Here is a 44,579-nt window from a genome sequence, read left to right on the forward strand (position 1 = left end):
GTGGGCGAGCATCTTGCGCACCTCCTGCACGCCGGTCTCGTTGGCGGCGATCTGGGCGCCGAGGTCGGCCATGTTCTGCTGCGGATTGCGGCAGGGATACTTGCCGGACTTCAGCAGCGCCAGGGTCTCCGCCTCGCGCAGCACCCCCTCCTCCACCATCAGGAAGTTGTCGATGAGGACGCCCTCCTCCTCGATGGTGGTCGAGTCCGGCGGCGCCGAGCCCGGCGTGCGCCCGCCGATGTCGGCGTGATGGCCGCGGGAGCCGACGTAGAAGAGGATCTCCTGCCCGGCGTCGTCGAAGACCGGGGTGATGACGGTCACATCAGGCAGGTGGGTGCCGCCGTTGTAGGGCGCGTTCAGGGCGTAGACGTTGCCGGGCTTCATGCTGCCGGCGTTCTCGCGGATCACGGTCTTGATGGACTCGCCCATGGAACCGAGGTGGACGGGCATGTGCGGCGCGTTGGCCACCAGATTGCCCGCCGGATCGAAGATCGCGCAGGAGAAGTCCAGCCGTTCCTTGATGTTCACCGAGTAGGCGGTGTTGGAAAGCGTCGCCCCCATCTGTTCGGCGATGGACATGAAGAGGTTGTTGAAGACCTCCAGCATCACCGGGTCGGCCTCGGTGCCGACGGCCTCGGTCTTGGGGCGCGCCACCACGCGGGTCAGTATCAGGTGGCCGCGCGGCGTCATCTCCGCCTGCCAGCCCGGCTCCATGACGGTGGTGCCGGTGGCCTCGATGATGACGGCGGGGCCGTCCACCTTCTGGCCGGGCAGCAGGGCCTCGCGGTCATAGAGCGGGGTATCGTGGCTTTCGCCGTGGCTATGCATGGCGACGCGGTCGAGCGGTTCGGCAGGCACCGCATCCGCAGGCACGGCGCGCTCGGGGTCGGCGACCTCCTCGGTGGAGCCGATGGCTTCCACCGAGACCGCCTCCACCACCAGCTTGCGGTCCGGGGCGATGAAACCGAAGCGCTGCTTGTGCGCCTTCTCGAAGGCCGCCTGCATGGCGCCGAGATCGGCGAAGTCGATCTGCAAAGGACTGTCCGTGCCTTCGTAGCGGAGCTGCACCTTGCGCACCAGGGCGATGCGCGCGGGCGCCACGCCCTGGGCCAGCACCTCCTCCTGCGCGCCCTCGGCCAGCTCGCCGAACGCCGTCTCGATTTCCGCCAGCACCGGCGCGGCAAAGGCCGCCTCGATCTGGCGCTCGCGGATCGCCCGCACGTCGGCCAGGCCCATGCCGTAGGCCGAGAGCACCCCGGCAAAGGGATGCAGGAACACCCTGGTCATGCCCAGTGCGTCGGCCACCAGGCAGGCGTGCTGCCCGCCGGCGCCGCCGAAGCAGTTGAGCGTGTATTCGGTAACGTCGTAGCCGCGCTGCACCGAAATCTTCTTGATGGCGTTGGCCATGTTTTCCACGGCGATGCGCAGGAAGCCCTCGGCCACCGCCTCCGGCGAGGTCCTGGGCTTGCCGGTCGCCGCGGCAATCTCTTCGGCTAGGGCCGCGAACTTGGCCCGCACCACCTCGGCGTCCAGCGCCTCGTCCGCTCGGGGGCCGAAAACCTTGGGGAAGTGGGCCGGCTGGATCTTGCCGAGCATGACGTTGCAGTCGGTCACGGCGAGCGGGCCGCCGCGGCGGTAGCAGGCCGGCCCCGGATCGGCGCCGGCGGAATCCGGGCCGACACGGTAACGCGCGCCGTCGAAGTGCAGGATCGATCCGCCGCCGGCGGCAACCGTATGGATGTGCATCATCGGCGCGCGCATGCGCACCCCGGCCACCAGGGTCTCAAAGGTGCGTTCGTACTCGCCGTCGTAGTGGGACACGTCGGTGGAGGTGCCGCCCATGTCGAAGCCGATCAGCTTCTCGAAGCCGCCCATGGCCGCCGTGCGCACCATGCCGACCACGCCGCCGGCTGGGCCGGAGAGGATGGCGTCCTTGCCCTGAAACAGCCGCGCGTCGGTGAGGCCGCCGTTGGACTGCATGAACATCAGCCGCGGGCCGTCGGTGTCATCCGCATCCAATTGCCCGGCCACCTGGTCGACATAGCGCCGCAGGATCGGCGAGAGATAGGCATCGACAACGGTCGTATCGCCGCGGCTGACCAGCTTCATCAGCGGGCTGACGCCGTGGCTGGTGGAGATCTGGGTGAAACCGATCTCCCCGGCAATAGCAGCGATGCGCTTCTCGTGGTCCGGATAGCGGTAGCCGTGCATGAAGGCGATGGCGATGGCGCGGATGCCGTCGTCGTAGGCCGCCTTCAAAGCGGCACGCGCCGGCTCTTCTTCCAGGGGCGTGACGATCTCGCCCTGGGCGGAGACCCGCTCGGTCACTTCGACGACGCGCTCGTAGAGCATTTCCGGCAGCACGATATGGCGGTCGAAAAGCCGCGGACGGTTCTGGTAGCCGATGCGCAGGATGTCGCCGAAGCCCTCCGTGGTGACGAGAAGGGTACGGTCGCCCTTGCGTTCCAGCAGCGCGTTGGTGGCCACCGTGGTGCCCATCTTCACCGCCGCGACGGCGCCCGGCGGCAGCGCCGCGTCCTTGGCGAGGCCGAGGATCTCGCGGATGCCCTGGACGGCGGCGTCCTTGTACTGCTCCGGATTTTCCGACAGCAGCTTGTGGGTCACCAGCCCGCCGTCCGGCCGCCGCGCCACCACGTCGGTGAAGGTACCGCCCCGGTCGATCCAGAATTGCCATGCCGCAGCCCGCGCGTCGCCGTCCATTGCCCTGCCTCTTCGATCCCAATCTTCGATGTGAAAACGCCCCTTCGGCGCCGTTGTACAAAGACATTTTATCGATAAATTGTCAACGTTATCTCGTGGGAGGCGGCGAAAGAGCTGTGGAACGTTCAGTCGTCGGCGTCGGAGGGAGGTCCGTCGTCGTTTTCGCCCAGGCGCCGGTCGGCCTGCTTCAAAAGCCTCTGCCAGTCGTCCAACGCCAAGCCTTCGTCGCCGACTGCAACGGACTCCGCTTCGGCAGCAGCCGGCCCTGCACTGCGGCGCCCCTGCTTCGCACTCTCATAGAGCCGCAGCAGACCGTGGAGCGCTGCGAGGGCGAACACGAAGACAACCCCGGCCATCAGCAACGTGGCGACCGTTCCGTCCAGATCGGATGCAAGCGCGATGAGCCAGTTCGGCACGGAGTCATCCCCTTCCCCGGCACCCAGCCTAGAAGCGAACGGTTAGGTCTGCCTTAACCGGGGAGACTCTCAATTCAACGTCAAAGCGGCACCGTCAGCCCCAGCTTCACGCTGTCCATCACCACCTGGGTGTGGAACTTTCGGATGTCGGGGTTGTCGAAAAAGATTCGGCGTGTGAGCGCCTCGTAGTGGGCGATGTCCTCGGCGACGATGATGACGATGAAGTCGGACTCGCCGGTGACATAGTAGCACTGCTGCACCTCCGGGATCTTCTGCATGTCGCGCTTGAAGCCGTCGATGATGTCGGCGCGGCCACGGGCGAGATCGACCTGCACGATGAAGGTGGCGCGGCGCCCGACCTTGGCCGGGTCCAGCACGGCCACGTCGGCGCGGATGGTGCCGGCCTCCCGCAGCCGCTTTATGCGCCGCTGGCAGGCCGTGGGCGAGAGCCCGACCGCGGCGGCCAGCGCCTCCGAGGTCTGGCGGTTGTCGCGCTGGAGCTCGTTCAACAACGCGACGTCAAAATGATCCAGATCGTCCATTGGCGCAGTGTATCACCGAAATCTCTCACCGTTCGCTGAATTTCTGCGCCATGAGCGGATATTCGCAGAATCGCGGCAGAGTGATCAACTAGCCTTTCAGGGTTCGCCCAACGCCGAGCCCGGAGGCCACCGCCATGTCCGACGCTGCCCAAACCGAGACAACCGGCACCCAGGAACCGCAGTTGCCCATGGCAGTGCTTTACGGCCTTGCGGCGGCGGTGATCTGGGGGGCCTGGCCGGTGGTCTCCGCGCTCGGCATCCGCCAGTCGTTGGGGGTTGCCGACCTCGCCGTGCTGCGCTTCGCCGTAGCCGGGCTGATTCTGCTGCCGCTGGTGCTGCGCCACGGCAGCGGCGGCCTGGGTTGGGGCCGGGCGGCGGTGCTGGCGCTCTGCGCCGGAACGCCCTACGTCCTTGCCTCCGCCGGCGGCCTCGCCTACGCCCCGGCGGGCCAGGGCGGCATCATCACGCCGAGCTGCATGCTCGTGTTCTCGACGCTCGGCGGCTGGCTGCTGCTGGGCGACCGCCCGAGCCGCCAGCGCTGGCTCGGCCTGGCGCTCATCCTCGCCGGGGTCGCGCTGATCGGCAGTCAGGCGCTGCTCAGCTACCAACCCGGCCAGTGGAAGGGCCATCTGCTGTTCGCAGCCGGCGGGCTGCTCTGGGCCAGCTACACGGTAGCGCTGCGCGCTTGGAGGGCCGATCCGCTGCAGGCCACCGCCCTTGTCGCGGTGCTTTCCCTGGTCTTCACCCTGCCGCTCTACGCCCTCTTCGCCGAGCCGCGACTCCTCATCGCCCCGGCGGGCGAGCTTTTGGGTCAGGCGGTTTTCCAAGGGCTCTTGGCGGCGATCCTGGCGCTGGTCTGCTACAGCCGCGCGGTGGCAATCCTGGGGGCCGGGCGCGGCGCCGTCTTTGCGACCCTGGTGCCGGCAATCGCTGTGCTGCTGGCCTATCCGCTGTTGGGCGAGGTGCCTGCAACGACGGACCTGGCCGGCGCGGCGCTGGTCACCGCCGGGATGCTGACGGCCCTCGGCCTGCTGCCCTCCAGGCTTTTCAGTTTGGGTCGGTCTCCCGCATCGCGGGCCGGGCGTTGAAGGCTTCGAACCAGTCCGCCAGGGTGCTGCGGCCGTCGCGCCAGGCCATGTCGCCGTGGCGCAGATCGAGATAGCCGAGGGTGCAGCCGCAGGCGATGTGCCCGAGCGTGAGGGGCCCCGGCTGCACGGCCAGATAGTCCATCATGCTGTCGAGGCCGCGCAGGATGGAGGCGCGCCAGCGCTCCACCGCCGCGGAGGAGCGCTCGCCCTCCGGCCGGCGGCTCTCCATGACCATGTTGACGGCGGAATCGGTCATGCCCTGGGCCAGCGCTGCGGCCACCAGCACCTGAAACTTGCCCTGCCCGACGCCGGGCACCAGCGGCGGCGCCGAGCCCAGGCCCTCCAGGAGGTCGCAGATCACCGGGCTGTCGAAGACCGCACGGCCGTCGTCCAGCACCAGGGTCGGCACCCGGCCCAGGGGATTCTTCGCATGGAGTTCCGCCGGGTCTTCATGGGGATTGCAGTCAACTTCCTCGATTCCGGGGATCAGGCCGCGTTCCCGCGCGACGACACGGCACTTGCGGGCATAGGGAGAGGTTGGGGAGTAGAGTAGCTGCATGACTGCCTCCGAAAGCGGGACCTAGGTGGGTCTGAAAGAAAACGGCGGGCCCAGACCCGGCCCCGCCCGGGGGCGCCAGCTTAGGCGAAGGTCATTGGAGGGTCGACAGTATTCCTGAAGTGCGGCAGGCCGCGCGGGCCGTCAGACCTTGTAAGCGAGTCGGACGCCGCCCCAGTGCTTACCGGCAACCATGATCGGCGCCGAAACGTCCTTCATCATCACGAAGGTGCCGCCGCCCATGTCGCGGCGGTAGGTCTGCAGCAGGAAGGACTCCCGGTTGCTTCCGGCAGCAAGGCCGACACGGTCGTCAAAGATCCGCCGGTTGCGGCAGTTGGCGGCATTCCACACAGGGTCGCCGCCCTGGGGCTGGGCGAACTTCAGGTTATGGGTCGGCAAATAGCCGTTCACGTCGACGCAGGCGCAGAACACCACCCGCTCGTCGAAGTCCAGCACGGACTCCTGGATCGCCGGCAGGATGTCGTCGGTCAGCGCAACACAACCGGCCATAAGCTGTTCGGGATCGCTGCCGGGGATCGGCCTGTAGTCCCGGTCGAACAGCGCAGCTTCGGCGATGCGCCCCTCGGCCAGGGCCTGCTCGAAGGCCGCCGTGACTTCCGCTGCGACCGCTTTCACCTTGGTGATGAAGGGCCCGTCGACGCTGTTGAGGCTGCTCTGGGCGGTCAGCGAGATCACCTTTTCGCTTACCGCGATCAGGCGATTGACCCGGTCGCGGGCCGCCCCCAGGGTCGCGCTGGCATCGGCCACTTCGCCGTTCATGGCTTCCAGCGTGGCGACGAAACCGCCGCAGTCCTCGTCAATGCTGCGCGCACTCTCGGCAATGGCAGCCGTGTCCTCCTCGATACTGCCGACCGCCTCTCCCACCGTGCCGATCACCGCGCCGATGGTCTGGGTGCCGTTGCGCACCGACTCGGCCCGCCCGGTGGTCTCGCTGCCCTGGGCGATCAGCTGTTCGGCCTGACCGGTGAGCCGTGTCAGGGTTTCGTCGATCTGCGCCGTGGCGGTCGCGGTCTGCGCGGCCAACGCCTTGACCTCGCCGGCAACCACGGCAAAGCCCTTGCCCGCCTCGCCGGCCCGCGCGGCTTCGATCGTGGCATTGAGGGCCAGCAGGTTGGTTTGCTTGGCAATGGCTTGGATGCCGGAGGCAACCTGGGCAACCTCGGCCAGGGCCTCCTGCAGACCGCCGAGCTGGGATTCGATGACGGTCACCGCTTCGACAAGGGCATGGATGTCCTTGACCGCGGTCTGCACCGTCTGCTCGGAGTTGCGCACGCTCACGGCGGTCTGCGATGCCTTCTCGCGTGCCTGACCCGCCGCGGCGGCGATCCGGCTGTTGCTGTCGTTGACCTGCCCGGCAGACTGCACCATGCCGAGGAAGGCTTCGGCCTGCTGGGCGATCTGTTGCGAAACCTTTTCGATATCGCCGGCAACGTCGACGATCTCTACGCCCAGGCCGGCGGTCTCCTGGGCCAGTCCGTCGATGATCCGCGCTTCGCCGGTCGTGCCTGACATCGGGTGCTTATGTCCTAAGGCTTTCTGCCCTCCACCGCGCGCTGCGCGGCGGCCGGGCGCTGCTGTCTGCAACGCAGAGTATTCAAACCTCTTGGTTAATAAATCTTTAGAGCCAAGCAACCCCGGGGCGAGGAGCGGGCACGCATAGGCGGGAGACCGTCTACCAAAGCGCTTTGGGCGTGCCGCATTCCGGGCACTCCCAGTCCTCCGGCAGGTTTTCGAATGCGACACCAGGCGGGATGCCGCCATCGGGGTCGCCGAAGGAAGGATCGTAGAGGTAACCGCACTCGGTGTCCGGGCAGCGCACCTGCGTCAGCGCGGGGCCGGCAAGCACCTCCGCAGCGAAGCGGGGGCTGGCCAGCAACACGAGCCCGCCGGCGAACGAGAGAATTGCATGACGGCGGCCGACCGGGCGCGGCGCCGTCTCCCGGACGGTTCGGCGCAACCGCTTCAAGGCGCTGTCTCCAGGTGTCACCAGGGGCATGGTCTGTCTCTCCAGTCTCTCTGACTATGGGGCGGGCGATCACACCGTCGCAGGCGGCTCGAACGCCCGCACCGGCGGCGCCGGGCCGTCGTGGCGGCGGGCCTGCACCAGGCAGCTTTGCGCGGCGCAGCCCTGGGTGAGGCTTGAGGTGCCATGATCGGCGGTCACCATGTTGGGATTGCCGTGGCGGTCGAGCCCGCTTTCCGGATCGCGGTCGAGCCAGGCGCCCTCGTAAACCACGATCACCCCCGGGCGAACCCGCTCGGTCAGGGTGGCGCCGGCCAGCAGCCGCCCCCGCGCATTGAAGATCTCCACCACGTCGCCGGCCGCGATCCCGCGGGCCGCGGCATCTTCCGGATGGATCATCACCGGCTCGCGCCCGGCGATCTTGGCGGCGCGCGCCAGAGGCGCGTTGTCCATCTGACTGTGCAGGCGCAGGCGCGGATGGCTCGAGATGAGGTGCAGCGGTGCCGACTCTGTCTGAGCCGTCGCGCCGAGCCATTCCCGTGGTTCCAGCCAAGCCGGGTGGCCCGGGCAGTCCGCATAGCCGAAGCCTGCAATGGTCTCCGAGAACAGCTCGATACGGCCGGAGGGGGTGCGAAGCCGATTGCCCTCGGGGTCGGCGCGGAAGTCGGCCAGGAAGACGAACGCCTCGTTGGCGGCGGGAACCTCAAAGGCGCCCTCGGCCCAGAACGTATCGAAGTCCGGCATCGCCAAGCCGCTGCGCGCACCGCGCTGGCGGCCCCGCTCCCAGATGTGGCGCAGCCACTGCATCTCGTTCCGGTCCTCGGTAAAGGCGGCGCGCTGGTCGAAGCGCTCGGCGAGGTCGGCCAGGATGTCGAAGTCGTTGCGCGCCTGGCCGACCGGCGCAATGGCCTGCTTCATGGCCACCACCCAGCGGTCGCGCATCGAGGCGCCGATGTCGTTGCGCTCCAGGGTCGTGGTCACCGGCAGCACGATGTCGGCGCGTCTGGCGGTTGCCGTCCACCAGGGGTCCTGCACCACGATCGTCTCCGGCACCGCCCAGGCACGGCTCAGCCGGTTGAGGTCCTGATGATGGTGGAAGGGGTTGCCGCCCGCCCAGTGGATGTATCGGATCTCCGGATAGGTGACCGCGCGTCCGTTGAAGTCCACGGTCTCGCCGGGCTGCAGCAGCATGTCGGCGACGCGCGCAACGGGGATGTCGCGTTTCACGGGGTTGCGCCCGCGTCGCGGGCTCGGAAAGGAGTGGCCGCCGACCGGCATGCCCACGCCGTTTGTCGAGGTGTAGGAGAAACCGAAGCCGCCGCCGGGCAGGCCGATCTGTCCCAGCACGCTGGCCAGCAGGATGGTCGCCCACCAGGGCTGCTCCCCATGGTCGGCGCGCTGCAGCGACCAGGCCGTCATGATCATGGTGCGGCCCCGGGCCATGCGCGCGGCCAGGGCCTTGATCTCTTCAGCGGGGATCTGGGTGATCGTTGCGGCCCAGTCGGCGCTCTTGGTGGCACCGTCGCTCTGGCCGGTCAGGTAGGCCTTCACGCGCTCCCAGCCCACCGTGCAGCGGGCTAGAAAGGACTCGTCGGCCTGCCCGCTGGACAGCAGTTCATGACAGAGCGCCAGCATCAAGGCGGTGTCGGTGTTGGGGCGGATCTTCAGCCAGTCCGCGCCGACCGTTTCGGCATCGTCCTCACGCACCGGGTTGACGGAGACGAACTTGACTCCGGCCGCATGGGCGGCGCGCATGGCGGGCTCGGTGGTATGCGCACCGGTCCCACCCCAGCTGATCTGTCCGTTCTTGAAGGCCGCGCCGCCGAACAGGACGACCAGGTCGCTGTGCTCGGCGATCACCGACCAGTTGGTCAGCGGCCCGCTGATCGCCTGGTTGGAGCCCAACACGCGGGGCAGCAGTACCATGCCGGCACCGTAGGAGTAGTTGCCAACGCTGCCGGTGTACCCGCCGGTGAGCGCCAGGAAGCGGTTCGTAAGGTTGTCGCTGACGTGGAAGCGCCCGGCGCTGCCCCAGCCATAGGAGCCGCCGAAGATCGACTCGTGGCCGTGCGCAGCGCGAATGCGCGTCAGTTCCTCCGCCACGAGATCGAGCGCCTCGTCCCAACCCACAGCAACGAAGGGCTCGCTGCCGCGGGCCGCGCGGTCGCTATCCCCGCGGCGCCGCAGCCAGCCCTCGCGCACCATCGGCTGGGCGATGCGCGTGCGGTCGGTGACCAGGGCGGGAAAGTTCTGGATCATCGGCGAGGGATGGGTGTCGGCTGCGAAAGGGATGACCCCGGTCAGCCGGCCCTCGTGAACGATGGCTTCGAAAGCGCCCCAGTGGGAATTGGTGAGTATGCGGACGCCGCCCTCGGCACCCGCAGAGGTCTGGGCAACTGCCGCACCGGGCAGCCAGGCTGCCACACCCGCCGATACACCCGCCGATACACCCGCTGCCAGGGAAGACCGCAGAACCTGCCGCCGCGTCATTCCGGCCGCCTCGTCGAGAGTCTTGCCGGCAACCTTGTCGATGGTCCGCATCGTCTAGCTCCTCCCACGGCTGGTCCTGTTTCGGATCGTTCGCGCGGAATGTGCTTGAACCACCCCGCAGCGCCCATGACGCAGATCAAGCCGCAGCGCGAAAAACTTCGATGTCACAAAGCTTTAATGAACAGGAGCGGAGAAGACGCAGCGGCCCTAAGGCAGGCGGCGATGAAATCTCGGGTCGATCTCGCCATCACCTCGCCACATTGCATGGCCAGCCTCGCGGCTTAGATATTGACAGGATGTTCCGCTCGGGAGTTCCGATCTTGGCCACGCTTGCCCTCCACCTGCGCCGTCTGGTGCTACTGCTGGCGTTCCTGCTGGCAGGCCCGGCGCTGGCGACGATGACCGACGACGTGTCCCTGGACCGTACCTGGCAGACCGGCTCCCGCGGGAGCGCGGGTCTTGCGCCCGACCCCGCCACGACGCCGGAAGCGATCGTTCAGGTTTACGGCGCCCGCACCGTGCGCTGGCGCGGTGCTTTCGCCGTCCATACCTGGATCTCCGTCAAGCCCCGGGGCGCGGACAGCTACACGACGCACGAGGTCACCGGCTGGCGCTTCTGGCACAGCGGACAGGCTGTGAGACAGCGCGGTGGACCGCCGGACCGCTATTGGTTCGGCGCCAAGCCCGAACTCTATGCCGAGTTGCGCGGGCCTGAGGCGGCGACGGCGATCGATCAGATCAATGCGGCCATCGCCGGCTACGCCTTCGCCCGGGAGTACAAGACCTGGCCGGGACCCAACTCCAACACCTTCACCGCCACCATTGCCCGCCAGGTGCCGGCGTTGAACCTGGACCTGCCGCCGACGGCGGTCGGAAAGGACTACCTTGGGCCAAGGGAGTTTCTGGCGCCGGCCCCCAGCGGCACCGGATACCAGGTTTCGCTGTTCGGGCTGCTCGGCGGGTTGGTCGCGGTGGAAGAAGGGCTGGAGATCAACATTCTGGGCCTCACCTTCGGCGTCGACCCCTTGGACCTGGCGGTGAAACTGCCCGGCCTGGGCCGCATGTCCGCGCTTTCCGGCTGAATTGCGGAACCGCCGCCCGATTTGCAGAAGAGAACACAGGGCAGTTCGCAGTACGCTTGACGCGGCTGGGCCACCGCCGCCATGCTGACGGCACAGTCCGCATGTTGCATCTCGAAAACTAAGCGAAATCATGAGCGTTTGGGGGAAGATACTCGGAGGCGCCGCAGGCTTTGCCTTGGGCGGCCCGCTCGGTGCGCTGATCGGCGCCGTCGCCGGCCATGCCGTCGACAAGATGAGCGGCGGTACCGCCACGGCCGAAGCCGCCGACGCCACCAAGCAGATCGCCTTCACCATCGGCGTGATCGTCCTCGGCGCCAAGCTGGCCAAGGCCGACGGGCAGGTCACCCGCGATGAGGTCGACGCCTTCAAGCAGGTCTTCCGCATCCCGCCGGAAGAGATGAAGAACGTCGGGCGCGTCTTCGACCAGGCGCGCAAGAACGCGGGCGGCTACGAACCCTATGCCAAGCAGCTGGCGCGCATGTTCGCCGACAATCCGGCAGTGCTGGAGGAGCTCCTGGGCGGCCTCTTCCACATCGCCCGGGCCGACGGCCAGGTCAGCCCCGACGAGCTGGACTATCTGGAGAGCCTGGCGGTCATCTTCGGCTTCGACGCCCAGGACTGGGACCGCATCCGCGCTGCCAATGTCGCCGCCGCCGACAGCGATCCTTTTCGCATCCTGGGCGTCGAGCGCGATGCCGACGACGCGGCCATCAAGGCCGCTCACCGCAAGCTGGTGGTGGAGAACCATCCCGACCGCCTGGTCGCCCAGGGCATGCCGCCCGAGTTCGTAGAAGTGGCCAACGAGAAGCTGGCCAGGATCAACGCCGCCTACGACGAAATCCGCAAGCTGCGCGGGATCCGCTGACCGTGGCCGGCGATCCCCCGCTGATCGCGCTGAACGACGCGCGCCTGCGCTTTGGCGAACGCCCGCTCTTCGACGGCCTCTCGCTGACCCTCTCCAAGGGGGAACGGGCCTGCCTCGTCGGCCGCAACGGCAGCGGCAAGTCGAGCCTCCTGAAGGTAATCGCCGGATTGCAGGACCTGGACGGCGGCGAGCGCTTCGTGCAACCGCGCACCGTCGTTTCCTATCTGCCGCAGGACCCGGACTTCTCCGGCGGCGGCAGCGTCGCCGACTATGTGGCGCGCGATCCGGCCGGCGGTCCCGATGCCCCGCCGCACGCCGTGGAAGCCGCTCTCCTGCGGCTCAGCCTGGACGGCACGCGGCGCCTGAACAGCCTTTCCGGCGGCGAAGGCCGGCGCGCGGCGCTGGCCCGCTGTCTGCTCGGCGATCCGGCGATCCTGCTGCTGGACGAGCCGACCAACCATCTGGATCTGCCGACCATCGAGTGGCTGGAAGGCGAGCTGCAGCGTTTTCGCGGCGCCTTGCTGGTCATCAGCCATGACCGCAGCTTTCTCGGCAGCCTCACCAACACCACACTCTGGCTCGACCGTGGCCGGCTGCAGCGCCTCGACAAGTCCTTCCGGCACTTCGAGGCCTGGGCCGAGGAGCTGCAGCAGCGTGAAGCGGAAGCCCAGCACAAACTGGACCGCCAGATCGTGCGCGAGGAGCGCTGGCTGCAGCGCGGTGTCACCGCGCGGCGCAAGCGCAACCAGGGCCGCCTCGCCCGCCTGCAGGGTCTGCGCAAGGAACGGGCCGAATGGCTGCGGCAGCTCGGTACCGCCAAGCTGGAGAGCGCCAGCAGCGGCCGCAGCGGCAACCTCGTCATCGAAGCGACCGGCATCGGCAAGACCTTCGAGACGACGGACGGTCCGCTGCCGATCCTCCAGGACTTCTCCACCCGCATCCGCCGCGGCGACCGCCTGGGGATCATCGGCCCCAACGGTGCCGGCAAGTCCACCCTGGTCAAGATCCTGACCGGGGCGATGACAGCGGACAGCGGCAGCCTGCGCCTCGGCAGCAACGTCGTGCCGCTCTACTTCGACCAGCGGCGCGAGAGCCTGGACCCCGAGGCCAGCCTCTGGGAGAGCCTGATTCCCGGCGGCGGCGACACGCTGCTGGTGCGCGGGCGCCAGCGCCATGTCGTCTCCTACCTCAAGGATTTCCTCTTCGAAGAAGGCCAGGCCCGCCAGCCGGTGAAGGCGCTTTCCGGCGGGGAGAAGGCGCGCCTTCTGCTGGCCCGCCTCTTCGCCCAGCCGAGCAACCTTCTGGTGCTGGACGAACCGACCAACGATCTGGACATGGAGACCCTCGACCTGCTGCAGGAAGTCATCGACGACTACGAGGGCACGCTGATCCTGGTCAGCCACGACCGCGACTTTCTGGACCGCCTGGTGACCGCCGTCATCGGCATGGAGGGGTACGGCAGGACGCTGGAGGTGCCAGGTGGTTACAGCGACTATCAGCGCCATCGACTGGCGGAGGGAGAAGCGGCGCGCGCCGCCAGGCAGTCCCGGGCCAAGGCCGGCAAGACTGGAGAAGCGACCCAGAAGGGCAGCGACACAAGGGCACGCAGCCGCAGCAAACTGGGCTACAAGGACCAGCGGGAGCTGGACGGCCTGCCCGACCGCATCGAGAACCTGACAGCCGCGGTCGCCAAGCTGGAGGGCGCCCTGGCCGACCCGGAGCTGTTCAGCCGCGACCCCGGCGCCTTCACCCGCGCCACCGAGGATTTGGCGAAGCTTCAGGCGGAGCTCGAAACCGCCGAAGAGCGCTGGCTGGAACTGGAATCCCTGCGGGAAGCGCTTGCGCAATGAGCACCGATGTCCCCACCGCCGACGGACAGCTGCGCGCCTTCGACGTCGTCGTTCTCTTCGGCGTGATGGCGATCTGGGGGCTGAACTTCGCCGTCGCCAAGACCGGGTTGGAGGAGCTTCCGCCGCTCATCTTCATGGCCCTGCGCTTCCTCCTGGTGGCGGCCCTGCTCCTCCCCTTCGCCAAGCGCCCGCACGGCCAATGGCTGCCGCTGATGGCGATTTCCTTCACCCTGGGGATCCTCCACTTCGCCTTTATGTTCACCGGGCTGACAACGCTGGATGCGGCCACGGCGGCCATCGCCATTCAGTTGCAGGTTCCCTTCGCCGCCCTGCTGGCCGCGATATTCTTCAATGACAAGCTCGGCTGGCGCCGCGGCATCGCCATGCTTCTGGCCTTTGCCGGCGTCGCCATCATTGCGGGCGAGCCGCGCCTGGACGGACAGTACCTGGCCCTGGCTTTCGTCATCTTCGCGGCCTGCATGTGGTCGGTCGCCAGCGTTCAGATCAAGCGGCTGGACCCGCCGGTCGACGGGTTCACCCTAAACGCCTGGATCGCCGTCTTCGCAACGCCGCAGCTGGCGCTGGCTTCGCTGCTGATCGAGGAGGGGCAGATCGAGGCGCTGTACGCCGCCGGCTTCTGGGCCTACTTCGCCATCGTCTACCAGGCTGTGGCGGTGGTGGTGATCGGCTACGGTGCCTGGTATTGGCTGCTGCGGCGCTATCAGCTGAACCAGGTCATGCCGGCGATGCTGCTGATCCCGGTCTTCGGCGTGTTCTCCGGCATCGCCTTTCTCGGCGAAACCCTGACCGCCAATCTCGTGATCGGCGGCCTTGTCACCGTCGCCGGCGTTGCGATCATCATCATCCGGCGCCCCAAGGCCACGGCGCCGGGGACCGAGCGGCTCTAGGTCGGGGGCCAACTCGGGGGGCCGGTTCGGGGGCCAACTCGGGGGCCAACTCGGGGGCCAACCCGGGGGGCTGGCCGGGCGGTTCAGCGCCGGTCGAAGTGGACCGAGAGGATCGGGGCGGTGGTAACCGTCACAATGTCGGCCATCCGCGCGATACGCTCGCGCAGCGCCTCCAACGCGGCGATGTCTTCCACATCGACCAGCAGCGCCATGTCTATGTCGCCGGCCAGACTGACGCAGCGCTGCACCTCGGGAAACCGTTCGATCTGCGGCGCGATCCGCGCGCAGAGAGGGCCGGTCATTCTGATGAAGAAGTAGGCCTGCAGCCCGGCAGCCTGCCGTGGGGTAGCGGACCGCAGGGTATAGCCGGCGATAACGCCGTCCCGCTCGAGACGCTTAAGCCGTTCCTGCACGGCACTGCGCGAGCGCCCGACATTGGCGGCCAGGGCGGAGAGCGGTTCGCGCGCATTGGCACGCAGCCGCGCAAGAATTGCGCGGTCTACATCGTCAAGCTGTCGTTTCATCGGGGCCGTCGTTTCGTCGGGGCCGTCGTTTCATCGGGATCGACCTTCTCCTTCCGGCGGAATGCCGGACCACCGGTCACATTGCCGTCTGCCAAGGGATGCTCGAAGGCCCTAGGCTCGCAGCGTCTATCTACCAAAAGGCGAGCTTAATCCCGAGATGCTAGCAAGCAAGTCCGTAATGATTCCCATCGACATCCAACAGGCCTTCGACAACCCGCGTTGGGGACGGCGCAACAACCCGTCGATGGAGCGTCATGCCCTGGCGCTGATAGCGGCGTGGCGAGACGCCGGCAGGCCGGTTGTCCACGTGAAGCACAATTCGGTCGAGCCCGACTCCACGCTGCGTCCGGAGCGGCTGGGCAACGCCTTCAAGTCCGGCTTCGGGCCTCAAGGCGAAGAACCCTTGATCGAGAAGACCGTGAACACGGCCTTCATCGGCACCAGCCTCGAGGACGACCTGCGCCGAGAGGACATCGAACAGGTGGTGATCTTCGGCTTTACCACCGACAAATGCGTCTCGTCCACGGCGCGGGCCGGGGCCAACCTGGGCTTCGAAGTGGTGGTCGTCGCCGATGCCTGTGCCACCTTCGACCTGCAGGCCCGGGACCGGCAGACGATCCCCGCCGAAGTCATCCATCGTGTCCACCTGACCACCCTGCATGCAGAGTTCGCAAGGGTCGTCGACAGCCCGGCGGTTCTCTCTGCGCTCGGCTGAGGAGGTTCCAGCACTTGACTCGGGCGCGTCAGACCGTCACCACACGGTCCATGAGCGCCCTTTCGATCCTCCAGCGTCCCTCGCCGAACCACGACCCCCGGCCGGAGGGGCAGTCCGTGGACATCCTGCTGCTGCACTACACCGGGATGCAAAGCGGCGCGGCAGCGCTGGAGCGCATGTGCGACCCCGAAGCCAAGGTCAGCGCGCATTACTGCGTGGAGGAGGACGGGCGCGTCTTTCGGCTGGTCGATGAAGACCGCCGCGCCTGGCACGCCGGCGTCGCGCTCTGGCAGGGGGCGAGCGACATCAACGCCCGCTCCGTCGGCATCGAAATCGTCAATCCGGGCCACGAGCTCGGCTACCGCGCCTTTCCCGCGGCGCAGATGGCGGCGGTAATCCAGCTCGCCAGCGACATCGTCGCGCGCCATCCGATCCCGCTGGCGCGGGTGCTCGGCCATTCCGATGTCGCGCCGCTGCGCAAGGAGGACCCGGGCGAACTCTTCGACTGGCCCGGGCTGGCCGCCGCCGGCATCGGCCTCTGGCCCGGCGCGCACAGGCAGGCCGAACCGCTATCCGCTGCTGACGTGGCTTCGGGCCTCAGCACCGTCGGCTACGGATACGTGGAAGAGGACCTGCCGGCGGTCATCCGCGCCTTTCAGCGCCGCTACCGGCCGGCCGCCGTGACCGGCGAGGCCGATGCGGAAACCTGCGGACGTCTGGCCGGGCTGCTGTCGCTTCTGCGGACCGCCGGCACCGTCTAGGCGCCTACGTCAGCTCGTCGAAGAGATCAGGATCTGCGTCTCCGCGTCGTTCACCAGGTCGGTGAGCGAGTCGACGGCACCGGTGCCCGCCTTGGCAAAGACCACCGAAGCGCCGTTGTCGAAGTTCACCACCACCGACTTTCCGGCGCCCTTGTCGGTGACCGATGACACCGAAGCCAGCAGATCGTCCAGATCCACGTCGGAATCATCGTCGCGGTCGACGAGGTCCCGGAAGGACAGCTTGTCGCCCCACTTGTTGAAGTCGGAAATGCGGTCATCGCCGTCGCCGCCCGCCTGATCGAGGCGGCCGAACACAAAGGTATCGGCCATGCCGCCGCCGGTCATGCGGTCGTCGCCCAGGCCACCCTCGATGCGGTCGCGCCCACCGTTTCCGGTCAGTCTGTTGTCGCCGTCGTCGCCGACCAGGGTGTCGTTGCCCTTGCCGCCGAGGGCATTCTCAATGGAGATCAGGGTCTCGAGGTCGCCGCCGCCGCTGGCCTCGCCGGCATCCAGATCGATCAGCCAGTCCTTCGTCTCGGTCGTGTAATCGACAGTATCGATACCGGCTCCGCCATCCAGGGTGTCGCTGCCCGCTTCGCCGCGCAGCGTGTCGTTGCCGCCCTGACCCAGGAGGCGGTCGTCGCCAGCGCGGCCCAGCAGCATGTCCTCGCCGGCACCGCCGCCGAGGACGTCGTCCTCCACGCTGCCCACGATCCGGTCGTTACCGGAGAGATCGCGGTCCGGATCATAGGTCGCTCCTTCGAAGGAGTAGGCACGGATGTAGTCGACCTTGAGGCTGCCCAGGGTGTCCTGGCCCTCCGCGGGCGCGCCGGCAAAGCCGCCGACCGCGAGGTTGACGATCATGTACATCGGGTCGTGCATGTCATCGGGGGTCTCGGTGCGCGCCACCTCGACGCCATCGAAGTACCAGACGATCTCCTCCGCACCCCACAGCGCTCCGTAGGTATGGAAACCGGAGGTGTCGGCGACCTTGGCGATGTTGATATCGCGGGTATGGCTGCCGGTCGCCTCGGAATGGGCGGTCATCACCAGTTCGGTCGGGTTCTGGCCGCGCATCTCCAGAACATCGAGCTCCGGTGGCCAGCCGCCGTCGGCGGGCAGCAGCCAGAAGGTCGGCCAGAGCCCCTTCTGATCCGGCACGTCGGCGCGGATCTCGTAGTAGCCGTAGGTCTGCGCGAAGCTTTCGTAGGTGGTGAGCATGCCCGAGGTGTAGTCATAGCCGTTGATCTCGGGCTTGATGTTGGATTCCGCCCGCTCGGCGGTGATGGACATCACCCCGTTGTTGACGCTGAAGGGATTGGCGCTGGCGGTCGGCCCGTAGTCGTGGTCGATGTACCACTGCAGTTCTTCGTTCAGGGTCGTACCGTTCTCCGCCCCCCACCAGTAGTTCGAATCCCAGGTCCCGCTCTCGCCGTCCCAGAGGTCCAGGCTGTTGAAGTTGTCGGAGAAGGTCAGCTTCAGGCCGGAGCGGTCAAGGCCGACCTGAAACTGGCTGGCGTCCAGATCTGCAGCCCTGGTGTCGGCAAGCACCAGAAACTCTCCGTCGCCGAGCCCGATCCGCAGGTCGTCGCCGACCTGGGTGGCCTTGTTCAGCACATCGTCAAAGGACTTGAAGCTGTGGCCGGCCAGGCGCACGACATCCTGGCCCTGAAGATCGAGGATCAGGTCGCTGCCCATGCCTTTCTCGATGACAAAGACATCGGCGCCGGCCCCGCCTTCAAGAACGTCGTCGCCGGCCCGGCCGTCCAGGGTCTGGCTACCATCCGCGCCGGTGATGATGTTGTCAGCGTCGTTGCCGAAGGCGTAGCGGCCGTCGCCGGTGACCACGAGGTTCTCGATGTGGTCCGGCAGACTGTAGTTCATCCAGGTCTTGACAGTGTCGACACCGGAGTTGGCGTTTTCGACCGCGCGGTTGCTGCCGGCATAGAGATTGTAGAAATCGTCGCCGCCCTTGCCGTACATCGTGACGGTGACACCGGCGTCGCCCCAGAAGATCTCGTTGGCGTCGGTTCCCTGGAGTTGCGGCGTACCGTCGTTGGCGGAAAGATGGGTCTCAGCGGCAGCGCTGTAGGAAAGGGGAACTCCCCTGGCGTTCAGGACTGTGCTCATATGGCTTCGCGATCCTGCGTTTCATGTGTTGCACAAGCCTTCCCTGTAGCCGCCGCAGCCGTCTCCCCCGGTCTGTCGACGGTCGTTCTGTCTTTGAAGACGCAGTTCTGACGGCTCTACTCCATGGACGCAACCCAAGGTCACTCTTTGCCACATCTTTCCCCTAGAGATTACCAAAGTGTTAACAGACTCTTTACGACCCTCTTCACGGGCGGTGGTTGACGCCCGCCGGCAGACGGCCTAGCTAGCAGGGGCCAGACGGCCGGATGGCCGCCTTTGCCGCCGCTCTGCGGCGGTGGGGGAGGAAAGTCCGGGCTCCACGGAGACAGGGTGCCGGGTAACGCCCGGCGGGGGCGACCCCAGGGAAAGTGCCACAGAAAGCAAACCGCCGGCCCCGAGGCTTTCGGGCCCCGCGCCGGCAAGGGTGAAAGGGTGCGGTAAGAGCGCACCGCGCCTCCGGCAACGGCGGCGGCAGGGCAAACCCCACCCGGAGCAAGATCAAGTAGGGACGGCCGGGCCAGCCCTTTCGGGGGCGGGGCCAGGCGGGTTTTCGCGCCGCCGTCCGGGTCGATCGCGCGAGGCGTCCGGCAACGGGCGCCCCAGATGAATGGCCATCCCCGTGCGCAAGCGCGGGACAGAACCCGGCTTACAGGCCGTCTGGCCCTTTTTACTGATAAAAATCAATACATTGCGGACGGCTGCGCCGCAAACGCCGGCATCGGTCAGGTGCGGGCCGCCGTGCCCGGCAATTCCCTGGCGGCGGCGGTCGAAATCAAGCTTCAATCCGATTGGAACGAAAAAAGAACATATTGTCGCCCCAATCTCTTGTCACTCTTACTTGTGGATATTCTGAACTGACCCACAAGGACTGGCATCAGTACAGAAAAATGCCCCGGAATGAATGCTTTAAGCTCTTGTTAACCCGCAATAATTACTTGTTGCGGCATTGACACCCATGAAATCCCATGATATCCCAAATCATCCCATTTAAGGGGTAAGCTACGGCGATTTTTGCCGGATCGTGGGGCCGGAAAGCGCAGCCCAGGAAGACCTGGGAGGACCGGTGATGTGGACAGGGCGGCCCGAGGAACGGCCAGACCTGGGCAACGGCTGGAAAGGAGCCGCGGGGGTAAGAGGTGGCAGTCTTTATTGGCACCTTCGAGAACAAGGTGGATCAGAAGGGGCGGGTCTCCGTCCCTGCTGTCTTCCGCCAGTCACTCGCCGGCCTGTCGTTCAGCGGCATCGTGGCCTTCCGCTCGCACCGCGCCGATGCGATCGAGGGCTGCGGCATGGACTTCATGGAGCAGATGATCGCCCGGGTGTCGGAGATCGACCTGTTTTCGGAAACCCACGACGACCTGGCGACCACGGTCTTTTCGGACTCCCAGCAACTGCCCTTCGACGGCACCGGTCGTATCATGCTGCCCCAGGGCTTTCGCGAACACGCCGGCATCACCGACCGCGCCGCCTTCGTCGGCATGGGTCAGCTTTTTCAGATCTGGGAGCCCAGCGCCCTGGAACGCCACAAGGCCGCCGCCCGCGACCGCGCCCGCACACAACGCCTGACCATCCCCGCCGGCGGGGGCGGAGGGTCGCGATGACGGAGCGCAGCGACATGCCCGGGGGCGCTCACAAGCCGGTTCTGCTCGCCGAAGTGTTGGAAGCCCTGGCGCCGCGCGACGGCGCCATTTACGTTGACGGCACCTTCGGCGCCGGCGGCTACAGCCGCGCGATCCTGGAGGCTGCCGACTGCACCGTCTGGGGCATCGACCGCGACCGCCAGGCGGTCCGGCGCGGGCGCCGGCTGGCCGAACGCTATCCCGGCCGGCTGCACATCCTCGAAGGCCGCTTCGGCGAGATGGAAAGCCTGCTGAACGGGCGCGTCACCCAGCCCGTGGACGGGATCGCCCTCGACCTCGGCGTTTCTTCCATGCAGTTGGACGAGCCGGAGCGCGGCTTTTCCTTCCGTTTCGACGGTCCCCTGGACATGCGCATGGAAGGCCCTCACATCGAAGGCCGGGCCGACGCAGAAGCGCAGGACACGCGGCCAAGCGCCGCCGAGGTGGTCAATTCCCTGCCGGAAGCGGAGCTGGCCGACATTATCTATCGCTTCGGCGAGGAGCGGCGCTCGCGGCAGGTGGCGCGGGCCATCGTCGAGGCGCGCCGCGACAAGGCGATCACCCGCACCGGCGAGCTGGCGGAGCTGGTGCGCGGCGCGGTGGCGTCGGGGCCGCGGCGCGGCGGCGCAAAGGCCATCGACCCTGCGACCCGGACCTTTCAGGCCCTGCGCATCTATGTGAACGACGAACTGGGCGAGCTCGAGCGCGGGCTGGAAGCGGCCGAGGCTTTGCTGGCGCCGGGCGGCCGGCTGGCGGTGGTGTCCTTTCATTCCCTGGAAGACCGCCAGGTGAAACACTTTCTGCGGGAGCGCAGCGGCAAAACCGCAGGCGGGTCCCGCCACCTTCCGCCCGCACAAGCTGATGCGCGCAGCCAGCCCACCTTTCGCCTGCTGTTCCGCGGCAGCAGGCGCGCCGGCGAAGCGGAGTGCCGGGACAACCCCCGCGCCCGCTCGGCCCATCTGCGCGCGGCCGAACGCAGCGCCGCCCCGGCGCAGCGGGAAGCGAGGCCGTCATGAGGCGCTTTGTCATTTTCTGCTGGGTGCTCGCCGGCTCGGTCACCGCCCTCACTCTTTTTCAGATCAAGCAAGAGGTGACGGAGTTGGAGGCGGAGATCAAAACCGTGCACCGCGACATCCTGCGAGACCAGGAAGCCATCCACGTGCTGGAAGCGGAGTGGAGCTACCTGAACAACCCGGCGCGGATCGCAACGCTGGCCGAACGGCACCTGCAACTCGGCCCGATCCCGGCTGATCGGGTGATCGGCTTCTCCGACCTGCCCTTCCCGGAAGAGAACGGTGAAGAAAGCCCCGGCGAGATCGAAAACGCGCCCGCACCGCCCGTGGCCGGCGGTACCGCCACGCTGGTGACGGCGCCCACGTCCTTTGAGGTCCCGGCATCCGCCGGGGCGTCCTACCGGGGAGGGCTTGCCCGATGATCCGTCGCTATCTCGTCCGCTCGCAGTCCAAGCCTCTGCCGCCGGCAACGCCCGCCGATCTGCCCAGCTTCGACCTTCAGGGCGGACGCCCGGCCGAGCTGCGCCTCGAGGGCACCCGCAAGCAGGCCCTGGAGACCGGGCGCACCCGGCTGCTGGTCGCGGCGGTGAGCTTCGCGCTGGCCTTCAGCCTGATCGGCTGGCGCCTCGTCGACCTCGGCCTCATGACCGACCGCCACGAACCCTCCATCGCCCGCTCGCTGGGCAGCGAGGGCCTGGAGACCGGCCGGGCCGACATCGTCGACCGCAACGGCATCGTGCTGGCGACGACGCTGCCAACGGCATCGCTCTATGCCAATCCGCGCCATGTCCGCGACCCGGAGGCGGCGGCCGAGCGGCTGGCCGCAGTGCTGCCGGAGGTCAGCCCGGCCCAGCTCGGCGCCAGACTGGCGAGCGACCGTTCCTTCGTCTGGCTGCAGCGCAACCTGACGCCGCGCCAGCAGTACGCCGTCAACCGGCTCGGCATTCCCGGTCTCTACTTCCAGCGCGAGCACCGCCGCTTTTATCCGCATGGGGCCCTGGCCCCGCACGTCGTCGGCTTTACCGGCGTCGACAACCAGGGCCTGGCCGGCATCGAACAGTCCTTCGACGACGTGCTGCGCGCCTCGGCCAAGCCGCTGCAATTGAGCCTGGACATCCGCATCCAGCACATCCTGACCGAGGAACTGGCGCAGGCCATGACCACCTTCAGCGCCATCGGCGCCGCCGGCGTGGTGATGGACGCCCGCAGCGGAGAGGTCGTCGCCCTGGCGTCGCTGCCCAGCTTCGACCCCGCCAAGCCCGCCTCCGCGCCCGCCGACGCGCGCTTCAACCGGGCCAGCCTGGGCATCTACGAGATGGGCTCGGTCTTCAAGATCTTCACCGCCGCCATGGCCCTGAATGAAGGGGTTGTGGCGCTGAACGACGGCTATGACACGCGCAAGCCGATCCGGATTTCGCGCTTCACCATCCGCGACTTCAAGCCCAAGAACCGCTGGCTCTCGATCCCGGAAATTCTGATGTATTCCAGCAACATCGGGACGGTTCACATGGCCATGGACGCGGGCACGCCGGTGCAGCAGGCCTTCCTGAAGCGCCTCGGCCTTCTGCAGCCGGCCAGCATCGAGCTGCCGGAAGTCGGCCAGCCCCTGATCCCCTCGCCCTGGCGGGAGATCAACACCATGACGATCTCCTTCGGGCACGGCCTGGCCGTCTCCCCGGTGCAGCTCACCGCGGCCATGTCGGCCATGGTCAACGGCGGCACCGAGGTGCGCCCGACCCTGTTGAAGCGCGATCCCGAGCGCGTGACCGCCGGCAACCGCCTGATCTCCGAGTCGACCTCGGCCACGGTCCGCCAGCTCATGCGTCTCGTCGTGTCGCAGGGGACGGCGCGCAAGGCCAACGCCGAGGGCTATATCGTCGGCGGCAAGACCGGCACCGCCGAGAAGCTGGCCGGACGCGGCTATTCCCGCAACTCACGCATCGCCTCCTTCGTTGGCGCCTTTCCCATGACCGCACCGCGCTACGTGGTCTTCGTCATGGTCGACGAGCCCAAGCCGACCAAGGAAACCCATGGCTATGCCACCGGCGGCTGGGTCGCCGCGCCGGTGATGCGCAGCATCGTCGAGCGCATGGGGCCGCTTGTCGGCGTCATGCCCCGGGGTGATGGCGAAGCGATGATCGCCGACCTGCTGATGGAAGTGAACAAGAGCGTGGAAGGGCGCCAGCTTGCGTCTAACTGACCTGCTCGCAGAGGAAGAAAACAGAATGCAGCCCGAAGCGGCTTTGGCAGAGGTGAACATCAGCGGACTGACGGCGGACAGCCGGCAGGTCGCCGCCGGTTACCTCTTTGCCGCCCTGCCGGGCAGCCAAGCCGACGGCCGCGACTTCATTCCCCAGGCGCTGGACAAAGGCGCCGCCGCCATACTGGCGCCGAAAGGCACCACGTTGCCCGCCGGCGCGCCGGCCGTCGCCCTCATCACCGACGACAACCCGCGCCGGCGCCTCGCCCTGCTGGCCGCCCGCTTCTACCAACGCCAGCCGGCAACGGCCACCGCCGTGACCGGCACCAATGGCAAAACCTCGGTTGCGAGTTTCACCAGCCAGATCTGGCATGCCCTCGGCCACGAGGCTGCCAGTCTCGGGACGCTCGGGCTGCAGCCGCCGCGCGCCGACGCGCCGGCCTCGCTCACCACGCCCGATCCGGTGGAACTGCACCGCTGTCTTGCGTCGCTGGCCCGTGATCGCGTCGATCATGTTGTGCTGGAAGCCTCAAGCCATGGACTGGACCAGTTTCGACTGGACGGGATCCGGGTCAGCGCCGCAGCCTTCACCAACCTGACGCGTGACCATCTGGACTATCACGGCAGCATGGAGGCCTATCTGGCCGCCAAGATGCGGCTCTTCTCGGAACTGCTGCAGCCCGATGGCACGGCGATCGTCAATCTGGACGACCCGGCCGGTGCAAAGGTGGTCGACGTCTGCCGGGCCCGCGGCCTGAAAGTCCTCACCTACGGCAAAGCGGTCTCCGACCTGCAGTTGCTGAAACAGACGCCCACGGCAACCGGCCAGGACCTGGCCCTCAAGCTGCTGGGGCGCGAAATGACCGTGTCGCTTGGCGTGGCCGGCGCCTTTCAGGCCGGCAACGTGCTGGCGGCTCTGGGACTGGTAATCGCCGGTGGCGAGGACCTGGACCGCGCCGCCGCCACGCTGTCCGGCCTGGAAGGCGTCCCCGGCCGTGTCGAACTGGTGGGCGAAACCGCCGCCGGCGGGCACGTCTATGTCGACTACGCCCACACGCCCGATGCGCTGGAGACCGTGCTGCTCGCGCTCAGGCCGCACACCCGCAACCGGCTGGCGGTCATCATCGGCTGCGGCGGCGACCGCGACCGCGGCAAGCGCCCTCAGATGGGCGCCATCGCCGTGCGCCTGGCCGACAAGGCCTACATCACCGACGACAACCCGCGCAGCGAGGAGCCGGCGGCGATCCGCCGGGAGATGCTGGCCGCGGCACCGGAAGCAGAAGAGATCGGCGATCGGGGGGCGGCCATCGCCGCCGCGGTGGCCGCGCTGGGTTCGGGCGATGTCCTGGTCATCGCCGGCAAGGGCCATGAAACTGGCCAGATTGTTGGGGGACAAGTCTTGCCGTTTGACGACCGCGACGTCGCCCGAACCGCCATTCAAGCCGCTGCGGAGGCCAGGCCATGATCGAAGCCGGCCTCTGGACCGCGGAAGAGGTGGCCCAGGCCACCGGCGGCCGCCTGACCGGCGACTGGCAGGCCAGCGGCGTCTCCATCGATTCCCGCAGCATCGACGCGGGCGACCTCTTCGTTGCGCTGAAGGGACCCAGCTTCGACGGCCACGACTATGCCGGCAAGGCGCTGAAGGCCGGCGCCGCCGCAGCCATGGTGCATCGCCGCGCCGACGGGATCGACGAAAGCGACCCGCTGATCATCGTCGACGATACCTTCGCCGCGCTCTGGCGCCTCGGCACCGCGGCGCGCGAGCGCACCAAAGCGCGCCTGATCGCCGTCACCGGGTCGGCCGGCAAGACCGGGGTCAAGGAGGCGCTGCGCCACTGCCTGGAACCGCAGGGCCTCACCGCCGCCAGCGTCGGCAGTTTCAACAACCACTGGGGCGTGCCGCTCAGCCTCGCGCGCATGCAGCGCAAAGCAGTCTACGGCATCTTCGAGCTCGGCATGAACCACGCCGGCGAAATCAGCGAGCTGACGGCCCTGGTCCGCCCCCACGTCTCGATCATCACCAACATCGAGCCGGCCCATCTCGGCAACTTCGACTCCATCGCCGGGATCGCCGATGCCAAGGCCGAGATCTTCGAGGGCATGGATGCCAACGGCTATGCCGTGCTGAACCGGGACAACGCCTTTTTCCATCACCTGCGCGACAAGGCGGAGGCAGCGGGGCTGAGCCGCATCCTCAGCTTCGGCCGCCATGGCGAGGCCGACACCCGGGTGATCGAGGAATCGCTGCATGCCACCTGCAGCTCCGTGAAGGCTCTGGTGCGCGGGGTGGAACTGGATTACTGCCTGACCATGCCCGGCTCGCACTGGGTGATGAACTCCCTGGCCGTCCTGACGGCCATCGGCGCGGCCGGCGGCGACGTGGCCAAGGCCGCCGCGCAGCTTGCCAGTCTGCTGCCCATCAAGGGGCGCGGCGAACGCCACAGCGTGGAGCTGGCCGGCGGCAGCTTCAAGCTGATCGACGACAGCTACAACGCCAATCCGACCTCCATGCGCGCGGCCTTCGAAGTGCTGGGCCGCTCGACCGTCGGCGATGGCGGACGCCGCATCGCGGTGCTCGGCGACATGCTGGAACTGGGCGATCAGTCGCAGGAAATGCATGCCAGCCTCAGCGAAGCGCTCAAAGACAGCGGCATCGATCTGGTCTTCACCTGCGGGCCGGACATGGCGGCCCTTCACAAGGCTCTTCCGCAGAAGCAGAGCGCCGCCCACGCCGAAGACTCAAAGACGCTCGCCCCCCAGGTGGCGGAGGCCGTCAGACCCGGCGACAGCGTGCTTGTGAAAGGTTCACTGGGATCGCGCATGGCCGTGGTGGTCGAAGCGTTGCTCGCACTCGGCGCGGACCTGCCCCGCGCCGCCAACGGACAGTAAGGGGATAGCACCGCGATGCTCTTTAACCTGCTCGCCCCCCTGGCCGACGAGCACATCGTCTTCAACCTGTTCCGCTATCTCACCTTCCGCAGCGGCGCAGCGGTGATCACGGCACTGGTCATCTCCTTTCTGCTGGGACCGCGCATCATCGCCTGGCTGAAGTCGAAGCAGGGCGAAGGCCAGCCGATCCGCGAAGACGGGCCGGAGGCGCATCTGCTGACCAAGAAAGGCACCCCGACGATGGGGGGCTTCCTGATCCTGATCGCCATCACGATTTCCACCCTGCTCTGGGCCGACCTGACCAACCCCTACGTCTGGGCCGTGCTGCTGGTCACCGTCGGCTTCGGCATGATCGGGTTCTTCGACGACTACCTGAAGCTCACCAAACGCTCCAGCGACGGCCTGCCGGGGCGCCTCAAGCTGCTGATCCAGGTCATCATCGGCACCGCTGCCGCGGTCTGGGTGTCCTACATCGCACCGCCGCAGATGGCGACCCATCTGGCGGTGCCCTTTCTGAAGGACCTGCTGATCAACCTCAGCTGGTTCTTCGTGCCCTTCGCCGTCTTCGTGATGGTCGGCGCCTCCAACGCCGTGAACCTGACCGACGGTCTGGACGGTCTCGCCATCGTGCCCGTCATGATCGCCGCAGGTTGTTTTGCCTTCATCGCCTACCTGGTCGGCAACGCTTTCTTCGCCAACTACCTTGAAGTCCACTACGTGCCCGGTACCGGGGACCTCGCGGTCTTCTGCGGCGCGCTGGTCGGGGCGAGTCTGGGCTTCCTCTGGTTCAACGCACCCCCGGCCATGGTCTTCATGGGCGACACCGGCTCCCTCTCCTGCGGCGGGGCGCTGGGCTCCATCGCGGTGGTGACCAAGCACGAGCTGGTGCTGGGCATCATCGGCGGGCTCTTCGTGCTGGAAACAGTCTCGGTGATCGTCCAGGTCGCATCCTTCAAGCTGACCGGAAAGCGCGTCTTCCGCATGGCGCCGCTGCACCACCACTTCGAGAAGAAGGGCTGGGCCGAGCCCACCATCGTCATCCGCTTCTGGATCATCGCCTCCGTCCTGGCGCTGGCCGGGCTTTCCACCCTGAAGCTGCGGTGAGGCCGGCCGGACGATGATCGACCTCTCCTTCTTCTCCGGTCTGCCCGTTGCCGTTCTCGGCCTCGGCAAGTCGGGCATGGCCGCGGCCAGAGCCCTTCAGGCCGGCGGCGGCGAGGTCTGGGCCTGGGACGACAGCGAAGACCAGCGCGCCGCAGCGCGCGCGGCGGAGATCCCGCTGGTCGACCTCAACCAGGTGAACTGGCAGGAGGTGACGAGCCTCATCCTCTCGCCCGGCATTCCCCACACCCACCCTGAGCCGCACCCGGTGGTGGAGGCGGCGCGCGCCCACAATGTGGAGATCATCGGCGATATCGAACTGCTGGGCCGCGCCCAGCGCAACGCGCGCTTCCTGGGCATCACCGGCACCAACGGCAAGTCCACCACCACGGCACTGGTCGGTCACATCCTGCAGCTTGCCGGGCGTGCGGTCGCGGTGGGTGGCAATCTGGGCACACCGGCGCTGACCCTGGAGCCGCTCGACCTCGAAGGCATCTACGTGCTGGAGATGTCGTCCTACCAATTGGAGCTCACGCGCTCCATCACCTTCGACGTGGCGGTGCTGCTGAACGTCAGCCCCGATCACCTGGAGCGCCACGGCGGCTTCGACGGCTATGTCGCTGCCAAGCGCATGATCTTTCACCGCCAGACCAAGCCGCGCAGCGCCGTCATCGGGGTCGACGACGAGACCTGCTCTGAGATCTACGGCGCCCTCAAGGCGGCCGACGAGCAGGAGGTCATCCCGATCTCCGGCCAGCGCATCGTGCCAGGCGGCGTCTACGTCGAAGACGGCGTGCTGATCGACGACATGGACGGCGCCCGGGTCCCGGCGCTGGACCTGAAGGAGATCGCCAGCCTGCCGGGCGTCCACAATTGGCAGAACGCAGCGGCTGCCTATGCCGCCTGCCGGGCCATCGGGGTCGACGCGCCGGTGATTGCCGCCTGCCTGCGCAGCTTTCCGGGTCTGCCGCACCGCCAGGAGATTCTCGACGTCATCGACGGCGTGCCCTTTATCAACGATTCCAAGGCCACCAACGTCGAGGCGGCGGCCATGGCACTGGCCTGCTACGACAGGATCGTCTGGATCGCCGGCGGCCGCGCCAAGGAAGGCGGCCTCGCCGGGCTGGAGCGTTACATCCCCCGCATGGTCCACGCCTTCCTCATCGGCGAGGCGGCGGAGGAGATTGCGGGCGTCCTGAAGGACCGGGTGCCCACGACTCTCAGCGGCCGCCTGGAAGAGGCGGTTCCGGCTGCAGCGGCGGAAGCCGCGCGCCATCCCGGCGCCGTGGTGCTGCTGTCGCCGGCCTGCGCCTCCTTCGATCAGTACCGCAACTTCGAGATCCGCGGCGATGCCTTCCGCGACCTCGTGGCCGCGCTGCCCGGCAAACGCGGCGACATCGGCGCTGCCTTCAGCCCGGAAGGTGCGTCATGAGCAGCTTTGCGCGCACCGACACCAGCCTGCTGGGCCGCTGGTGGTGGACCGTCGACCGCTGGACCCTGCTGTCGCTGATCGCACTGATGGGCTTCGGCGCCGTGCTGATGCTGGCCGCCTCCCCCGCCGCGGCGGAGCGCATCGGCCTGAAGTCCTTCCAGCTCGCCAGCCGGCAGATCGTTCTGCTGCCCTTTGCCGCGGCCTTGCTGATCGCTGTCTCCCTCGCGACCCCGCGCTGGGTGCGCCGCATCGCCTGCGTCGGCCTTTTGGGGTCGGTCGTTCTGCTGATCGTGACGCTCTTCGTCGGGCCGGAGATCAAGGGGGCGACGCGCTGGATTTCCCTGGGCGGCGTTTCCATTCAGCCGTCCGAGTTCGCCAAGCCCTGCTTCGCCGTCGTCGCGGCCTGGATGTTCTCCCTGAAGTCGGAGGAGACCGGCGTGCCCGGCGCCAAGATCGCCATCGCCCTCTGGCTGATGATGGTCGCCCTGCTGCTGCTGCAGCCGGACGTGGGACAGGCGGTGCTGCTGACCGCCATCTGGGGTACCCAGGTCTTTCTGGCCGGCCTGCCGCTGGCCTGGATCGCGGTGCTGGCCGTGGTCGGTGCCGGCGGCCTCGTCGCCGCCTACTTCGCGCTGCCCCACGTCTCCGCCCGGGTCGACAGCTTTTTCGATCCGGCCGCCGGCGACCGCTACCAGATCAACCGCTCCATCGAAGCCTTTATGAACGGCGGCCTCCTCGGCCGCGGACCTGGCGAGGGCACCGTCAAGGCACAACTGCCCGACGCCCACTCCGATTTCATCTTCGCGGTGGCCGGAGAGGAACTGGGGCTCATCGCCTGCCTTCTGATCCTCGGGCTCTTCGCCTTCGTGGTGCTGCGCGGCTTCGCCCGCCTGCTGCAGGAGAACTCGCTGTTTGTTCTGTTGGCGGCCAGCGGCCTTCTGGTCCAGTTCGGCCTTCAGGCCTTCATCAACATGGCTTCGACCCTGCACCTCGTGCCCACCAAGGGCATGACCCTGCCCTTCCTCAGCTACGGCGGCTCGTCGCTGATGGCGCTGGCGCTGGGCATGGGCATGCTGCTGGCGCTCACCCGGCGCCGGGTCGGCGGGGAGGCAAAGCCATGACCGAAACGGCGAAGCTTCCCAAAAAAGTGGCGCTGGCAGCCGGCGGCACCGGCGGTCACATGTTCCCGGCCCAGGCGCTCGCCCGCGAGCTGCTGGCGCGCGGCGTCGAGGTCATGCTCGTGACAGACCAGCGCGGCGGCGGCTTCGGCCCAGACCTGCCGCAGGTGGAGACCTTCCGCATTCCCGCCGGGGCTATGGCCGGCGCCGGGCTGACCAAGAAGCTGAAGTCGGTCACGCAGCTTGCCCTCGGCTATCTCCAGGCGCGCGGCCACCTGAGGCGCAGCGGGGCGGAGGTTGCCGTCGGCTTCGGCGGCTACCCCTCGGTACCCACGATCCTGGCGGCCGCCCACCGGGGGCTGCGGGTGATCCTGCACGAGCAGAACTCGGTGTTCGGGCGCGCCAATCGCCTGCTGGCGCCGCGCGCCGATCTGCTCGCCATCTCCTTCGAGCAGGTCGATGGCGTGAATGCAGGCGACCGCGACAAGCTGCGCATCACCGGCAATCCGGTGCGCGCTGCTATCGCCGCCATCGGCGCACGGCCCTATGCGGTGCCCAACGAGCAGGATGCCCTGCGTCTGCTGGTTGTCGGCGGCAGCCAGGGCGCCCGGGTCTTCAACGATGTGGTCCCCGCCGCCATCGCCAAACTGCCCGAGGCGCTGCGCCGTCGCCTGACGGTGCATCAGCAGGTGCCCGGCGACGCCGGCGACGCCGTCGCCAAGGTCTACACCGACTGCGGCGTCGCCCACGACCTCGCTCCCTTCTTTGACGACGTGCCCGAGCGGCTGGCGGCGGCCCACCTGGTGATCAGCCGCGCCGGCGCCTCCACCGTCACGGAACTGGCCGCCGCCGGACGTCCGGCGGTGATGGTGCCCTACCCCTTGGCGACTGACGATCATCAGACCGGCAACGCCCAGGCCCTGGTGGAGGTCGGCGGCGGCTGGCTGATGCCGCAGTCCGGCCTGGATGCGGAGAGCCTCTGCGACCGCCTGACCTCGCTGTTCTCGACGCCGGCCTTGCTGGGTCGCGCCGCCTCCTGCGCGCGGGCCGCCGCCCACCTGAACGCCGCCGGCGATCTGGCGGACCTGGTCTGTGGCATCGAAAACGGCGACGGCGGGCGCCTGCGCCCGGGCACCCATCCGGGCAAGGAGGCCGCCGCATGAGAGGCCTGCCCCTGAACCTCGGCATCATTCACTTCGTCGGCATCGGCGGCATCGGCATGAGCGGCATCGCCGAGGTGCTGTGCAATCTGGGCTATCAGGTCCAGGGCAGCGACATGTCGGAGAACGCCAACGTCCAGCGTCTGCGCAGCATGGGCGTGGAAATCTTCGTCGGCCATCGTGCCGAGAACCTGGGCGACGCCCAGGTCGTGGTGATCTCCTCCGCCATCAAGGCCGGCAACCCGGAAGTCGACGCCGCGCGCCAGCGCTTCGTTCCCATCGTGCGGCGCGCCGAGATGCTGGGCGAGTTGATGCGCCTGAAGTGGTCGATCGCCGTCGGCGGCACCCACGGCAAGACCACCACGACCTCCATGGTCGCCACGCTGCTGGACGGCGCGGGTCTGGACCCGACCGTCATCAACGGCGGCATCATCAACGCCTACGGCACCAACGCGCGGCTCGGGGCCGGCGACTGGATGGTGGTGGAGGCCGACGAAAGCGACGGTTCCTTCGTCAAGCTGCCGGCCACCATCGCGGTGGTCACCAACATCGACCCCGAGCACATGGACTTCTACGGCAGCGAAGAGGCCCTGCACGGCGCCTTCGAGGCCTTTGTCGAGAACATCCCCTTCTACGGCTTCGCCGTGCTCTGCATCGACCATCCCTCGGTGCAGGCCCTCATCGGGCGCATCGAAGACCGCCGCATGATCACCTATGGGGTCAGCCCGCAGGCGGACTACCGTGCCGAAGACATTCGCGTCGAAAACGGCGGCCTGACCTTCGATGTTGCGATTGCCGAGCGCGGCGGCGGCGGCGAAACGCGGATGGCCGGCCTGCACCTGCCGATGCTGGGCCAGCACAATGCGATGAACGCCCTGGCCGGTGTTGCCGTCGCCCGCGAGATGGGGCTGGAAGACGACAACATCCGCAAGGCGCTCTCGGGTTTCGGCGGCGTGAAGCGGCGCTTCACCCGCACCGGCGAGGCCGGGGGGATCACGGTGATCGACGACTACGGCCATCATCCGGTGGAGATCTCCGCCGTCCTGGCCGCAGCACGGCAGGCTGCCGAAGGCAAGGTGGTCGCGGTGGTTCAGCCGCACCGCTACAGCCGCCTGGCGGACCTCTTCGAGCAGTTCTGCACCTGCTTCAACGATGCCGATACGGTGATCGTCGCCGATGTCTATGCCGCCGGCGAAGAACCCATCGAAGGCGCCGACCGCGACGGCCTCGTCGAGGGACTGCGCGCCCGCGGCCACCGCCAGGCCGTCGCGCTGGACTCTCCCCAGGCCTTGGCGCCACTCGTCAACGACTTGGCGGCTGCGGGCGACCTCGTCGTCTGCCTGGGTGCCGGCAACATCACCGCCTGGGCCAACGCCCTGCCGGCGGAACTGCAGGCGCTGCAGGGCGGCGCATCCCCCTCTTCCGCCGGAGGGGGGCAATGACCGCGATGGCAGCCATGCAAAAGGACCGCCTGATCGACCGTCTGCCGGCCGTACGCGGGCGCCTGAGCGAACAGGCGCCGCTCAGCCAGGTCACCTGGTTCCGCGTCGGCGGCCCGGCCGAGGTGATGTTCCGCCCGGCCGACCGCGAGGACCTGCTGGCCTTCCTCGGCGGCAAGCCGGAGGACGTGCCGGTCACCGTTCTGGGGGTCGCCTCCAACGTCCTGATCCGCGACGGCGGTCTGCCCGGCGTGGTGGTCCGCCTGGGCCGCGGCTTCGCCGACATCGAGGCCGAGGCCGGCGACCTGCTCTGCGGTGCCGCCGCCCTCGACATCAACGTGGCGACCAGCGCCAAGCTCTTCGGCATCGCCGGGCTGGAGTTCCTCTCCGGCGTGCCCGGCACCATCGGCGGCGCCCTGCGCATGAACGCCGGCGCCTACGGCAAGGAGATCAAGGACGTCCTGGTCTGGGCCGAAGCCGCCGACCCGGAAGGCGGTGTCCACCGCCTGGGCCTCGACGACATGGGCTTCGAATACCGCCGCTCGGCGCTGCCGGCCGACTGGATCGCGCTGGGCGCGCGCCTTGCCGGCGAGCCCGGCGATCCCGAACTCATCGAAGCGCGGATCCGCGAGATCCAGCGCCAGCGCGCCGAGAGCCAGCCGCTGAAGACCCGCACCGGCGGCAGCACCTTCAAGAACCCGCCGGGGCACAAGGCCTGGCAGTTGATCGACGCGGCCGGCTGCCGGGGCCTCACGGTCGGCGCCGCCATGGTCTCGGAGAAGCACTGCAACTTCCTGATCAACACCGGAACGGCAACCGCCGCAGAGCTGGAAGCGCTGGGCGAAGAGGTTCGCCGCCGGGTGAAGGACGACAGCGGCGTGGAGCTGGAATGGGAAATCCGCCGCCTCGGCATCCCCGCAGCCGCGGGAGGCGGCCATGGCTAAATCGGTCGCCGTCCTGATGGGCGGTCTCTCCGCCGAGCGGGAGGTCTCGCTGAATTCCGGCCGGGCCTGCGCCGCAGCCCTGCGCGAAGCGGGCTATGACGTGAGCGAGATCGACGTGTCGCGCGACATGGGCGCCCTGGTGGCGGCGCTGACGCCGGCGCCGGATGCCATCTTCAACGCCCTGCACGGCCGCTGGGGCGAGGACGGCTGCGTCCAGGGTCTGCTCGAACTGCTGCAGATTCCCTACACCCACTCCGGCGTGCTGGCCTCGTCGCTGGCGATGGACAAGGTGATGGCCAAGACGGTCGTCGCCACCGCCGGCGTGACCAGCCCCGAGGGCCGGGTCATCAAAGCCAAGGACCTTGAAAACGGCGACGACCCGCTGCCGCGGCCTTACGTCGCCAAGCCCCTGCGCGAAGGCTCCAGCGTCGGCGTGCGCATCGTGCGCGAGGGCGACAATCAGCCGCCGATCACCGTGCACGGCTGGCGCCCCGAGCAGGACATTCTGGTCGAACCCTTCATTCCCGGACGCGAATTGACCGTCAGCGTGATGGGCGACCGCGCCCTGGCGGTTACCGAGATCCGCCCCCTTGGCGAAGGCTTCTACGACTATGACGCCAAGTATTCCGAGGACAACACCGTGGCGGCGGTGCATGTCGTGCCGGCGGAGATTCCGGAAAGCACTTACGACGAGGCCATGTCCGCCTCTTTGGCCGCGCACCGGGCGCTCGGCTGCCGCGGGGTCAGCCGCTCCGACTTCCGCTACGACGACACCGCCCGCCAACCGGGCGACCTCTACTACCTGGAGACCAACACCCAGCCGGGCATGACCGCGACCAGCCTGGTGCCCGAGCAGGCCCGCCACATCGGCCTGTCCTTTCCCGAACTCTGCGCCTGGATGGTGGAGAACGCTGCATGCGATTCCTGAACCCCTTTGCCCGCAACACCAAGAAGACCAAGGCCGCCGGCGGCAAGCGTGGAAAGCGCGGCAAGCGGAGCCAGCGCCGTGCGCCTGCGCGGATCAGCTGGCGTCTGGTCCGCCGCCTGGTGCCGGCCGGCGCCGCGGTCGCAGTGGTCGGCGGAGTCGTCTGGCTGTGGCAGGACGGCTGGTTCGGACGCCAGGCCGACGCGCTGCAGGCCGCCGCACTGCAGGGTACGGCCGACATCGGTCTCAGGGTCGAGGACGTGCTGATCGAGGGGCGTAACCGGACGGCCGGCGATGTCATCCTGGCGCGCCTGGGTCTGGAACGCGGCCTTCCCATCCTCTCTGTCGACCCGCAGCAGGCCAAAGAGGCGCTGGAGGCCCTGCCCTGGGTGCAGCAGGCCAGCGTGCAGCGCCAACTGCCGGACACCGTCTACATCCGTCTGCAGGAACGCGAGCCCATGGCGCTCTGGCAGGAGCGCGGCAAGGTGACGGTGATCGACCGGCGGGGAAGCGTCATTCAGGGCATCGACCCGCGCCGCTTTGCCCACCTGCCCCTTGTGGTCGGTCCGGATGCAGCCAGCCATGCCTCCAAGGTCATTGCCGTGATGAACAGCGAGCCCGAACTGCGCGAACGCGTGACCTCGGCGGTCCTGGTCGCCGGGCGGCGCTGGAACGTTCAGATCGAAGGCCGCATCGACGTGCGCCTGCCGGAGGACGACGCGGCGGCCGCCTGGGCGCAGTTGGCCGAAATCGAGCGCCGGCAGGGCCTGCTGTCGCGCGACGTGGTGGTGATCGACCTGCGGCTTCCGGACCGTCTGGTGGTCCGTACCTCGCCGGACAGCGATCTCGAGGGCAGTGCCGAAGAGGGTGAAAACACGTGATCAGTCTCAATCCGCTGACGCAGACGAAAGGAGCAGAGGTCGCAGAATGAGAAAAGGCCTCGTCAAAGGCGGCGTTGTCGCAGCGTTGGATATCGGCAGCAGCAAGGTCTGCTGCTTCATCGCGCGCGTTGACGACAACGAGGTGCCGCGGGTTATCGGCATCGGCCAGCAGATCAGCCGCGGCATCAAGAGCGGTGCCATCATCGACATGGACCTGGCCGAAACCTCGGTGCTGAACGCCGTCCATGCCGCCGAGCAGATGGCCGGCGAAACCATCGACCGGGTCGTCGTGAACCTTTCCGGCGGCTATCCGGCCTCGACGACCGTCGGTGTCGAAGTCTCGCTCAACGGCCACGAGGTCGGCGAGGCCGACCTGCGCCGGGCGCTGGAGCACGGGCATCAGACCCAGGTGATGCGTCAGCGCGAGGACCACGGCCGCCAGCTCATTCACTCCATCCCCACCGGCTATTCCATCGACGGCAGCCGGGGCATCCGCGACCCGCGCGGCATGTACGGCGAGCACCTGGGCGTGCACATGCACATCATCACCGCAGCCTCCGGCGCGGTGCGCAACGTCGCCACCTGCATCCAGCGATGTCACCTCGACCCGGTGGCATTTGTCGTCTCGCCCTACGCCGCCGGTCTCGCCAGCCTGGTCGACGACGAGCGCGAGTTGGGCGTGACCGTCATCGACATGGGCGGCGGCACCACCACCATTGCCGTGTTCTACGAAAACAACGTGATCTTCACCGACGTCATCCCGGTCGGCGGCAACCACGTGACCAGCGACATCGCCCGCGGCCTCTCGACATCCTTGGCGCACTCGGAGCGCATGAAGACGCTCTACGGCCATGTCGTCGCCGTGCCGACCGACGAGAACGAGCTGATCGACGTTCCCCAGGTCGGCGAAGAGGACAGCGCCGAGTCGCAGCAGATCCCGCGCTCGCTTCTGGTCGGCATCATTCAGCCGCGGCTGGAGGAAACGCTGGAGCTCGTGCGTTCGCGCCTCGAACTCAGCGGCTTCGACAAGATCGCCGGCCGCCGCGTCGTGCTGACCGGCGGTGGCTGCCAGTTGCCGGGCACCCGCGAACTGGCGTCGATGGTGCTCGACAAGCAGGTGCGCATCGGCCGGCCGGTCGGCGTGCTGGGCCTGGCGGAAGCCACGTCCGGCCCCGCTTTCGCCACCTGCTCGGGCCTACTGAAATATGCCGTCACGGCGGATGCCGCAGTGCCGGGCGAAGCCTCTCTGGAGGCACAGGAGATGGGCGGCCTGATCGGCCGCCTGGGGCATTGGTTTCGTGAGCACTTTTAGAGGTTTTTCAGCAGCTATGCGGACGTTCCGGCCGGATCGGAGCAACGAGAACCGGCAAGGCCGGCTAGGGATTATCCCGAGATTTTCGAAAGTCTAGGGCGACTGGAGGCAGATATGACCCTTAACCTGAACGTACCTTCGACCACACCGGACCTGTCTCCGCGGATCACGGTGATCGGCGTGGGCGGTGCGGGCGGCAATGCCGTCAACAACATGATCCAATCCAATCTGGAGGGGGTCGAGTTCCTGATCTGCAACACGGACTCGCAGTCCCTCAGCCAATCGCTCTGCGAAAGGCGGATCCAGCTTGGCCGCAACATCACCCAGGGCCTGGGTGCCGGCTCGCGCCCGGACATCGGCCGCGCCGCCGCCGAAGAGGCGCTGGATGAGATCCTCACCGATCTGGAAGGCCAGCACATGGTCTTCATCACCGCCGGCATGGGCGGCGGCACCGGCACCGGCGCCGGGCCAGTGATCGCCCGGGCCGCGCGGGAGGCCGGCATTCTGACCGTCGGCGTGGTCACCAAGCCCTTCCATTTCGAGGGCGTGCACCGGATGCGTCTGGCGGAGTCGGGGATCAACGAACTGACCCAGTACGTCGACACGCTGATCATCATTCCCAATCAGAACCTCTTCCGCGTTGCCAACGAGAAGACGACCTTCGCCGACGCCTTCAAGATGGCCGACGACGTGTTGAACTCCGGCGTGCGCGGGGTCACCGACCTGATGGTGAACCCGGGCATGATCAACCTGGACTTCGCCGACATCCGCGCCGTCATGTCCGAGATGGGCAAGGCAATGATGGGCACCGGCGAGGCCGACGGCGAGAACCGGGCCGTCGGTGCGGCGGAGGCGGCGATCTCCAACCCGCTGCTTGACGACGTTTCCATGAAGGGCGCGCGGGGCGTGCTGATCAACATCACCGGCGGTATGGACCTGACGCTCTTCGAGGTCGACGAGGCGGCCAACCGCATCCGCGACGAAGTGGACCCGGAAGCCAACATCATCTTCGGTTCCACCTTCGACCAGTCGATGGAAGGCCGCATGCGCGTTTCCGTCGTGGCCACCGGGATCGACGTCGACGCCCAGACCCGGCCCAAGCCGATCACCCTCAGCGTCGTCGGCGGCCAGAAGCCGGCCTCCCAGCACGATGAGGGCCAAGGCAACCCGGACAGCGGCGCAGCAGTCGCAGCGGCGGCCAGCCAGAACGTGGCTGCACAGCCGGGCGGCAATCCGGGGCTCTTTGCCGAGACCCCGGCCGCCCAAACCACTGCTCAGGCAACGGGCCAGATGGCGGGCCAGCCGGCGGCGCCGGCAATGACCATCTCCGCCGGTCAGGCACCCGCGGTCGGAACTGCGGCACCGATGGTCGTCGGGCAGACTGCTCTCGCCCAGCCCGAGGTACAGGCGACCTTCGAGGCCGCCCCCGCACCCCAGCCGGCACCCCGGAGCGAGCCGGTGCGGGCCCGCATGGAGGCCGACAGCTTCATCGCACCGCCGCCGATGACGCCGGAGGCTGAGGCGCCGGATCAGCAGATCATCCACGCTGAACCGGATCCCTTCGCCGAGGCGGCCATCGCCAACGCGGTGCGGCCCGAGGCCAAGACCGTTGAAGGTCAAGCGGCCCAAAGCGGCATTGCCCAAACCGGCATTGCCCAAACCGGCACGGCGGCCCCGCCGCCGCTGAAGGAGACCCGCTACCCCTCCCTGGATAGCTCGGCTCCTGCTCCCATGCCGGCACCGGCTCCCGCGCAAAAGGCACCGGCCCCCAAGCGCGGCGGCCAGAGCCTCTTTGCCAAGGTTACCGGCGGCGCTGCGCGGGCGTTGCAGGCGGCCACCCAGGGATCGGACAGCGCGGCGCGGGCGGCCCAGGCCGGGCAGCCCCATCCGCAGCCGATGCCCCAGCCGGCCCCGGCGCGCGGCAGCAACATCGCCCAGCCGCAGCGGGAGACGCCGGCGGCCAGCCGCACCGCGCCGGCTGCCGGGGCGCAGCCGAACCTGGCCGGGCTCGACCCGAACGAGCGCATTGGCCAGAGCCAGGCGGAAGAGGATCTGCTGGATATCCCGGCGTTCCTGCGCCGCCAGGCCAACTAGCCCGCGCCGCCAGGCCAACTGGACAGGCTGCACAAGAGGCAAGAAATGCACGAAAAAGCGGCAGGAACCCGATGTGCAGCGCGGTAACATACTGTAACAAAGAGTGATTTGAGTACTTCAGGGGGACTTCTTATAGTCCCCCTAGTTGTTTTTGCGTAGGTCGATTCCGAGGGGGAATCCAACAAGGGAAGAGGCTGTTACCGGCTGGACGGGGTATCCCGGACGCATTGAAAACGGCCGAAATCGTGGCTTTGCCCGAGCAGACTGCGCTCTGCCTCATCACCGGGCACCCGCATGGGTGCCCTACATGGGTGCAATGGGGCGAAGAACAAAATTTGCGGCTGTTTGGGTCTGTGTAGGTAGATGAGTCCAAGGATTGAGACTGGCACTATGGTAAGCGATCGCGCCTCGGCGGGTACTCTCGTCCGCCAACAGACGCTGAAGAACTCCATCCACTGCTCGGGCGTGGCCTTGCACTCCGGTGCCAAGGTCAACATGACGTTGCATCCGGCCGAGGCGAACACCGGTATCGTCTTCCGGCGCACGGACGCGGACGGCGGATCCGAGGTTCAGGCCTTGTGGAGCAACGCCGTCGAGACCCCGCTCTGCACCACGCTGGTGGACGTCCGTGGCAACCAGATCGCCACCATCGAACACCTGATGTCAGCGCTGAGCGGCTGCGGCATCGACAATGCGGTGATCGAACTGAACGGGCCGGAAGTCCCCATCATGGACGGCAGCGCCGCGCCTTTCGTGTTTCTGATCGAGTGCGCCGGCGTGACCCTGCAGGACAGCCCGCGCCGGGCCATCCGCATCCTCAGCGAGACGACCGTTTCCGAGCCTCACCGCTCGGCCACGCTGTCGCCGGGGGCCGGCTACACCGTGGGCTTCGACATCGACTTCGGGGATACCCTTATCGGCCAGCAGGAGTGGTTCACCGAGGTCACGGAAAGCGCCTTCAAGCGCGACGTTGCGCGGGCCCGCACCTTCGGCTTCGTGCAGGACATCGAGCGGATGCGGGCCATGGGCCTGGCGCGCGGCGGCTCTCTCGACAATGCCATCGTGGTCAACGGCCAGGAGATCATGAACGAAGAAGGCCTGCGCTACGGCAACGAATTCGTCCGCCACAAGGTGCTCGATTCGATCGGCGACCTCTATCTGGCCGGCGGACCGATCATCGGCCATTTCCAGGGCGACAAGGCGGGCCACGCCCTGACCCTGCGCCTGCTCAACACCCTGTTCGCCGATACCGAAGCCTGGGAGTGGGCGGAAATCGCGGTGAGCAGCGGCCAGGCCGCTTCGGTACAGCCGGACCGCGCGGTAGCGGCACGGGCATAAGAGAGTTACGGGCCAAAAGACGTTTTCATGGTTTGGTGAGGGGCCTTTAGGGGCCAAGGATCGGCCCGGTGTCTTCGACGCCGGGCCGATCTCTTTTTTGCAGCCAGACCGCGGGTTTCGAGACCCACGAGGCTGCTTGAGAGACCCGCCGCGAGGACCTATAGTCAGGCGAGATCAAGTCAGGCGAGATCGGGTCAAGCGAGATCGCGGGGGGTTCGCGCGCCGAGGGCGGCAACCCCAACTACAGGTCGAGACCTTCGGGGTACGCGCAAGCACGCGTAGAAAGAGATGATCTTGAGAATCCTCATGTCCCGTTGCGGGGGCCCTTTGGGGCGCATTTCAGCCATTCTGTTGCTCGCCGTCTTCGCGGCGGCCTGCAGCTCCGACGAGCCGCCGGCCTACGTCGAACGGCCCGTCGAGGAGCTCTACAACGGCGCCCTGGATGCTTTGCAGGCCGGCGAATATGAGGAAGCCGCCCGGCTGTTTGACGAGGTCGAACGCCAGCACCCCTATTCCGCCTGGGCCTCCAAGGCGCAGTTGATGGCCGCCTATGCCTTCTATCAGGAAAACAGCTACGACGAGGCGATCAACGCCCTGGACCGCTTCATCGAGCTGCACCCCGGCAGCCCGGACGTCAGCTATGCCTATTACCTGAAGGCGATCTCCTACTACGAGCAGATCTCCGACGTCGGGCGCGACCAGAGCATGACCACGGAGGCGCTTAACGCGCTGGAGGAGCTGGCGCGGCGCTTTCCGACCAGCAAGTACACCCGCGATGCCGAGTTGAAGATCGATCTCGCGCTCGACCATCTCGCCGGCAAGCATATGGAAATCGGCCGCTTCTATCAGTCGCGCAGCGAATACCTGGCGGCCATCAACCGTTTCCGCACCGTGATCGAGCGTTATCAGACGACGACGCATGTGCCCGAGGCGCTGCACCGCCTGGTCGAGTCCTACATGGCGCTCGGCATCATCGACGAGGCGCAGGCGACCGCCGCCGTGCTCGGCCACAACTTCCCGGGCAGCGACTGGTACATCGACAGCTATGCCCTGCTGACCGGCGAGAACCTGCGGCCTGCGGAAAGCGAAGAGTCCTGGATTTCCAGCATCTTCTAAAAGAGGGGCCGGCGCTGCACCGGAACAGGTGAATGCTGGTTTCCCTTTCGATCCGCAACATCGTCCTGATCGAGAAGCTGGACCTGACCTTTGACGGCGCGCCCGGAGTGCGCGCCGAGCAGAACGACCGCGGCCTGGGCGTGCTCACCGGCGAGACCGGTGCCGGCAAGTCGATCCTGCTGGACTCCCTGGGCTTTGCCCTCGGCAACCGCGCCGACGCGAGGCTGCTGCGCGCCGGCGCCGAGCAGGCCAGCGTGACCGCCACCTTCGACATCGCGACCGGCCATCCGGTCTGGTCGATCCTGAAGGAGCAGGATCTCGAGATCGAGGATGCCGTCCTGATCCTGCGGCGTGTCCTCACCCAGGACGGCCGCAGCCGCGCCTATGTCAACGACCAACCGGCCGCCGCCGGGCTGCTGCGCCGGCTGGCCGACAGCCTGATCGAGATCCAGGGCCAGTTCGACCAGCGCGGCCTGATGGATGCTGCCACCCACCGCGGCCTGCTGGACGCCTATGGCCGCCTGCAGTCTAAAGCGCAGGCGGTGGCGCAGGCCTGGCGCGGCTGGCGCGACGCCGTGGCGGCCCGCGAAGCCGCCGCCCAGCGCATGGCCGAGGCGCAGCGCGACGAGGCTTTCCTGCGTCATGCGGTGGAGGAACTGACCGCCCTCGATCCGCAGCCCGGCGAGGAAGCGCGCCTGGGCGAGCAGCGCAATCGTCTGATGCACCGCGAGAAGCTGATCGAAGGCATCAATGCCGCACGCCAGGCGATCGACGACGAGGAGGCCGGCGCCGCCCTCGCCCTTGCCCGCGCCCAGCGCGCCCTGGAACGCATCGCCGAGACCGGCGGCGAAGCCCTGGCGCCGGCCATCGCGACCCTGGAGCGCGCCCTGCTGGAATGCGAGGAAGCGGCGGCCCAGCTCAATGCCTTTGCCGGCGACGTGGAGCTGGAGGCGGACAGCCTGGAGGCGGTGGAAGAACGCTTCTTCGCCCTGCAGGATATGGCCCGCAAGCATCACTGTGCCAGCGACGACCTGATTGCGCTGCGCGAAGACCTGGCCGCCCGACTGGCCGCCATCGACGGCGGCGAAGCCGAACTGACCGCGCTGGCCGAGCAGGCCGCCACTGCGCGGCGCAGCTATCTGAGCGCCGGCGAAGCCCTCTCGGAAGCGCGGCAGAAGGCAGCCAGACGCCTGGACAAGGCGGTCGCCCGCGAATTGCCGCCGCTGAAGCTGGAACGGGCACGCTTTGCCACGACCATCGCGCGGCTGGAAGAAGACGGCTGGTCCGCCCAGGGTCTCGACCGCATCGCCTTCGAAGTGGCGACCAACCCCGGCAGCGCGCCGGGGCCGATCGGCAAGATCGCCTCGGGCGGCGAACTGGCGCGCTTCCTGCTGGCGGTCAAAGTGGTGCTCGCCAGCATCAACCCGGAGCGCAGTCTGGTCTTCGATGAGGTCGACAGCGGCGTCGGCGGGGCTACCGCCCATGCGGTGGGCGAGCGGCTGGCGCGGCTGGCCGGCGACCGGCAGGTTCTGGTGGTGACCCACAGCCCCCAGGTGGCCGCGCGCGGTACCCAGCACTGGCAGGTCCGCAAGCAGCCGGCCGGGCGCCAGCTTGCCACCCGGGTGCAGCATCTGGCCGAGCCCGAACGCCGGGAGGAGATCGCCCGCATGCTCTCCGGCGCCGAGATCACCGACGAGGCGCGCGCCGCGGCCGACCGCCTCATCGGCGCCGCCTGACCCCACAACGCAGGACAAGCCGCCGCCAATGCCCAAACGCGCAACCGCGGAGAAAGACGTCGACAAACTAACTGCCGCCGAGGCCGAGGCGGAGTTGGCGCGCCTCGCCGCACTGATCGCCCAGCACGACAGGCTCTACCATGAGCAGGATGCGCCGATGATCAGCGATGCGGCCTACGACGCGCTGCGTCGGCGCAACGAGGCCATCGAGGCCCGCTTCCCGAAGCTGCAGCGCGCCGACAGCCCCAGCCTGAAAGTGGGTGCGGCGCCGGCGGCGGGCTTCGGCAAGGTGCAACACAGCATCCCCATGCTGTCCCTCGGCAACGCCTTCGCGCCGGAGGACGTGGCCGAATTCCTCGCCCGCATCGCCCGCTTCCTCGGCCTGGATGCGGAAGAAGGCGTGGAAGTCATGGCGGAGCCGAAGATCGACGGCCTCTCCTGCGCCCTGCGCTACGAGAACGGCAAGCTGATGCAGGGCGCCACCCGCGGCGACGGCACGACGGGCGAGGAGATCACCGCCAACGTGCGCACCATCGCCGATCTGCCCCAGAGCCTGAAAGGCAAGGGCTGGCCCGAGGTGCTGGAGGTCCGCGGCGAGGTCTACATGTCGCGCCACGACTTCGCGGCGCTGAACGAGCGTCAGGAGGCCGCCGGCGCCAAGGTCTTCGCGAACCCGCGCAATGCCGCCGCCGGCTCCCTGCGCCAGCTCGACCCCAAGATCACCGCGGCACGCCCGCTGCACTTTTTCGGTTACGCCTGGGGCGAGATCTCGGCGCCGCTGGGCGCCACCATGGCCGAAGCGCGGCAACGGCTGGCCGACTGGGGCTTTACCCTGAACGAACCGGCTGCGCTCTGCAGCGGCCTCGACGACCTGCTGGCCTACTACCAGCGCATCATGTCGGAGCGTGCCGAGCTGCCCTTCGAGATCGACGGTGTCGTCTACAAGGTCAACCGCCTGGACCTGCAGCAGCGCCTCGGCTTCGTCAGCCGCGCGCCGCGCTGGGCCGTCGCCCACAAGTTCCCGGCAGAACAGGCGGAGACCCGCCTCAACGCCATCACCATCCAGGTCGGACGCACCGGCGCTCTGACCCCCGTCGCCAACCTGGAGCCGATCTCCGTCGGCGGCGTGGTGGTGGCCCGCGCGACCCTGCACAACGAGGATGAGATCGCCCGCAAGGACGTGCGCGAAGGCGATCACGTGATCATCCAGCGCGCCGGTGATGTGATCCCCCAGGTGGTTTCCGCGGTCCTCGCCAAGCGGCCGAAGGACAGCAAGCCCTTCGTCTTTCCGACCACCTGCCCCTGCCCGCTGGCGACCCCGGTGGTGCGGCCCGAGGGCGAGGCCGTGGCGCGCTGCAGCGGCGGCCTGGAGTGCCCGTACCAGCAGGTACGGCGGCTGATGCACTTCGTCAGCCGCGACGCCTTCGACATCGAAGGCCTGGGCGTGGAGAACATCCAGGAGTTCTGGGACGCCGGGCTGATCAAGGCCCCGGCCGACATCTTCCGCCTCAGGGACCACCGCGCGGCGATTCTGGAGCGCGAGCGCTGGGCCGAGCAGTCCGTCGCCAACCTGCTGCAGGCCATCGAGGACAGGCGCCGCATCGGCCTCGACCGCTTCATCTACGCCCTC

General features: G+C 67.9%; 36 protein-coding genes and 1 other RNA gene. 28 read left to right on the forward strand and 9 right to left on the reverse strand.

Annotated features, from left to right (window positions below; translation table 11 throughout):
- From Q0982_RS14515 to Q0982_RS14525, 3 genes are all read right to left on the reverse strand, one after another.
- Positions 1-2,721, reverse strand: a 2,721-nt coding sequence (locus Q0982_RS14515) for a hydantoinase/oxoprolinase family protein (RefSeq protein WP_299396733.1), incomplete at its 3' end; no start/stop codon positions are given.
- A 125-nt stretch (positions 2,722-2,846) separates the two neighbouring features.
- Positions 2,847-3,137 carry a hypothetical protein gene (locus Q0982_RS14520; RefSeq protein ID WP_299396735.1) on the reverse strand — a complete coding sequence of 97 codons (291 nt, stop codon included), beginning with the start codon at positions 3,135-3,137 and terminating at the stop codon, positions 2,847-2,849.
- Between the two features lie 80 nt (positions 3,138-3,217).
- Positions 3,218-3,679, reverse strand: a complete 462-nt coding sequence (locus Q0982_RS14525; protein WP_299396736.1) for an Lrp/AsnC family transcriptional regulator — start codon at positions 3,677-3,679, stop codon at positions 3,218-3,220.
- A 134-nt stretch (positions 3,680-3,813) separates the two neighbouring features.
- On the opposite strand from Q0982_RS14525, the gene Q0982_RS14530 reads away from it, so the two are divergent.
- Positions 3,814-4,767, forward strand: coding sequence for a DMT family transporter (locus Q0982_RS14530; RefSeq protein ID WP_299396737.1), 954 nt, complete (start codon positions 3,814-3,816; stop codon positions 4,765-4,767).
- On the opposite strand, the gene Q0982_RS14535 is transcribed toward Q0982_RS14530, so the two are convergent.
- From Q0982_RS14535 to Q0982_RS14550, 4 genes are all read right to left on the reverse strand, one after another.
- Complete coding sequence (locus Q0982_RS14535) at positions 4,727-5,326, reverse strand: glutathione S-transferase N-terminal domain-containing protein (protein ID WP_299396738.1); 600 nt, start codon at positions 5,324-5,326, stop codon at positions 4,727-4,729. The genes Q0982_RS14530 and Q0982_RS14535 overlap by 41 nt on opposite strands.
- A 141-nt stretch (positions 5,327-5,467) precedes the next feature.
- Positions 5,468-6,856 carry a methyl-accepting chemotaxis protein gene (locus Q0982_RS14540; RefSeq protein ID WP_299396739.1) on the reverse strand — a complete coding sequence of 463 codons (1,389 nt, stop codon included), beginning with the start codon at positions 6,854-6,856 and terminating at the stop codon, positions 5,468-5,470.
- A gap of 160 nt (positions 6,857-7,016) precedes the next feature.
- Complete coding sequence (locus Q0982_RS14545; RefSeq protein WP_299396740.1) at positions 7,017-7,340, reverse strand: rubredoxin; 324 nt, start codon at positions 7,338-7,340, stop codon at positions 7,017-7,019.
- Positions 7,341-7,379: 39 nt separating this feature from the next.
- The gene (locus Q0982_RS14550) at positions 7,380-9,848 is read right to left on the reverse strand and encodes a molybdopterin-dependent oxidoreductase (RefSeq protein ID WP_299396741.1); all 2,469 of its coding nucleotides are present in this window, start codon (positions 9,846-9,848) and stop codon (positions 7,380-7,382) included.
- Positions 9,849-10,117: 269 nt separating this feature from the next.
- Here Q0982_RS14550 and Q0982_RS14555 point away from each other — a divergent pair, with 269 nt between their 5' ends.
- The 4 genes from Q0982_RS14555 (at position 10,118) to Q0982_RS14570 (ending at position 14,502) form a co-directional block, all read left to right on the forward strand.
- Complete coding sequence (locus Q0982_RS14555; protein ID WP_299396742.1) at positions 10,118-10,879, forward strand: DUF3750 domain-containing protein; 762 nt, start codon at positions 10,118-10,120, stop codon at positions 10,877-10,879.
- A 130-nt stretch (positions 10,880-11,009) separates the two neighbouring features.
- On the forward strand, positions 11,010-11,744 hold the full coding sequence (locus Q0982_RS14560) for a TerB family tellurite resistance protein (RefSeq protein ID WP_299396743.1): 735 nt from the start codon (positions 11,010-11,012) through the stop codon (positions 11,742-11,744).
- Between the two features lie 2 nt (positions 11,745-11,746).
- Positions 11,747-13,594, forward strand: a complete 1,848-nt coding sequence (locus Q0982_RS14565; RefSeq protein WP_299396744.1) for an ABC-F family ATP-binding cassette domain-containing protein — start codon at positions 11,747-11,749, stop codon at positions 13,592-13,594.
- The gene (locus Q0982_RS14570; protein WP_299396745.1) at positions 13,591-14,502 is read left to right on the forward strand and encodes a DMT family transporter; all 912 of its coding nucleotides are present in this window, start codon (positions 13,591-13,593) and stop codon (positions 14,500-14,502) included. The genes Q0982_RS14565 and Q0982_RS14570 overlap by 4 nt, the downstream gene beginning before the upstream one ends.
- 83 nt (positions 14,503-14,585) lie before the next feature.
- On the opposite strand, the gene Q0982_RS14575 is transcribed toward Q0982_RS14570, so the two are convergent.
- On the reverse strand, positions 14,586-15,026 hold the full coding sequence (locus tag Q0982_RS14575) for an Lrp/AsnC family transcriptional regulator (protein WP_299396746.1): 441 nt from the start codon (positions 15,024-15,026) through the stop codon (positions 14,586-14,588).
- A 178-nt stretch (positions 15,027-15,204) separates the two neighbouring features.
- Between Q0982_RS14575 and Q0982_RS14580 the strand changes: the two genes are divergently transcribed.
- Positions 15,205-15,741 (forward strand): cysteine hydrolase family protein, encoded by a 537-nt coding sequence (locus tag Q0982_RS14580; RefSeq protein WP_299396747.1) that lies wholly within the window; start codon positions 15,205-15,207, stop codon positions 15,739-15,741.
- A gap of 14 nt (positions 15,742-15,755) precedes the next feature.
- Entirely contained in the window at positions 15,756-16,502 is a 747-nt protein-coding gene (locus Q0982_RS14585) for an N-acetylmuramoyl-L-alanine amidase (protein ID WP_299396748.1), read from the forward strand.
- Positions 16,503-16,511: 9 nt separating this feature from the next.
- Here the strand turns inward: Q0982_RS14585 and Q0982_RS23810 are convergent, their stop codons facing one another.
- The gene (locus Q0982_RS23810) at positions 16,512-18,632 is read right to left on the reverse strand and encodes a family 16 glycosylhydrolase (protein WP_322097035.1); all 2,121 of its coding nucleotides are present in this window, start codon (positions 18,630-18,632) and stop codon (positions 16,512-16,514) included.
- A gap of 254 nt (positions 18,633-18,886) precedes the next feature.
- Between Q0982_RS23810 and rnpB the strand changes: the two genes are divergently transcribed.
- The 21 genes from rnpB to ligA all read left to right on the forward strand — a co-directional run.
- An RNA gene (gene rnpB, locus Q0982_RS14600) (RNase P RNA component class A) lies at positions 18,887-19,297 on the forward strand.
- 471 nt (positions 19,298-19,768) lie between these two features.
- Entirely contained in the window at positions 19,769-20,233 is a 465-nt protein-coding gene (gene mraZ, locus Q0982_RS14605) for a division/cell wall cluster transcriptional repressor MraZ (protein ID WP_299396749.1), read from the forward strand.
- Entirely contained in the window at positions 20,230-21,267 is a 1,038-nt protein-coding gene (rsmH, locus tag Q0982_RS14610; RefSeq protein ID WP_322097036.1) for a 16S rRNA (cytosine(1402)-N(4))-methyltransferase RsmH, read from the forward strand. Before mraZ ends, rsmH begins: the two co-directional genes overlap by 4 nt.
- Positions 21,264-21,686 (forward strand): hypothetical protein, encoded by a 423-nt coding sequence (locus tag Q0982_RS14615; protein ID WP_299396750.1) that lies wholly within the window; start codon positions 21,264-21,266, stop codon positions 21,684-21,686. Before rsmH ends, Q0982_RS14615 begins: the two co-directional genes overlap by 4 nt.
- Positions 21,683-23,464 (forward strand): penicillin-binding protein 2, encoded by a 1,782-nt coding sequence (locus Q0982_RS14620; RefSeq protein ID WP_299396751.1) that lies wholly within the window; start codon positions 21,683-21,685, stop codon positions 23,462-23,464. The genes Q0982_RS14615 and Q0982_RS14620 overlap by 4 nt, the downstream gene beginning before the upstream one ends.
- A gap of 25 nt (positions 23,465-23,489) precedes the next feature.
- Complete coding sequence (locus Q0982_RS14625) at positions 23,490-24,929, forward strand: UDP-N-acetylmuramoyl-L-alanyl-D-glutamate--2,6-diaminopimelate ligase (RefSeq protein WP_299396752.1); 1,440 nt, start codon at positions 23,490-23,492, stop codon at positions 24,927-24,929.
- Positions 24,926-26,353 carry a UDP-N-acetylmuramoylalanyl-D-glutamyl-2,6-diaminopimelate--D-alanyl-D-alanine ligase gene (locus Q0982_RS14630; RefSeq protein WP_299396753.1) on the forward strand — a complete coding sequence of 476 codons (1,428 nt, stop codon included), beginning with the start codon at positions 24,926-24,928 and terminating at the stop codon, positions 26,351-26,353. The genes Q0982_RS14625 and Q0982_RS14630 overlap by 4 nt, the downstream gene beginning before the upstream one ends.
- Before the next feature lie 15 nt (positions 26,354-26,368).
- Positions 26,369-27,457: a phospho-N-acetylmuramoyl-pentapeptide-transferase gene (gene mraY / locus Q0982_RS14635; RefSeq protein WP_299396754.1), complete on the forward strand. Its 1,089-nt coding sequence runs from the start codon at positions 26,369-26,371 to the stop codon at positions 27,455-27,457.
- 13 nt (positions 27,458-27,470) lie between these two features.
- On the forward strand, positions 27,471-28,886 hold the full coding sequence (gene murD, locus Q0982_RS14640) for a UDP-N-acetylmuramoyl-L-alanine--D-glutamate ligase (protein WP_299396755.1): 1,416 nt from the start codon (positions 27,471-27,473) through the stop codon (positions 28,884-28,886).
- Complete coding sequence (gene ftsW / locus Q0982_RS14645; RefSeq protein ID WP_299396756.1) at positions 28,883-30,007, forward strand: putative lipid II flippase FtsW; 1,125 nt, start codon at positions 28,883-28,885, stop codon at positions 30,005-30,007. Before murD ends, ftsW begins: the two co-directional genes overlap by 4 nt.
- Positions 30,004-31,167, forward strand: a complete 1,164-nt coding sequence (gene murG / locus Q0982_RS14650) for an undecaprenyldiphospho-muramoylpentapeptide beta-N-acetylglucosaminyltransferase (protein ID WP_299396757.1) — start codon at positions 30,004-30,006, stop codon at positions 31,165-31,167. The genes ftsW and murG overlap by 4 nt, the downstream gene beginning before the upstream one ends.
- Positions 31,164-32,606, forward strand: coding sequence for a UDP-N-acetylmuramate--L-alanine ligase (gene murC / locus Q0982_RS14655; protein ID WP_299396758.1), 1,443 nt, complete (start codon positions 31,164-31,166; stop codon positions 32,604-32,606). The genes murG and murC overlap by 4 nt, the downstream gene beginning before the upstream one ends.
- Entirely contained in the window at positions 32,603-33,547 is a 945-nt protein-coding gene (gene murB, locus Q0982_RS14660; RefSeq protein WP_299396759.1) for a UDP-N-acetylmuramate dehydrogenase, read from the forward strand. Before murC ends, murB begins: the two co-directional genes overlap by 4 nt.
- Positions 33,540-34,475 (forward strand): D-alanine--D-alanine ligase, encoded by a 936-nt coding sequence (locus Q0982_RS14665; protein WP_299396760.1) that lies wholly within the window; start codon positions 33,540-33,542, stop codon positions 34,473-34,475. The genes murB and Q0982_RS14665 overlap by 8 nt, the downstream gene beginning before the upstream one ends.
- Positions 34,463-35,353 carry a cell division protein FtsQ/DivIB gene (locus tag Q0982_RS14670; RefSeq protein ID WP_299396762.1) on the forward strand — a complete coding sequence of 297 codons (891 nt, stop codon included), beginning with the start codon at positions 34,463-34,465 and terminating at the stop codon, positions 35,351-35,353. The genes Q0982_RS14665 and Q0982_RS14670 overlap by 13 nt, the downstream gene beginning before the upstream one ends.
- Positions 35,354-35,399: 46 nt before the next feature.
- Complete coding sequence (gene ftsA, locus Q0982_RS14675) at positions 35,400-36,665, forward strand: cell division protein FtsA (RefSeq protein ID WP_299396763.1); 1,266 nt, start codon at positions 35,400-35,402, stop codon at positions 36,663-36,665.
- Positions 36,666-36,779: 114 nt separating this feature from the next.
- The gene (gene ftsZ, locus Q0982_RS14680; protein ID WP_299396764.1) at positions 36,780-38,759 is read left to right on the forward strand and encodes a cell division protein FtsZ; all 1,980 of its coding nucleotides are present in this window, start codon (positions 36,780-36,782) and stop codon (positions 38,757-38,759) included.
- A 390-nt stretch (positions 38,760-39,149) separates the two neighbouring features.
- Positions 39,150-40,097 (forward strand): UDP-3-O-acyl-N-acetylglucosamine deacetylase, encoded by a 948-nt coding sequence (lpxC, locus tag Q0982_RS14685; protein ID WP_299396766.1) that lies wholly within the window; start codon positions 39,150-39,152, stop codon positions 40,095-40,097.
- Between the two features lie 306 nt (positions 40,098-40,403).
- The gene (locus Q0982_RS14690) at positions 40,404-41,213 is read left to right on the forward strand and encodes an outer membrane protein assembly factor BamD (protein WP_299396767.1); all 810 of its coding nucleotides are present in this window, start codon (positions 40,404-40,406) and stop codon (positions 41,211-41,213) included.
- Positions 41,214-41,245: 32 nt separating this feature from the next.
- Entirely contained in the window at positions 41,246-42,949 is a 1,704-nt protein-coding gene (recN, locus tag Q0982_RS14695) for a DNA repair protein RecN (RefSeq protein ID WP_299396769.1), read from the forward strand.
- A 28-nt stretch (positions 42,950-42,977) separates the two neighbouring features.
- The coding region (ligA, locus tag Q0982_RS14700) for an NAD-dependent DNA ligase LigA (protein ID WP_299396770.1) at positions 42,978-44,579 on the forward strand (1,602 nt) is incomplete at its 3' end.

Source organism: Pelagibius sp. (genome assembly GCF_028281305.1).
Lineage (GTDB): Bacteria > Pseudomonadota > Alphaproteobacteria > Kiloniellales > Kiloniellaceae > Pelagibius.

Bases quoted from the DNA above. Each gene is read 5' to 3' on its own strand.
- Q0982_RS14525 (WP_299396736.1), bottom strand. From the start codon at position 3,679: ATGGACGATCTGGATCATTTTGACGTCGCGTTGTTGAACGAGCTCCAG.
- Q0982_RS14530 (WP_299396737.1), top strand. From the start codon at position 3,814: ATGTCCGACGCTGCCCAAACCGAGACAACCGGCACCCAGGAACCGCAG.
- Q0982_RS14535 (WP_299396738.1), bottom strand. From the start codon at position 5,326: ATGCAGCTACTCTACTCCCCAACCTCTCCCTATGCCCGCAAGTGCCGT.
- Q0982_RS14540 (WP_299396739.1), bottom strand. From the start codon at position 6,856: ATGTCAGGCACGACCGGCGAAGCGCGGATCATCGACGGACTGGCCCAG.
- Q0982_RS14545 (WP_299396740.1), bottom strand. From the start codon at position 7,340: ATGCCCCTGGTGACACCTGGAGACAGCGCCTTGAAGCGGTTGCGCCGA.
- Q0982_RS14550 (WP_299396741.1), bottom strand. From the start codon at position 9,848: ATGCGGACCATCGACAAGGTTGCCGGCAAGACTCTCGACGAGGCGGCC.
- Q0982_RS14560 (WP_299396743.1), top strand. From the start codon at position 11,010: ATGAGCGTTTGGGGGAAGATACTCGGAGGCGCCGCAGGCTTTGCCTTG.
- Q0982_RS14570 (WP_299396745.1), top strand. From the start codon at position 13,591: ATGAGCACCGATGTCCCCACCGCCGACGGACAGCTGCGCGCCTTCGAC.
- Q0982_RS14575 (WP_299396746.1), bottom strand. From the start codon at position 15,026: ATGAAACGACAGCTTGACGATGTAGACCGCGCAATTCTTGCGCGGCTG.
- Q0982_RS14580 (WP_299396747.1), top strand. From the start codon at position 15,205: ATGATTCCCATCGACATCCAACAGGCCTTCGACAACCCGCGTTGGGGA.
- Q0982_RS23810 (WP_322097035.1), bottom strand. From the start codon at position 18,632: ATGAGCACAGTCCTGAACGCCAGGGGAGTTCCCCTTTCCTACAGCGCT.
- rsmH (WP_322097036.1), top strand. From the start codon at position 20,230: ATGACGGAGCGCAGCGACATGCCCGGGGGCGCTCACAAGCCGGTTCTG.
- Q0982_RS14615 (WP_299396750.1), top strand. From the start codon at position 21,264: ATGAGGCGCTTTGTCATTTTCTGCTGGGTGCTCGCCGGCTCGGTCACC.
- Q0982_RS14620 (WP_299396751.1), top strand. From the start codon at position 21,683: ATGATCCGTCGCTATCTCGTCCGCTCGCAGTCCAAGCCTCTGCCGCCG.
- Q0982_RS14625 (WP_299396752.1), top strand. From the start codon at position 23,490: ATGCAGCCCGAAGCGGCTTTGGCAGAGGTGAACATCAGCGGACTGACG.
- Q0982_RS14630 (WP_299396753.1), top strand. From the start codon at position 24,926: ATGATCGAAGCCGGCCTCTGGACCGCGGAAGAGGTGGCCCAGGCCACC.
- mraY (WP_299396754.1), top strand. From the start codon at position 26,369: ATGCTCTTTAACCTGCTCGCCCCCCTGGCCGACGAGCACATCGTCTTC.
- murD (WP_299396755.1), top strand. From the start codon at position 27,471: ATGATCGACCTCTCCTTCTTCTCCGGTCTGCCCGTTGCCGTTCTCGGC.
- ftsW (WP_299396756.1), top strand. From the start codon at position 28,883: ATGAGCAGCTTTGCGCGCACCGACACCAGCCTGCTGGGCCGCTGGTGG.
- murG (WP_299396757.1), top strand. From the start codon at position 30,004: ATGACCGAAACGGCGAAGCTTCCCAAAAAAGTGGCGCTGGCAGCCGGC.
- murC (WP_299396758.1), top strand. From the start codon at position 31,164: ATGAGAGGCCTGCCCCTGAACCTCGGCATCATTCACTTCGTCGGCATC.
- murB (WP_299396759.1), top strand. From the start codon at position 32,603: ATGACCGCGATGGCAGCCATGCAAAAGGACCGCCTGATCGACCGTCTG.
- Q0982_RS14665 (WP_299396760.1), top strand. From the start codon at position 33,540: ATGGCTAAATCGGTCGCCGTCCTGATGGGCGGTCTCTCCGCCGAGCGG.
- Q0982_RS14670 (WP_299396762.1), top strand. From the start codon at position 34,463: ATGCGATTCCTGAACCCCTTTGCCCGCAACACCAAGAAGACCAAGGCC.
- ftsA (WP_299396763.1), top strand. From the start codon at position 35,400: ATGAGAAAAGGCCTCGTCAAAGGCGGCGTTGTCGCAGCGTTGGATATC.
- ftsZ (WP_299396764.1), top strand. From the start codon at position 36,780: ATGACCCTTAACCTGAACGTACCTTCGACCACACCGGACCTGTCTCCG.
- lpxC (WP_299396766.1), top strand. From the start codon at position 39,150: ATGGTAAGCGATCGCGCCTCGGCGGGTACTCTCGTCCGCCAACAGACG.
- Q0982_RS14690 (WP_299396767.1), top strand. From the start codon at position 40,404: ATGTCCCGTTGCGGGGGCCCTTTGGGGCGCATTTCAGCCATTCTGTTG.
- recN (WP_299396769.1), top strand. From the start codon at position 41,246: ATGCTGGTTTCCCTTTCGATCCGCAACATCGTCCTGATCGAGAAGCTG.